This is a genomic window from Pengzhenrongella phosphoraccumulans (genome assembly GCF_045689905.1).
Lineage (GTDB): Bacteria > Actinomycetota > Actinomycetes > Actinomycetales > Cellulomonadaceae > Pengzhenrongella > Pengzhenrongella phosphoraccumulans.
In genome coordinates this window covers 1,079,586-1,137,256 of sequence record NZ_CP144210.1, presented here as the reverse complement: position 1 = coordinate 1,137,256, position 57,671 = coordinate 1,079,586, and the positions used below count along the sequence as shown (strand labels likewise).

The following is a 57,671-nucleotide window of genomic DNA, read 5'->3' as shown; positions in this document are numbered from 1 at the left end:
GACGCCGCCGATGTGCGCGCCGCGATCCAGCGGATCTCCGAGTCGATCAGCGTGGTCGACGAGCACCAGTCCTCGATCGCTGCGGTGATCGAGGAGCAGACCGTGACCACGGGGGAGATCGAGCGCAACCTGATGGTTGCCGCGGACAGCTCGATCGACATCGCCTCGAGCGTGAGCCAGGTCGCAGATGCCTCGGTCCACACGTCGGACACGGTCCGACAGGTGCGCCAGGCGGTCGCCGACCTCGGCCGAGTAGCCACCGAACTGACCAACGGCGTCCAAGAATTCACACTCACCCACCACTAACGTCCGCGCCCTGCCCCCGAACTCGGAGGTTTCGCGCGAACTAGGACACCCGGGTGTCCTAGTTCGACGCCAACCTCCGAGTTCGGCGAAGGGTGGGAGGGGGTGGGGAGGGGTTACGGGCGCGGGGGGCGGGTCATGGACATGACGTCCAGGGCCTTGTCCAGGTCCGCGTGGGTGAGTTCGCCGCGGTCGACGAAGCCGAGGGCGATGACCGCGTCGCGGACCGTGACGCCGTGCTTGACGGCGTACTTGGCGACCTTGGCGGCGGACTCATAGCCGATCACGCGGTTGAGCGGCGTCACGATCGCCGGCGAGGACTCCGCCAGCGCGCGCGCCCGCTCGACGTTCGCCTGGATGCCGCTCACGGTCTTGTCCGCGAGCAGCGTCGAGGCGCTCGTGAGCAGACGGATCGACTCGAGCACGCCGAGCGCGATCACCGGGATCTGCACGTTGAGCTCGAACGAGCCGCTCGCGCCCGCCCACGCGACGGTCGCGTCGTTGCCGATCACGCGCGCGGCGACCATGAGGACCGCCTCCGGGATCACGGGGTTGACCTTGCCGGGCATGATCGACGAGCCGGGCTGCAGGTCGGGGATCGCGATCTCGCCGAGCCCGGTGTTCGGGCCCGACCCCATCCAGCGCAGGTCGTTGCAGATCTTGGTCAGGCTCACGGCCACGCTGCGCAGCGCGCCGGACAACTCGACGAGCCCGTCGCGTCCACCCTGCGCCTCGAAGTGGTCGCGCGCCTCGGTCAGCGGCAGGTGGGTGTCCTCGACGAGGAGCGCGATGACCCGCTGCGGGAAGCCCGCGGGGGTGTTGATGCCGGTGCCCACGGCGGTCCCGCCCAGGGGGACCTCGGCGGCGCGCGGGAGGGCGGACTGCACGCGCTCGACGCCGTACCGGATCGCGGCGGCGTACCCGCCGAACTCCTGCCCGAGCGTGACCGGGGTCGCGTCCATGAGGTGCGTGCGGCCGGACTTCACGACGTCGGCGAACTCGAGCGCCTTGTGCTCGAGCGCGGCGGCGAGGTGCTCGAGTGCCGGCACCAGATCCTGCACGACGCCGGCCGTGGCCGCCACGTGCACCGACGTCGGGAACACGTCGTTCGAGGACTGCGACGCGTTGACGTGGTCGTTGGGGTGCACGTCCCGGCCGAGATGGCGCGTGGCGAGCGTCGCGATGACCTCGTTGGCGTTCATGTTCGAGCTCGTGCCCGAGCCGGTCTGGAAGATGTCGATCGGGAAGTGCGCGTCGTGCGCGCCGCCGGCGACCTCGTCGCAGGCGTCGACGATGGCGGCCGCGATGTCGCCGTCGAGCACCCCGAGCTCGGCGTTGGCCCGCGCGGCGGCCTTCTTGATGCGGGCGAGCGCCTCGATGTGGCTGCGTTCGAGCCGCGTGCCGGAGATCGGGAAGTTCTCGACCGCGCGCTGGGTCTGGGCGCGGTAGAGCGCGTCGGCGGGCACACGCACCTCGCCCATCGTGTCGTGCTCGATCCGGAACGCTGGCTCGGTGGTGGTGGTCGGGGTGACGGCGTTGTCGGTCATGGGGTCATCGTGCCGCACGGGCCGGTGGCTCGTCGTCGAACCGGCTGACCGGGCAGTGAGCCTCGCGTCACTCGCCGATGTCGCCGACCGACTCCACCAGCGAGACCCGGCCGTCCGCGAGCGTGTACTCCACGCCCACGATCGCGCACCGGCCCGCCGCGATCGCCTCGGACAGCCCGGCGGAGTAGCTCTGCAGCATCTGGACCGTGTGCCGGGTGTGCTCGCGACCGAGCGTCTCCGCGTCGAGCGAGGCGATCCCGCCGATCCCGCCGACGCCCAGGCCCACGATGCTCGGGATGACGCGGTCGACGATCGCGCGCACGAAGCCACGCGGCAGCACGCCCGTGGTCAGGGCGGCGGTGGCGGCCGCGACAGCGCCGCACCGGTCGTGCGCGAGGACGACGACGAGCGGCGCCGCGAGCAGGTCGACCCCGTACTCGATCGAGCCGACGACCGTCGTGTCGAGCACGTGGCCGGCCGTGCGCACGACGAACAGGTCGCCTAGTCCCTGGTCGAAGACGATCTCGGCGGCCACCCGGGAGTCCGAGCAGCCGAAGATCACCGCGAACGGCTTCTGCTCCTCGCTGACCTCCGTGCGGTGGTCCGCGCTCTGGGACGGGTGCTCCATCTGCCCGGAGACGAACCGTGCGTTGCCGGCGCGGAGTGTCGCCCAGGCGGCGGCGGGTGTGGGTTGGTCTGCCATGCGGGCATCCTGGCAGACGGCGTGGGTGCGGGGCGCGGCGGTCCGCGAACTACTCACGATGACGACGACGCACTGATACCCTGGGGGGTATGCAACTCTGCCGCAGCGCCACCGCCCTGATCCTGGCCGCCGTCATCGGTATCGGCGGGTTGTCCGCCTGCTCCGGCGGGTCCGACGCCGTCACGGCGGTCGCGCCGTCGGACGCCGTCGCGGTCATGGCAGAGCCCGGTGTCGCAGTGCTGGACGTCCGGACCCCTGCCGAGTTCGCCACCGGGCATCTGGCGGGCGCCGTCAACGTCGACCTCGAGGGCGGTGAGTTCGACCAGCAGGTCGCCGATCTGCCGAAGGACACGACCTACGTCGTGTACTGCCGGTCTGGCAACCGCTCGGGGGTGGCGACGAAGCAGCTCGCCGAGCTCGGGTTCACCGACGTGTACGACATCCAGGGCGGCATCGTCGCGTGGCAGGCCGGCGGAGGCGCGGTCGTCACCGACTGAACGTGGGCCGCCTACTGGGGTCGTCGCGCGGAGGCGCTCAGATCAGCTCGGCAGTCCACGGCGGGTTCGCCCCGGCGCGCGAGACGGTGATCGCCGCGATCCGGGCCGACCGTTCGAGGATGCTCGTGAGCGTCGCCGCGTCGATCGCGCCGAGGTCGGCGCGCCGGGCGGCACCGAGCAGCCCGGCCGTCCACAGCCCGTCGATCAGGCCGGACATGAACGAGTCGCCCGCACCGACGGTATCGGCCACGGGCACGGTCCGGGCCGGGACCTCGACGTGCACCCCGCCGGAGGTCACGGCGATGACGCCGTCACCGCCCCGGGTCACGACGATCAGGCCGGGGCCGGCGGTGGCCCACTTCGCGGCGACCTCGATGAGCGCGACCCCGGGCTCGAGCCAGGCGAGGTCCTCGTCGCTGACCTTGACCACGTCGGCGAGCTCGACCAGGCGCGCGACCAGCGGGCGTGTGTGCTCGGCGGTGCCCAGCAGCGCCGGCCGGACGTTGGGGTCGTACGTCACGGTCGACTGCTCGCGCGCGTCCTCGAGCAGGCGCAGCACGGCCTCGCCGCCGGGTGCCAGGGCCGCGCCGATCGTGCTGGAGTGCACGACGACGACGTCGGCCGGCAGCGCGGCCCCCGCGGGGACCTGCCAGTCGAGGTCGAACGTGTAGGTCGCGGCGCCGGTCGCGTCGAGCGTGGCGATCGCGACGGAGGTCGAGTCCGCACCGTCGCTCCCGGGCAGGATGTGCACGGCGGAGTCCTCGAGGTGCCGGCGCACGAGCTTGCCGTGCGCATCCGGCGCGAACCAGGTCAGCAGGTCGACGGTCCGGCCCAGGCGGCCGAGGCCGATCGCGACGTTCGCCGGGCTGCCGCCCACGTGGTCCTCGACGCCGCCGTCGAGCTGGCGAACGACGTCGACCAGGGCCTCGCCGACCACGAGCGCACGCGGCGCGCTGCTGGGGCGAGAGCTGGTGCTCGTGCCAGGTGTCGTTCCGGGTGTGTGGGTCATGAGCCGGCCTCCTCGTCGGTTCCGACGGTGACCGTGCGGGCCGTCGCCAAGCGTTCGCGTGCGCCGTCGAGCCACTGCTGGCAGCGGGCGGCGAGCGCCTCACCGCGCTCCCAGAGCACGAGGGACTCCTCGAGGGTGGCGCCGCCGGCCTCGAGCCGGGCGACCACGGAGACGAGCTCGTCCCGGGCCTGCTCATAGCTCAGGGCGGCGAGTGAGTCGTCGGGCGTCGAGTCAGTGGTCGTCTTTGGCACGGGGCAAGAATACGCACGGCGAACCGACGTCGAACGCCGGTCAGCGGGACGGGGCGACCGTGGCGGCGACCTCGCCGCGTGCCACCCGGATCCGCAGGGCCTCGCCCGCGGTGACGTCGGCTGGGTCGCGCACGACGGCGCCGTCGGCCCGCTGCACGACGGCGTAGCCCCGGTCGAGGGTCGCCGCGGGCGACAGGGCGCGCAGCTGGGCGGCGAGCTGGGCGGTCTGCCCGGTCGACCGCGCCAGCCAGACCTCGAGCGCCCGCCGACCGGCCTCGCGCCGCTGCCGCACCTCGAGCTCGCGTGCGTCGACCATCGACTCCGGGGCGGCGAGCACGGGGCGCGACCGCGTGGCGTCGAGCCCGGCCTGCTCGCGGCCGACCAGGTGCACGACGGCCGACCGGATGCGGGTGCGCGCCTGCGTCAGGCGGGTCCGCTCCTCGGTCACGTCGGGCACGATCCGCTTGGCGGCGTCGGTCGGGGTCGAGGCGCGGTAGTCCGCGACCAGGTCGAGCAGCGGCGTGTCGGTCTCGTGGCCGATGGCGCTCACGAGCGGGGTCCGGCACGCGGCCGCGGCCCGCACCAGGGTCTCGTTGCTGAACGGCAGCAGGTCCTCGACGGCCCCGCCGCCGCGGGCCACGACGATGACCTCCACCCGCGGGTCGGCATCGAGCTCGGCGATCGCGGCGCTCACCTGGGGGACCGCGCCGACCCCCTGGACGGCGACCTCGCGGATCTCGAACCGGACCTGGGGCCAGCGGGCCTGCGCGTTGACGACGACGTCGTGCTCGGCCTTGGACTCGCGCCCGCAGATGAGCCCGACCACGGCCGGCAGGAACGGCAGCGGGACCTTGCGGGCGACGTCGAACAGACCCTCGGCGGCCAGGACCCGCTTGAGGTGCTCGATCCGGGCGAGCAGCTCACCGACGCCGACGGCGCGCAGATCGTCTGCCTGCAGCTGCAGGGTGCCGCGCTTGGTCCAGAACGTCGGCTTCGCATGCACGACGACGTGCGACCCCTCGGCGAGCGGCATCGTCACGGCGTCGAGCACGCGCGAGTACACCGAGACCGGCAGGGACATGTCGGCGTCGCTGTCGCGCAGCGTGAGGAAGGCCATGCCCGCGCCGGGCCGTCGGTTGAGCTGCACGATCTGGCCCTCGACCCACACCGGCGACATCTTGGCGACGTAGTCGGCCATCTTCGCCGACAGCAGCCGCACGGGCCACGGGTGCTCGGGGCTGGTGTCGAGCGCGCGCGCCGGCAGGGGAGCGGCGGGCGTTGCGGGGGCGGAACTGGTCGGATCCTCGGCGGTCACCCGGCCAGGGTGCCACGTACCATGGCGGGCGTGTCTGAGCAGCGCAAGAGAGTCCTCCTGGCAGCCCCGCGCGGGTACTGCGCAGGCGTCGACCGTGCAGTGATCGCCGTGGAGAAGGCGCTCGAGCACTACGGGGCGCCCGTGTACGTCCGCAAGGAGATCGTCCACAACAAGTTCGTCGTCGAGACGCTGGCCGCCCGCGGGGCCGTCTTCGTCAACGACACCACCGAGGTGCCCGAGGGTGCGCGCGTGGTGTTCTCGGCGCACGGCGTCTCCCCGGCCGTGCTCGCCGCCGCCGCGGCCCGCTCGCTGCAGACCATCGACGCGACCTGCCCGCTGGTCACCAAGGTGCACAAGGAGGCCGTCCGGTTCGCCTCGGACGACTACGACATCCTGCTCATCGGGCACACCGGTCACGAGGAGGTCGAGGGCACCCTCGGCGAGGCGCCCGAGCACATCCAGGTCGTGGAGTCGCCCGAGGACGTGGCGAACGTGACCGTTCGCGACCCGGAGAAGCTGATCTGGATCTCTCAGACGACCCTGTCGGTCGACGAGACGATGGAGACGGTCCGTCTGCTCCGCGAGCGGTTCCCCTCGCTGCAAGATCCGCCGAGCGACGACATCTGCTACGCAACCCAGAACCGGCAGGTCGCGGTCAAGAAGCTCGCCCCCGAGTGCGACGTCGTGATCACCGTCGGGTCGGCGAACTCGTCCAACTCGGTCCGGCTCGTCGAGGTCGCCCTCGACGCGGGCGCCCGCGCGTCCTACCGCGTCGACACCGCCGCCGAGGTCGACCCGGCGTGGCTCGACGGCGCGTTCACCGTCGGGGTCACCTCCGGCGCCTCGGTGCCGGAGATCCTCGTGCGCGACGTCCTCGAGCTGCTTGCGGGCCTGGGGTACGACGACGTGCAGGAGGTGCGCACCGCGACGGAGGACCTGATGTTCTCCCTGCCGAAGGAGCTGCGGACCGACCTCAAGGCGGCCGGCACCCCGGTCCCGCGCCTGCGCCGCGGCGCGCGCCCCGAGCTGTCGGTCGAGCCCCTCTAGCCCGACGTCCGCGCGGCGTCGGACCGGGGGATGTCCAGCGCCACGATCTGATCGGTCGCCGAGGCGACGAGCTCCGGCGCGCTCACCGCGCTGAGCTGCGGGTTCACCGGGGGTGGGGTCGGCAGGTCGCCGTCGACCACCTTGAGGTCGGCGAACCGGCGCGCGCTGACGAGCACCCGGGTCTCGAGCGACGAGACGGTCTGGTTGTACGCGCCGGCCGCGCTGTCGAGCGCGCGGCCCAGCTTCGCGAGGTGGCTGCCCAGCGTGGCGATGCGGCCGTGGAGCTCCTTGCCGAGCGTGAGCACCTGCTGCGCGTTCGCGGCGAGGGCGTCCTGCCGCCACGCGTACGCCACGGTGCGCAGCAGCGCGATCAAAGTCATGGGCGTCGCGACGATCACGTTGCGCTCGAACGCGTACTCGAAGATGCTCGCGTCCTGCTCGAGGGCCGCGTGGAAGAAGGCCTCGGCCGGCACGAACATCACGACGAACTCGGGGGCCGGGGCGAACTGGTCCCAGTACCGCTTGGTGGCGAGGTCGTCGATGTGCTTGCGGAAGTGCCGCGCGTGCGCGGCGAGCCGCGTGGCGCGGACGGTCTCGTCGGTCGCCTGCGTCGCGTCCAGGTAGCCCAGGAACGCGACCTTCGCGTCGACGACGATGTTCTTGCCGCCCGAGAGCTTGACGATCATGTCGGGGCGAAGCAGCCCGTCGTCGGTCCGGACCTGGTCCTGCTCGACGAAGTCGACGTGCTCGACCATGCCCGCCGCCTCGACCACGCGACGCAGCTGGATCTCGCCCCACCGTCCCCGGACCTGGGACGAGCGCAGCGCCGTGACCAGCTGGCTCGTCTCGGTGCGCAGCAGGTCCGACGACTCACGCATCGCCCGCACCTGCTCGCCGAGCGCCGCCGTGCCCGACAGCCGGGACTTCTCGGCATTGGTCATCTCGGTCTTGACCTGGTCCAGGGTGCGGGTGAGCGGCTCGACGAGCTGGCGGACGGCCTCCTCGCGCTTGGCCAGCTCCGAGAACTGGGTCTGCTGGCTGGCTGCCAGGCGCTGGTCGGCGAGCGCAAGGAACTGCTCGTTGTTGGTCGCGAGCGCGTCGGCGGCCAGAGCCCGGAACTGGTCGGTCAGCCGTGTCTGGTCGGCCTGCAGCGACCGGATGCGTTCGGTCCCGGCGGACCGCTCGGCCTCGAGCTGGGCGCGCAACGAGGCCGCCCGGACCTGCGCGGCGCCGACCCGGGCGGCGGCCAGCGTCCAGCCCGCGAGCCCACCGAGGAGCAGCGCGCCGACGACGAGGATCAGGACGGTCGAAAGGGTCATACCCGAACGGTGCCACGAGCCACCGACACCCTGACCTGGTGCGCGGGTGCCGGCAGCCCCCGCCGACCGGGCTAACCTGCGCAGATGACGTCCGGAACCGTGTCGACGCAGCACGACGCCCCCCTGCCCGCCGTCGTCCCGCCCGCCCTGGCGGTGCGCGGGCTCTGGAAGCGGTTCGGCGTGAAGATCGCCGTGAGCGACCTCCCCCTGGACGTCCCGGTCGGCTCGTTCTACGGGCTGGTGGGCCCCAACGGTGCGGGCAAGACCACCGCGCTGTCCATGGCCACCGGCCTGCTGCGCCCCGACTTCGGCCAGGTGTGGGTGCACGGCCAGGACCTGTGGGCCGCGCCGGCAAACGTCAAGAGCATGCTCGGCGTGCTGCCCGACGGCGTGCGGCTCTTCGACCGGCTGACCGGCTCCCAGCTGATCACCTACTCCGGCCTGCTGCGTGGCCTGGACCGGGACACCGTCGCGACGCGTGCGGCCGACCTGCTGCGCGCCCTCGACCTCACGGCCGACGCGAACAACCTGGTCGTGGACTACTCCGCGGGGATGACCAAGAAGGTGGCCCTGGCCTGCGCGCTCGTGCACGCGCCCCGGCTGCTCGTGCTCGACGAGCCGTTCGAGGCCGTCGACCCCGTCTCGGCCGCGAACATCCGGGACATCCTCACGACCTACGTGCGCGAGGGCGGCGGGACCGTCATCGTCTCGTCGCACGTGATGGACCTCGTCCAGCGGATGTGCGACCACGTCGCGGTCATCGCGGCCGGCCGCGTGCTCGCCGCGGGCACGGTCGACGCGGTCCGCGGGGACGGCACGCTCGAGGACCGGTTCGTGGAGCTCGTCGGCGGACGCTCGACGGGGGAGGGCCTGGCGTGGTTGCACACCTCCTGAGGCTCAAGCTCACCCTGCTGCGCAACGGCCTGCGCCGGAGCGTGTGGCAGACGATCGGGCTCGCGTTCGCCGCGCTCTACGCGCTCGGCGCCATCGCGCTGGCGATCCCCGGCCTGGCCTTCCTCGGCCGGTCCGACGCCGACGTGGTGGCCACCGTTCTCGTCCTCGCCGGATCGGTGCTGGTCCTGGCGTGGTGGATCCTGCCGCTGGTGGCCTTCGGGGTGGACGCCACCCTCGACCCCGCCCGGTTCGTGACCTTCGCGATCCCGCGCCGAGAGCTCCTCACCGGCTTGGCCCTGAGCGGGCTGGTGGGCATCCCCGGCCTGGCGACCGCCGTCGTCGTGCTGGCCTCGGTCCTGGCGTGGTGGCGCCATCCGGCGGTGGCCCTGGTCGCGCTGCCGTGCGCCGTGCTCAGCCTCGCGACGGCGATCGTCGGCTCGCGGGCCACGACGACGGCGCTGGCCGGGTTCGTCGGACGGCGCCGGTACCGCGAGTTCCTCACGATCGCGATGATCGTGCCCCTCTTTCTGCTCGGTCCGCTCCTGAGCGGCCTCACCTCCGGGCTGGCATCGGGCGCCGAGTCGATGCCGACCGCGGCCCGGATCATGGGGTGGCTGCCGTGGGGCGCGGCGTGGGCGATCCCGGCCGACGTCGAGGCGGGTGCGTGGGGCGCCGCGGGGCTCAAGCTCCTGATCGCCGTCGGGACCCTCGTCGTGCTCGTGGCGATCTGGGACCGGGCGCTGGCGCACGCGCTCGTCACGCCGGCGTCGTCGGGAGCCCCGCGAACCGCGCGAGGTCGCGGTCTCGGGGCGTTCGCCCGGATGCCCGCGACCCCGACGGGTGCGGTCACCGCCCGCTGCCTGACCTACTGGGTGCGGGACCCGCGCTACGCGGCCGGCGTCGTCGTCGTGCCCCTGCTGCCCGTCCTGCTGTACTTCTCGACCGGCGGGCACATCACCGGCGCGGTCCTGTTCACCGGGCCGATCGCCGCCTTTCTGCTGGGGTGGACCATCTCGGCTGACGTCGCGTACGACGGCACCGCGTTCTGGATGCACGTGGCCGCACCGATCAGCGGCCGCGTGGACCGCACGGGACGGGTCCTGGCCGTTGCCCTGATCGCGGTGCCCGTGACGCTCGTGCTCGTGGTCGCCTCCGTCCTGGTGACCGGTCGCGTCGAGGCGCTGCCCGCGGTGCTGGGCGCGAGCCTCGGGCTGCTGCTCACGGCGCTGGGCTGCTCGAGCGTGGTCTCGGCGCGGGTGGTCTACCAGGTGCCCCTGGCCGGTCAGAACCCGTTCGCGTCGCAGCAGGGGGCGTCCATGGCGGCCACCGCGTCCCAGCTGGTCGGGTGGGGTGTGGTCCTCGGGCTGTGCTTGCCGGTGATCGCGCTCGCGGGGTTCTCGGTGGGGACGGGGTCGATCCTGCTCGGGCTGGCCGCGCTGGTCGTGGGTATCGCCGGGGGCGGCGCGGCGCTCGCGGTCGGGATCCGGTCCGGCAGCCGCACGCTCGACCGGACCGCTCCGGAGCTGCTCTCGCGGATGGTCTCGTACAGCTGATCGACGTCTCGGCGCAGGCGCTCGCCTCGCCGGGGCGACCCAGCGCCGGGACACGCCCCGTAGACTTGACGGCCGTGGCTCTCACTATCGGCATCGTCGGCCTGCCCAACGTCGGCAAGTCCACCCTCTTCAACGCCCTGACCCGTGCGCAGGTTCTCGCCGCGAACTACCCGTTCGCGACGATCGAGCCGAACGTCGGCGTGGTCCCGCTCCCGGACCCGCGCCTGGCCCAGCTCGCGAAGATCTTCAGCAGCGAGCGCATCCTGCCCGCCACGGTGTCCTTCGTGGACATCGCGGGCATCGTGCGCGGCGCGAGCGAGGGGGAGGGGCTCGGCAACAAGTTCCTCGCCAACATCCGCGAGGCCGAGGCGATCTGCCTGGTCACCCGCGCGTTCGCCGATCCCGACGTCATCCACGTCGAGGGCAAGGTCTCGCCGAAGGACGACATCGAGACCATCAACACCGAGCTGATCCTCGCCGACCTGCAGACCCTCGAGAAGGCGATCCCGCGCCTCGAGAAGGAGGTCCGCGGCAAGAAGGCCCCCCAGGAGCTGCTCGACACGGCGATCGGTGCGCAGAAGCTGCTCGAGGCCGGCACGACGCTCGCCCAGGGCGCCGCGGGCGCGCGCCTCGACCCGGACCGCGTCGCCGAGCTGCAGCTCATGACCTCCAAGCCGTTCATCTACGTCTTCAACACCGACGACGCCGGCCTGGCCGACACCGCGATGCAGGACGAGCTGCGCACGCTGGTCGCGCCGGCCGATGCGATGTTCCTCGACGCCAAGTTCGAGGCCGAGCTCGTCGAGCTCGAGCCCGACGAGGCCGCCGAGATGCTCGCCGAGAGCGGCCAGGGCGAGCCCGGCCTGGAGCAGCTCGCGCGGGTCGGCTTCCACACGCTCGGTCTGCAGACCTACCTCACGGCCGGGCCCAAGGAGACGCGCGCCTGGACCATCCACCGCGGCTGGACCGCCCCGCAGGCGGCCGGCGTCATCCACACCGACTTCCAGCGCGGCTTCATCAAGGCCGAGGTCATCGGCTTCGAGGATCTGCTCGAGACCGGCTCGATCGTCGCGGCCCGCGCGGCCGGCAAGGCCCGCATCGAGGGCAAGGACTACGTGATGGCCGACGGCGACGTGGTGGAGTTCCGCTTCAACGTGTAGCCCTGGTCACCTGCGGTTCTTGGTCCCCAGACCGCCGGGGGAGACCCCACGGGTGCTCGCTGCACGGGACCTCGGCTGGACCGATCAGGTGACACCCCAGTGGGTCACTCACACCGGGTCCTGGACGGCCGATCAGCACAGGTGTCCCGACCCCTGCCGCCGTTCGTCGATGTGCCGGTCGTGGGCGCCGAGCCGGCGTCGCCGGCGATCGGGTCGATCGCCCGCCCGGCGGGGATCGTGCGCAGCGGTTCCCCCGCGCCGACCGCTCTGCGGCTCCTGCGGGACCAGCCCGAGCTGCAGGCTCTGGTCGTCACTGACGAGCCAGATGCCGACACCGTCGGCACGCTGACGCGAGAGCGGTTGAGCCCCGACATGGGTCACGTCTTCGGGTCGGCCTTCCGCAAGGCCCGGCACCTGGTGACGGGCCGTGCGCTTGTGGTCGACGCCGACACCACGGTGCTGACGGCCGCCCGCCAGCTCGCCGGATGCGGCTCGCCCCTGCCGGACCTCGTCGTCCGCGGCGAGGTGTGGGGATGGGTGCCGGCCGCGGAGCTGCTCGGCCACGTGGTCCGCGCCTTCCAGGACGCCGCAGCCGGCGACCCGATCTCCGGGGTCATGAACCGCGACTCCTTGGACCTCACGCTCGAGGCCTGGTGCAACACCATCGTCCACACCACCTACCGTCTGGTCGCCGTCGTGCTGCGGGCCGAGGGGCTGGAGGTCGTCAACGAGATAGCCGGGCGGGCGGCCGGTGACGTCGTCGTCGCCCAGGTGGTCGCGCAGATCGTCAAGGCCGCGCCCGTCGGCGCCTTCGTCGGTCGCGTCGGCGGTGGCGAGATCGTCGTGCTCGGCGTGATGCCGGACACGGCGGCACATCGGGTCGGCTCCGAGGTCGAGACGCTGCGCCAGGTGATCACCACTGCTGCGAACACCCCGACCCAGCTGCCGGCGCACCTGTCCCGCGTGCGCTGGCCCACCGTCCGCTCCGGGGTGTCGGTGTCCGCCCGCGGCAGCGCCGACCCCGAGCAGATCGTCGACGACGCGCGCCTCAACCTCAGGAAGCTGACGGCGGCGCCGGCGCCGCCCCGCCGTCGCGACCCGAACGTCCCCTCGGACCTGAGGCGGTCGACCGAGGAGTCGCGTCGGGCACGAGGTCAGGGCGCCCGCAACCACAAGTTCCTCACCGGCGTCGCAGCGCCGCCCGCTCAGGTCCAGGTCCAGGATGCGGCTCCTGGTTTCCTGGGCGGCCTCGCCGCAGGTCGGTCCGGTTCGGCTTGAGGTTGAAGCCGGTGGTGCGAGTGGGCCCGCCGCTTTCGGGGCGTGACCACGACGGGGGGCCGCACGGTCGTCCTGCTGCGCGCCCGGCCTTCCCGCGCGCGCGCGGATGGCGCGCACGCGTGGTGCGGACCCTTCGTCCCTCGGGCCGCGGCCGGCACGCAGGCCCGCTCGGGTGGCGCTCATGGGTCTCGATCGGGCTCGTCGGCGCCGTCGTCGGAGGTAGCGCGACGTGGGTGCTGGCGCCCTCGGCGCCCGCGTGGGCCGCCGGGAACGGCGGCCCCTGCACCACCGGGGTCGACTTCCTCTGCCTGCAGGACGCGGATGGCGTGCTGAGCGCAGTCGTCGCCGGGGACGTGTTCGCGTACGACTTCGGCGACCTGCGGGTCGCCCCGAAGACCGTGCAGGTGGTCGCCACCTTTCCGGCGGACTCCGACGCGGTCAACGAGCCGACCCTGTCGATCCGGCTGCGCAACGTCGTGACCGCTGCGGACCTGCCCGGCTTCAAGCCGACCGCCAACAGCTGGACGTACACGGGTGCCGGGCTCGGCGACGCCCTCGAGGGGGTGGTCGTCGCCGGCACCTACGTGCCGGACGTCGAGACGCTCACCTACGGCGGGCTCGCCGGGACCGGGACTCCCGCGTCCACCACCTTGCCCACCGGGACGGTGACCTACACCTTCGCCGAGGGCACGACGTCGGCCGCGGTGACGATCAAAGTGGCCGCGGACCTGGCGTTCGGCGCGGGGCCGGGCACCGTCGACTCCGTGCTGGTTCCCGCGGCCTCGCCCCACGCGGGAGCGCCGGTGGTCGCCACGACCAGCTACCTCGACGACGTGGCGCAGCGACGGACCGTCCAGACGGCGGAGGTCGGGCGCGTGCGGGTCACCGACACCCCGTCGTACCGGGTGGCCTACTCGGATCCCTCCAAGACCCTGACCGCCACCTCGGGCACCGTGACGCAGGGGGTGACCCTGGTCCGCGTCGCCGACGGGCTCGGGATCGACGACGACGCCGCCGCCGTCCTCGACCGGACGTTCTGGCTGCGCGTCGCGTGCTCCTACGCCGACTGGGCGGTCAACGGCAACGGCTACCGGGTCACTCCCGTGGGCGGGTGCCGGACCGACGGCTGGCAGCACCTCAAGGTCGAACAGCTGGTCCACCAGGCGCCGACGGCGATCACGGTCACCTACACCTACGACGTCACCAAGGCGTCGGGCGTCGACCATGTGCTGACGCCCGCGCTGACCGCGCTCGACGCCCAGCTCGACGGCACCGGCGGCATCTCGACCACCGCGCTGGACGGCAGCACCGAGACTGCGGGCCTGAGCACGTGGGGAGGCACGCCCACCCTGACCGTCGGGGGTACCAGGCCCCGGCCTTCACCGTGCGGCCCCTCGCCCAGGGCCCGAACGAGGTCTACCCGAACCAGCCGGTCAACTGGCTCGACGCCGTGTACCTGGAGAACACCGGCTCGGCGGCCAGCGACGCGCTGACGGTGACGGTGAGCAACGACTCGCCAGGCACGGTCGGTGTGACCGCCATGACGATCCGGCACCCCGCCGCCCAGACGGGTTCGTCCTGCGGGTCGTCGGCGTGCGGACTCGTCGAGGTGACGGCCACGACCTCGGACGCCGCCGGCAACCCGTCGGGGCAGCGCACCGTGGCCTCCGTCGCGTCCGCCGTCGGCGCGACGAGCACGAAGGTCACCGTGACCGGCCTCGGCGGGACCTCTGCCCAGTACCTCACGTCGTTGACCTTCACCTACGCCCGCTCGTGGCCGGTCGGCTCGGTGGTCACGGGTGGGTCCTCGCTCGCCGACTCGCGCATCCTCGTGCAGGGCACCGCGCTGCGCCCCGAGGCGGACTACGCGAACGGCATGGACTACGAGCTCAGCTACACGCTGGTGCACCCGTACCACCCGAGCGACAACGCACCCCTGCTGGTCAACGGGACGCTGGCGTGCGGCGACCGCGCGACCGACGCCCGACGGTGCACGGTGAGGTCACGGCACGAGCTGCGACCCGCCGCCCACGCCGAGATGGGCAGCGGGGCCGTGCGGCTCTCCGGACTTCCCGCGTACCTCAACGCCGGCGACGCCGTCACGGGAGTCACCCTCGCCTACCAGGGTGGCGACCCGGGGACGGGCGGCCCGAAGTACCTGTCGGGCGTGTTCCACGCCTACCTGTTCGAGGTCGGCGACGTGGTCGTCGACCCGGTCCAGGTCCTCGTGACGTCCGGGGGCTCGACGTTCCGCGCCGACCAGCCGGGCGGGCCGTTCGCGATCACCAAGCGCACGTACGTCGGCGGCGGCACGACGTTCGCCTACTACGACGTCGCCTCCACCTCGCCCCTGGTGTGCCGCGCCTCGGGCTCGACCCTGCTGGTCCAGGACGCGTGCCCGCAGGTGACCTTCGGCTTCCGTGTGGCCGCGACCGTGGCGACCACCGTCGAACCGGCCGAGCGGTACGCGGCACTCGGCTTCGAGGGCCTCGACTGCGTCGGTGGCGGGTGCGTCTCGGACGTGCACGACGTCTCGACCGCGGCGCGTCTCGGTGCACCCGACGTGCACACCGCTCCGTACAACTTCCGCGCGGCGCTCGACCTGTCGGCGGCGCTCGTCGCGTCCACCGATGCAGGGCTGACCTTCGGCTCGGGCTACGACGCGGCCTCGGGGACGGGCACCACCGTCGTCGACGCGAGCGCCATCGCCGACGACGCGGTGAGCATGCGGGTGGTGCTGCGCAACGTGGCGGGTGCGGCGTCCACCGGGACGACGCACGTCTGGATCCCTGTCCCCAAGCAGGGCGAGTCGACGCCCTACACGGGGAGCAGCGGGGGCTGTGACGCCTTCACGAAGCCGTGCGACCTGCAGGCGGCGCCGTTCGGCTGGTCCCTCGCGCTGACCGCGCCGGTCACGGTCACCGCCGACGGCCTCGCCACGAACGCGGTCTCGGTGGGGTACGCCACGACCAACAGCGCGCCGGACGCCCGTGGCTCCCGCTACGCGTGGGCCACCGTGGCCCAGTCGGGGGCCGGGTCGGACTACCACTCGTGGGTCTCGGCCGACGCCGCGCAGGTCCGGATGGTCCACGTCGCCCTCAACGAGTCGCTCCCCGCCGGCGCGGTGGTGACGGTCGACCTCACTCTCACGGTGCCGCACGCCGCGTCCGAGCTGCTCGAGCTCGCCGGTGCCAGCAACCTCTTCTCCGCACGGGTGTACCGCGACGTGCCCACGTACAACGGCTACGCGAGGACCGAGCCGGTGCGGATGGTGCTGCGGACCGGAGTGGTCGCCGGCCGGGTCTTCCTCGACGCGGACCGCAGCGGGGCGAGCAGCGCGGGAGACGAGGGGTGGCCCGGCGGCGTCGTGCAGGCCTTCCGGGCAGGCGTCGCCGTGAGTGACCCGGTGACGACGGGCGCGGACGGCTCGTGGGCGATCTACCTGGACTCCCTTACTCCCGTCGACGTCCGGTTCTCCCTGCTGGTGACCCCGGACCCGTCGGGCGAGCCGACGACTCCCTCAGCGAGGTTCCACCCGAGCCCGGGGGTGGGCGCCGGGGTGTCCTCCCCGACGCCGAGGGCCGACCAGGCGTACGCGACGACCTCCGGGGTGCATCCCTCCAAGGCCCGCGGCGCGCCGACCGGGACCGGCACCAGCGCCTACCAGTTCGACGACGTCGACGCGGCGGTGATCCGCCCGACGATGATCACCCTGGCACCCGAGGGGGGTCGGTTCGACGGCGACTCCTCGACGCGCAACCGTGTGCGGTACCAGTACCTCGGTGGCTTCGTCGGCTCGTCGGCCGACGCCGTCTCCCGCCTCGGCCACACGCTCGCCGGCTGGGGGCCGAGCGCCACGACGGACCCGGCCGCCGCGGTCGACCTCACCACCACGCCGGTACCCACGCTCACGAGCACCTTCCACGCCGTCTGGGTGCCCGTGCAGGCGCCCCTGACTCTCGACGCCAACGGCGGGACCGTCGCCGGCTGGGCCGGTCCGGCGAGCGAACCCGTGCAGACGCGTGCCGTGGCCTACGGCAGCACCGTGCAGCTGCCGACACCCAGCAATGAGGGTCAGGTGTTCGTCGCGTGGTGCACCTCCCGGTCGGGCGCAGTGCTCGGCGGCTGCACGACGTACCTGCCCGGGTCGATGGGCTACACGCAGGCCTCGACCGCCGCCAGCACGCTGCACGCCAAGTGGCGCCCCGCCACCTTCGCCGTGAGCCTGGCCCTCGCGGGCGGCACCTACCAGGGCGCGCCCACCCCGCCGCCAGGCGCCGTCGTCGCGTACGGCGTGAGCGCCGGTTCGGCCATGACCTGGCCCGACCTCGCTGCCCTCGCGCCGCCCGCGCACCCCGACCCGTACGTCTTCGCGGGCTGGTACACCACCGAGGCGGGTGCGCCCGTCGCGCGGGTCGCAGCGGGTACCCCGCTGACCTGGGCCAACCTTGGCGGAACCGGAGTGGTGGGTCGGGGCACCGATACCGACTACACCCTCGTTCTGACGGCCCGGTGGGTCCACCGGGGCTCCCTCGTCGTCGACCCGGCCGGCGGGACGACGACCGGAGCGCTGCCCGCGACGGGCCGCCCCGACGCCGGCTCGTCCGTGACGATCGCGGACCGGTCGGTCTCCGCCGTCGAAGGCACGCCCGCGACGCTCACGGTGGCCCGGCTCGGCTACCGGTTCGACGGCTGGTCCGAGCAGCCCGCCGGTACCCCGGTACCCGACGGCGGGTATGCCTGGACCGGTGATCGCGAGCTGTTCGGCTGGCAGCTCGCTGCGACGTGGCGACCGCTGGTCGGGGACCTCCACCTGCACGACGGCGCCGCGGTGGCCGACATCGTCGGCGGCGTCACGTTCGGGCTTCCCGTGTGCGCCGGCGTCGCGGACCCGGCCTGCCCCGGTGCCCTGCCGACCCCGGCCCGCGTCGGCTCGGTCTTCACCGGGTGGCGGACGGCCGACGGAAAGGTGTACGTGCCCGGGGTCACCCCGTACACGGACACGGCAGGCCTCACGGCGGACTCGCTCTCCCTCGCCGACCTCGACCTCGTCGCGCACTGGCGTCCCGTCGAGGTCGTCATCGACTTCGACGCCCGCGGGGGACTGCGGTGACGCGGTCCGTGACGGTCGCCCTCGGCAGCTCGCCGGACCTCGACGGGGTGGCGACCAGCCGCGTCGGGCACGACTTCGCTGGGTGGTGGCTGCCGGACGGCGACCTGGGCACGGACGAGGACGACACCCCCCTCACCGCCGCGACGGTCTGGACCCGGCTGGTTCTCGACGGCACGCACGTGGTGGTCTATGCCCGCTGGACGCCGCGGTCGTACACGGTGGAGCTCAATGCGCTCGGTGGCAGGGTCGACGCCCCGACGACCCTCGTCGTCACCTTCGGCGCGGTGTACGGCCCGCTGCCCCAGGCGACGCGGACCGGCTTCCGGCTGCTGTCCTGGCGCTCGGGGTACGACGCCGCCGCGGACCAGACCACCGGCGCGGCCTTCGTCCCCGGGGCCACCGGCACGTGGAGCACGCCCGCCGACGTCACCCTCTACGCCGAGTGGGAGGCGGTGCGCACGACCCTCGTGCTGCGTCCCGGCGCCGGCGCGAGCGTCCTCGGGCAGCCCCAGGCCGTCGTCACGGCGACGTACGGCACGCCGTTGACCGACCTGCCCCGCCCGGAGCGTCCGGGGTACGACTTCACCGGCTGGTGGACCGACCCGGACGGCGGGCGGCAGGTGAGCGCCGGCACCGTATGGGCGGACCCGGCCAGCTCGGTCGATCTGCACGCGCACTGGCGGGTACGAGTGCTGAACGTCCAGGTCCTCGACGGGACCGGCCGGACGCTCGCCCCCGGCGCCGACCAGGTGACGCTCGTCGTGACGAAGGGCGGCAACGACGCCTGTGCGGGGGCCGCCCAGGCCGATGTGGTGTGCGTGGACCACGGATCGCGGCTGGCGGACTCCGGGGCGGACGCCGCTGTCACCGGTCCGTCCGGCTGGGGCACGTCCGGCTGGGGCGTCCTGCGCGAGGGCAGCTGGGAGCAGTTCGACCTCACCGGTGAGCGCGTCCGGTCCGACCTCGTCGTCGCGGCGACCTGGGTGCCGGCGACCTTCCAGGTGACGCTGCTCGCGGGCGGCGCCGGCGCCGATGTCCCGTCCACCGACGACCTGGCGGCCGGGACCAACCCGTGGCACCGCTCCGGCTCCTCGGTGAGCGGCGTCGCATACACCGGCCGGCTGGTCGACGCGCTGCCGGTGGGCAGCCTCGCGCCCACCGCCACCGGCTTTGCCTTCACCGGCTGGACCTGCGTCGTCGGCCCGTGCCCCGTGCTCGACGGCGCGGCGACGATGCCGGCAGCGGACCTCACCTGGCGCGCGACCTGGAGCCGGGACGCGTATCGCGTCGAGTACCACCTGAACCTGCCGGACGGCGTCGTGACCGACCGGGTGCGCGTCGACGCCCCCACGAACGGCGGCACGGTCGCGTACGGGAGCGTCGTCCCCACACCGGCCGGCTACGCGGCACCGGTGGTCGCAGGCCTGGACCTCGAGGGCTGGCGGACGGCGGACGGCGTCGTCGTCGTGCCGGGCGAGACGACCGCGCCGGCCTCCCCGGGGGGCGTCCTGGACCTGGTCGCCGCCTGGTCGACCGCCCGCCTGACGGTGACCTTCGACCTCGGCACGGCCCCGCCGGGCACGTCCGACGACGACTTCACCACCGGTCCGCAGGCGGTGCAGACCCCGGACGGCACCGCGTACGCCGCACCGCAGGAGTTCACCACGTACGGGCTCGCCCTGAGCGCCGACGACCGTCCCGACGACCCGCTGGCCGCTCCGTACTCGCACGTGTTCATGGGCTGGTCGCCGCACCCGGTGGCCACCGGTCCGGACGACTTCTACCGCTTCGGTGCGGACGACCCGGTCACCCAGAGCACCGTCCTGTACGCGCAGTGGCAGCGCCGGGAGTTCACGGTCTCGTTCGACACCAACCCCGGCGCCGGCCAGGACGGGCGCCCGAAGGCGGTCCCGGGCCCGCACCCGGTCGCCGCGAAGGTCGCGTACGGCGACACGGTCGACGAGGTCGACCCACCCGTCGCCGAGGGGTTCTGGCTGACCGGGTGGAACACCGCGGCCGACGGCTCGGGCACGGCCTTCTCGCTCGGCGACGCCGGCACCCGGGTGACCGGCCCCGCCACCCTGTACGCGCAGTGGGGCAACCTCGGGCAGGCCCTCGCCTTCGCCGCCTGCGGCCTGATCGGCGTCGGCGCCGTCGGTGGCGCCGGGTGGTACTCCCGGCGCCGTCGCCACGCCCCCCTGAGCCGCCGTGCCCTCCTAGATCCCGCTGACCCCCGTCGAGATGAGATCGTCTGATGTTCAAGGTCGTGTACGGCGTCATGGCCGCGGTGGCGTTCGTCGCTGTCGCCATCGTCGTGGTGGTGCAGTCGGTGCTCGGTACGCCGAGCGGCTACTCGGCGCCCTCGGCGGGCTACACCTACGCGGCCGACGGCACCGTCGTGGACTTCCCGCGGGGGGCCAGCTACGACACGGCAGCGCCGACGGCCGCCCTCGTCGTCGGCCACCGCCCGTCGCCGATCGACGAGGCCCGCATCCTGCAGCTGTCGGACTCCACCACGACGCTGCTCGGCAGGTCGGTTGCGATCGCGCCGGACCAGTCGCTCACGGACCTGCCCGCGGGGTCCGCCCTGCAGGCGCAGGGCCTGGACGGGTTCCTGTCGACGCCCTCGGGCGAGGGCGCGCAGCCGACGACGCTCGCCCCCGGCACCGTCGTCAAGCTCGCCGCGGAGCGGTACCTGCTGCTGGACTCGGCGCTGCTGTGCACGGGCGCGAGCTGTGACGAGCCGGTGGCGACCCTCGCGACCGGGTCGCTGGTCGTCGTCCTGCCGGACGCCGAGCGGGTGCGCGTGTGCGAGGCCAGGGTCTGCGCGGACCACGTGACGACCGGCGGCCTGTTCGCCCGGCTGGACTCGACGGGCGCCGTCGTGCGCTGGGACTCGGAGCAGCTGCTCGCCACCGTCGACGCGGCACCAATGGAGCTGACGCGGCTTCTCGTCGACCCCGACGGGGATCCCCAGTCCGCCGCGGACCGCGGGGAGGTCGCGCTCCCGGGGACCCCGACGCCGACGCCCACCCCGTCGGCCTCGGCCGCGGCCGAGGCGCCCGCTGAGGACGCCGGGGCCGCCGGATCCGCCGGCGGCGACGCTACGGCCGGGGTGACCGGCTCCGGGTCGTCGGGCACGCCGGGCGCACCCCTCCCGACGTCGCTGCCGACCTTCGCTGCCGACGTCCTGACGCCCCAGGTGATGCTCACGGCCTCGGCCGACCAGGCGCTCGGCGTGCTGGTCGACGGAACAGTGGTCGACGGCGCGCATCGGCTGAAGGGGCTGACCCTGACGGTCACGCTCCAGGGGGCCGACCAGCCCGCCACCACCGTCGACCTGCTCACCGAGGCGCTCCCGTGGCGGTCGGGATCCCTGACGCCGGGTCGCACCTACGTGGTCGAGGCGCGCGGCACCTACGTCGACTCGGCGGGCGCTCCCGTTGAGGTCGTCTACCTTCAGCGGCTCGTGCAGCCCGGAACCCTGAGCCTGACCGCGCGCAACGTGTCCCGGACCGCCGACCGGATCCAGTTCACTCTGACGGCCCCGACCGCCCCGACCGCCCCGACCGGGCTGGACAGCCTGCGGCTGTCGTGGGCCGACAACGGGTCGGGGACAGGTGGCGCACGCGGCACGGTCGACGTCGACGTCGCTGACCTGCTCTCCGACTCCCGCTCGGCGGTGGTCACCGTGGACGGCCTCGACCCCGCACACTCCTACGTGTTTCGGGTCGACCACGCCGGGATCGGTGATGCCCACCTGACGTCGACCTGGAGCGCGGTGCTGCAGACGGCGGCCCGGCGGGCCACCTTCGAGTCGGTCGAGGCGACGTTCGACGCCCGCAGCAAGGTGTTCACCCTCAGCGCGGTCGGCCTGGACGACCCCGACAGCACGGTCCGGCAGGTCCGCTACGTCGCGTTCGAGGCGATCGACTACGCGCAGCGAGGCACTTTGGCCACGGTCAAGGCCTCGGTGAGCGTCGCCGGCGATGCGACCCACCTCCCGACCACCCTGCCGCTGCCGGCGTCGATGGGGCAGGGCGACTACGTGTTCGTGGGCGTGGTCACGGGCAACGACCTGTTCGAGGACTACCAGGTCGCGTCGAGCCCGTCGGAGCCGGTCGACGTCGTGTCCCGCTCAGCCCCGGCGGCCGTGTTCGCCCTCAAGGAGGCGGCGCCCGCCTGGCTCGACGTCAACTACGCGATCACGAACACCGACCTCTCCCTGCTGGCCACGCCCCCCGTCGCAGCCGTCTTCGAGGTCGACGCCTCGGGGCAGCGGATCAGCGACCAGCCGGTCGGGACCGTCACCCTCGATGGTCTCGACCTCACGCAGCAGAGCATCACGGGCACGCTGCACCTGACGGGACTGACCAAGTCCACCGCGTACCAGGTCGAGATCACGGCCACGTACAACCTCGGCGACGGGCCGGTGCGCGTCGGCATCGGTACCTCCACCACGCCGTACCGCACCCTCGAGGTCGCGCCGGTGACGGCCACGTTCCTCACGCCGCGCAGCGAAGACGTCACGACGACGTCGGCCCGGGTCACCGCGACCCTGAGCGCGGAGGCGCGCGCGCTGACGCGCGTCGAGCTGTCCCTGTACCTGTACGGCGGCGCCGGCACCAAGGTGTCGACCGTGGTCCTCAACGCGGACGAGATCGCCCAGCTGACGGCCCCGGGCAACGACTGGCGGCTGTTCGAGGGACTCGTCCCCAACCAGCGCTACCAGGTCAAGTTCGAGAACGGCACGGACGGCGTCAACGTGGTGCCGTTGGTCAACGTGGGCGCGACGTCGTTCTACGCCCGCGCGACGGCGCCGACGGCGACGCGGGTGAGCATCAGCGCGGACGGCGACCAGGTGCGCACGCGGCTGAGCGGCTACACGGACCCGCACGGAACCCTCACGCGGATCGTCTACCAGCTGTTCGCGGGTGACCGGCCCGTCGGCGACGCCGACCCGGGTGCCCCGCTGGCCTCGGCGACCGTCGCCAAGGGTCAGCTCACCAGCGCCGCCACCTTCGACGTCTCGACCATCGCCGGGGCCGGGCACGGCAAGACGTACTGGACGCGAGCGGTCGTCAGCTTCGACGACCACTACGACACCGGCACGATCATCCAGCTGTCCAACGAGCCGTTCCCGGGCGAGGTGACGATCGCGCGGACCACCGTGTCCGCCGAGCTCGAGTGGTTGTCCCGGTCGGCGGACGGCACCACGCTGCGGGTGCGGGTCGCCGACCCCGACGGCTCGGTGCTCTTCGACGTCGCCGACCCCGTGCGGATCACCTGGACCGTCGACGGTCGCGCCGCCGTCGTCGTCCCGCTCACCGCGGAGCAGCGCGAGGCGCTGCGCACCCAGAGGTCGGTCTCGCTCGACCTGCCTATCACCGGCACCGCCGGCGTCAGCGTCCAGGTCGCCGGGAGCTACGCCCTGATCGACGCACAACCGGTGACCCAGGGGGTGCTCCAGCGCACCTACCTGCCTCCGATGGCCTCCGAGGGGGCCGACGGCGTCTTCGGCGCGCTCTCGGTGGCGACCGTCTCCACGTCGGCGAGCCCGCCGGCCCAGACGGCAACCGCCAGGCTCGACCCCGGCGCTCTCCCGGCCGGGTCGACGCTGGCCTCGACGGTGCTCAGCACGGGCTACCAGGTGCTTGCCGCACCCTCGTCGACGACCGCCTCGTACGTCTCCCGACGCACCACGGGCGAGGCGTTCGTGCCCAGCACGTTCGCGCTCCCTGCCGGGGAGCTGCAGCACGACGGCTCGCTGCGCACCGTGCGGCTTGTTGCCGACGCCTACTACCGGGCCGGCACGATCGGCGGTACGAACCCCGCCCGGACCGGTGACCTCGTCTACCTGGACCTGGCGCGCACGTCCGCGACCGACCCGATGCAGCACGTGTTCAGCGTCGGCGGTACCGGCGCTCGTCCCGTGCTGTCCACCTCGGCCGGCACCGCGTTCGAGGTGCTGGCCTCCGCGACGGACGCCGAGGGCGACCTCGTCGGCGTCCAGCTGAGGAACGTGCAGTCCGGCCTGTGCCTGCTGTCGTCCTCCGGGCTGGTCGAGGGGCCGTGCGACGCTCCCTACGGCAGCACGTTCCTGCGCCAGCCGGACGGCTCGTGGACCTGGCACACCGCGACGGGTGTGGCGTTCAGCGCGCTGGGCAACTCCCTGGCGTCGGCCTCGGTGCCGGCGACGTCGTTCAGCGTGCTCGCGGCGGGGCACCTGTCGGTGACCCGGGACCAGGCCGGCCTCGAGCTGCGCACGCTCGCGGCACCGAGCGTGGGCACCCTCGCGTCGTCCGGGATCCCCACCGACACCCGCGTGCAGCTCACGGTGGCAGTCACCGACCCCAACCACACGGCGGTGCCCGTCGTCGAGGGCACACGGACCTCCTACTCGACCTGCGTCGTGGCGTACGAGGTCGTCGCTGGCGAACCCGTGCTCACCAGAGCGGGGGACCCGTCGTACCCCGCGTCGACGTGCCTGTCTGCGACGACCGCGGCAGACGACCGGATCACGCGCACCACGGCCCTCGCCCCGTCGACGCCGGTCACGGTGTCCGGCCTCGCCGCGGGGACCACCTACGAGCTCCGGGTGATCGGGAGCTACGGCCTCGGGGTGCGGCAGCCGGACGGCACCTCCGTGGTGACCGGCGCCCCGCTCGCGTGGACGAGCGGCGGCCAGGCGAGCGTGCGGATCACGACGTCGAAGTCGGAGCCGATGCTCACCAGCGGCCCGACCTACAGCTGGACCGCGCGGTGCGCGGACCCGGCGGTGACGACCGCCATCGAGTTCGAGGACAAGTCGGACGTCACCGGCTCCGTCACGTACCGGTTCTACCGCGCCGTCGACCTCGGCTCGCGCAGCGACGCGACGCTGGCGGCCGCGATCACCGACGGGACGATCACCACCTTGGTCTCGGGGAAGACGCCCGTCTGGAGCTATAAGGACGCCGCCCCGAAGCAGCCGGTCGGCGTCCGGCCGTCCGTGTACCGCGTCGCCTCGACGCTGCCCATGCGCACCGCCGACGGCAAGAGCAAGAACTTCCTGGCCGGCCAGAACTATGTCGTCGTCGCCTCGTTGGACACGTCGCTGGCCACGGTCCCCTCGAAGGTCGTCGGCGCGGTCAACAAGAACTTCGCGGCCCTGGGCGGCAACGCCTCGTCGGTGGTCGTCCGGTCCGTGGCCACGTCCCAGGTCTCGTTCCAGGTCACCTTGACCGACAACGCCGGCATGATGCTGTGCGGCGCGGGGAACGTCACGCCGGTCTGGACCGTCAGGCAGGGCACCACCACCGTGGTCACGACGGCCGGCTTCACGGACTCGATGAGCGCAATCGGCGGCACCGACCGGGTGCTCGACTCAGGGCGCGTCACGACGCTCGACGTCGCCGGTTCGCTGCAGCCCGGGACGACCTACTCGATCACGCCGACGGTGGTGGTCGACAACCTGACCCAGGCCGGCGCGTGGACCTGGACCGCTGGGGCGTTGAGCTTCACCACCGACAAGAGGTACGCGACCACGAGTGCTGTCACCGTGGCGACCAGCGGCACGACGGTGACGGTCAACGCGACGAAGATCGTCCCTGGCAGCGGCGTGATCACGGGTGCCACGCTCTCGTTGGTGAAGTACGGCAAGGATGCGTACGAGGCAGCGGCCTCGAGCGGGACCCTGCCGAGCCCGATCGTGGTCGACACGGTCGACATCCTGAGCGCACTCGGCAGCCGCACGAGCGGCACCGCGGCGACTGTGACCACTGACGTGTCGAGGTCGTTCACGCTCGGCACGGCGCAGTCCTACTCCGGCTACTACGTGGGGCGCGTCACGCTGACCTACACGCAGACCGCTGGAGCCCCGACCTCGTACACGTCCCTGAAGGAGTCGACGGTGCCCCTGCGGTACATCGGTGGTGACAGCGTGCCGGTCACGCTCGCGATGCAGGGGACGGCCTTGCAGGTGACGTTCGACCCGGCGGCGTTCAAGGATGACCCGGCGACGTTCACGCTGAAATCGCCGACCGGTGCGTTCGACTCGGTCGTTCTTGTGGTGACCCGGGCGTCCCTCGCTTCCCCTGTGCTGCTCGCGCTGCCAGCCGATACGAACCAGGCGATGCAGCTCGAAGTCACGGACAACGGACACCGGGTCGCCTCGGCGGCAGGCAGCACCCTCGCGGCGATGCTGGCCGGGGCGACGTCGTGACGGGCGCGAGCGGGCACGGCCGGCGCGGGCCGGGCCGTCTCGGGGTGTGGCTGCTGGCCGGCGTCCTGGTCGTGGCCGCGACCGTGTCGGCCACCGTCGTGGCCTTCGCCTCCGACGCCAAGGTCCGGATCGACGAGGTGCAGGTCGACGGCGAGGGGACCACCCTCGGCGTCGCCCAGGACACGGTGCAGGTCCACCCCGGGGAGGTGCTGTACGCATCGTGGGACGGCTCCCAGCACCTGCAGCGGGACGGCGGCGCCACCGTGGCGCTCGACCTCGGTGCGCCCGTCCGCTACGAGGACGAGCGCCTGCTGCTCACCGCCGGGGCCGTCGCGGTGGCGCCGGACGGACGCCCGACGGCGCTCGACTCCCGGACGCTGCTCACGCATGCGGACGACGGCTACCTCGCCGCCGACGGGACCGCTGTCACGAGCCAGACGGTGCTGCGCCTGGGCATCCGTCGGTACTTCCTGCCTGCCGCGGCAACGGTGTGGGTCGACGACGTCGCGCAGGGCAGCACTACCGACACCCAGATCCTGGTCGACCGCTCCGGCTCGGCGACCCTCCTGTCCGGCGACGGGACCCGGCGGCGCTACCTGGGGCACGTCGTGCTCGTGGTGGACGCCGAGCACGTGCTCGACGTCTCCGCCGAGCTGTACCGCTCAGACGGTGCGGACATCGACCTGACGTCCTTCGGGGGGACGGACAACGCCATGTCCGTCCTCGACAGCGAGAGCCCGACGCCCGAGGCGACCGTCTCGGCGACGCCGGACGTCCCCGAGGAAACCGCGGGCACTGGTGCCACTCCTGCTGCGCCAGCCGCCGGGTCGGCCGTGGGCGCCAGGGGTGCGGGCTCCGCCGGGTCCGCGGGTTCCGCGGCGGCATCCGCATCGTCGGGGCCGACGCTCGCGCAGATCGAGGAGCTGAGGGCCCTGCTCGACGCGATCCAGCAGTACAACGACGAGCACGTGGACGGCAGGCAGGTGCCTCAGGTCGCGCTCGCCGGCATCGAGGTGACGGCGACCTCGGCATCGGCGTCCGTGACGCTCCTCGACCCCACGACCACGTTGGTCGGGGCGGCGCAGCTCGAGCTGCGGGACGCCGACGGCGCGGTGGTGCGCGCGGTCGGGCTCACGCCGGGCACGAGCCGCGTGGCGCTCGACAGCCTGACGCCGGGCACCGACTACACGCTCGCCCTGCGGCTGTCGTATGACCTTCAGGACGAACAGGGCGTCGTCGAGCTCGCCGCGGCGCAGGAGAGCGGGTTCCGGACCCTGACCGTCTCGGCGCTCTACGCCACCGCTGCCGTGAAGTCCGACTCGTTCACCGTCACGACGAGCCTCGACTCCCCGGTGCGTGGCATCGTCGCAGCGGAGCTCACCCTCCACCAGGAAGGTGGGTTTCTCGGCCTGGGCGCCAAGGACCTGGGCCCCTTCGCACTGCCCGCCGACGACCTCGCCGCGGCCGGCACGGCCACGCTGCGGCTGACCGACCTCGACCCGGAGTCGACCTACACGGTGCGGGCACGACTGACCCTGGCCGACGGGACGGTCCTGGAGCTGGGCTCGTCGGCGCGGATCCTCACGCCCGCAGTGACGCGGTTGAGCTCGGCGACGTTGTCGGTCACGCCCTGGAACACGCTCCTCGTGCAGTACGAGTGGTCGTCCGACGAATACACCCTCACCGACGTCGCCGTCCAGCTGAACGACTCGCGGTTCCTCGCCGACCCGATCCCCGCCGCGGTGGTCCGGCGGTCGGGCGGTCGGATCGAGGTGCTGCCGGACCTGCCCTTCGCCTCCCAGGCGCGAACGATCTCGGGCCAGCTCGTGCTCACCGCCGCGGACGGCCGGGGCTCGCGAACCTTCCGGTACGACCTCGACCGGGTGCCGTACACGAGCGACGCGAGGGTCGAGCTCGACACGGCGGAGATCACCGACCCGGTGGTGCGCGTGTCGATGACCCTGCCGGGCTGGGCGGCAGGGCAGCCCGCCGTCGAGCTGCAGCGCCGCGCACTCCACGCGGCGGACGACGTCGCGTGGACGACCGTCTCGCCGTCGTTCGTCCTGTCGGCCGGTGACGCGGCGACCTTCACCGGTTCCCTGGGCTTCGGCCCGGCGGAGAGGCAGTTCGCTGCGCAGTACGCCTACCGCGCCGTCGTCGTCGACGAGGGTGCCATCCTCTACCGCCTTGAGCAGGGCTCCGACCGGCCGTCGGCACCGTGACAGCGCCCATCATCCGTTCGGCTCATGGGCGGCCGTGCCCGGCCGATAAGGAGAACGGCGTGGCATATCGGGGCGAACACGGGGGAGAGCACGCATGAACGAGAGCGTCATCGCGGCGAGCGTGCTGGGTGCGGCACTGGTCGTGGGGCTCGGGGTGCTCGGCGCATGCATCGGGCAGGGGCACGCGGTGGCGCGCGCGATCGAGTCGCTGGGCCGCAACCCCAGCGCGCGCGGGGTCGTCATGAGCGTCCTGATCATCGGCCTGGTCACGATGCTCGTCCTGATGATGTTCGCGCTGGCCATCGCCGTCGTGCTGCTCTACCTGAACCCCTTCGTCGGGTGAGCGCGGGTGCGGGCGCGGAGGCGAAGGACGTGAGTGACGTGGCGACTCAGCTCGTCGTCGTCCTCGTGCTCGTCGTCGTGTCGCTCGCCGCGACCGCCCTCACCCGTCGGCTGCTCGACACGGTCGATCGGGCGCACGACGCGGACCTGGCGTTCTTCCGGGCGGGGTACGCCGGGAGCGAGGCCGCGCGGCGTGAGCTCACGACGCAGCTTCAGGACGCCCGGGACCGGCTCGAGGAGCTGCGGGCCGCGTGGGACCGGGAGCGGGCCGCGGCCGTGTATGCGGACAACCGGTCGGAGGTGCTGGAGCAAGAGGTCATGGCGCTGCGCGACCGAGCGCTCGAGGCCGCCCGGCCGGCCGGCGGAGCCGCCGGTCAGCCGGGCGGCGAGATCGAGTCGCTCTTCGACGACGCCATCCCGCGCTACCTCGACGCGGAGGAGGCGCTGTTCCGCCAGGCGATCGAGACGCACGGCAGGATCGTCGCCACCCGCATCGCGAGCCTCGCGCTGCCGTACCGGGAGATCCCGGCGCTGCTCGACGCACTGACCCCGGCGGAGGTCGACGCGTTCCTCGTCTCTGCCGAGCTGTTCCTGGCGAGGGTGCGCGGGTTCGAGCTGCGCACGCGGTTGTTCGCGACGAGCGACTCCGCGCTGCAGGCCGCGGGGATGCTGGACGCGCTCGGGTTGCTCGCCGGCTGCGACGCGCAGTTCCGGCACGCCGCGCCCGTGCTTGTGCACCGGTACGGCTACGCCGCGGTGGAGGACCTCGTCGCTCGCCTGCGTCGCTGCGCACTGTTCGCGCGATCCGGCGCTCGGCCGGTCGTGCGGGTGTCGAGCAACGACGGTGTCGCCCTCGTGCGGCAGCTGCTGGCCGAGGCGGGCGTCGACGCGTCGGCGCGCTGCGAGGTCGACCGCAACCTGCTGGCGGGCGTCGTCGTCGACTCGGAGCTCGGCTACGTCGACCTCTCGCTCCGCCAGCTCGTGACGACGTCGGCGTGGGACGGCGGACAGCCGGGCCTCGGAAGGTTGGTGAGCACATGACGGACCTCGTGGACCTCTCCCAGTCAGCCCTCGGTGGGCTCGGCGACCTGTACGGCGAGCTCGGGGCGGTGACCGAGGCGGCCGACGGCGTGGTGTTCTGCTCGGGCCTGCTCAAGGCCCGGCTCAACGACGTCGTGCTGATCGACGGGGTGCACCGGGGCGTGGTCATCCTGCTCACGGCCGACCAGGTGGGTGTCGGTGTGCTGCCCCGCGGGGGCGAGGTGGTCCGGGAGGGTTCGACGGTCGAGCTCACCGGCCAGCTGTTCACCGCCACCGTCAGCACCGACATCGCCGGGCGGGTGCTGGACGCCTCCGGCACCCCGGTGGACGGCGGTCGCCGCCTGACCGGGACCGTCGGTCGGCCGGGGTTCTCCCTCCCGCCGGCGTTGTCGTCCATCGCGCGGGTCGACCGGCCGCTGGAGACCGGCATCGCCGCCATCGACGCGATCACCCCGATCGGCAAGGGGCAGCGTCAGCAGGTCCTCGGGGACCGTGCCACCGGCAAGACCCAGCTGGTGATGGACATCATCGTCAACCAGCGCGGCAAGCAGGTGCGCTGCCTCTACGTGGCGCTCGGGTCGCGGATCAGCGAGGTCTCGTCCTTGTGCGACCAGCTGCGGGTGCGCGGCGCGATGGAGTACACGACAGTCGTCCTCGCCCCGGCGGACGCCTCGCTCACGGAGATCTACCTCGCGCCGTACTACGCGACCGCTCTGGCCGAGCAGCTGCGCGACAACGGCGAGGACGTCCTGCTCATGTTCGACGACCTCTCGGCGCACGCCGACGCCTACCGGTCGATCTCGCTGCTCCTGCGACGCACCCCGGGCCGCGAGGCCTACCCGGGTGACGTCTTCTACCTGCACGGCAGCCTGCTCGAGCGGGGTGCACAGCTGACGGAGCAGAAGGGTGGCGGTTCGATCACCATGCTCGCGCTCGTCGACACCCTGTCCGGCGACGTGACGGGCTACATCGCTTCGAACGTCATGTCGATCACCGATGGCCAGATCGTGCTGTCGACGGCCCTGGCGAACGAGGGTCAGATGCCCCCCATCGACCTCGGCACGTCGGTCTCCCGGATCGGCCGCGACGCGCAGTACCCCGTGGTCGCGCGCCTCACCGGCGGTCTGCGGCGCATCCTCGCGGTGTACGAAGAGCTCAAGCCGATGCTGATGTACGACAACGCCCTCAGCGCCTCCCAGCGGGACCAGGTTGCCGCGGCCCGGGCCGTCCGTGCGGTGCTCGCGCAGCGGGCGTGGCAGCCCGTCCGGCTGGGCGAGCTCGTCGTGCTGCTCTGGGCGCTGCAGCAGGGAGTCGTCGCCGCGCTGCCGCCGCGCGACATGCCGCTGATTCGTGACCTGTTGGTCAAGGTCGCGTCCGAGTCGGAGGACTACGCGGACTTCGAGGACTCCCTGCGGCAGATCGATGTGCTGGCCGAGCCGCACCTCGCTTTCATGAGCGCGATCGTCGAGACCGCCCGGACGAGGCTCGGGTGAGCTCGACCGCCCTGAAGGCGATGGCCGACGAGATCTCCTCCCTGGAGGCGACGAGCCAGGTGGTGCATGCCTTCGAGCTGCTGGCGATGGTGCACCTGCCGGCGCTCCGGGCGCAGGTCGAGGCGGTGCGCGCCTACACGGATGCGGTGCTGCACTCCATCGCGGAGATCGCCGAGCATGGCGAGCTGCGCTACAGCGTGGAGGCCGAGGGGCGGGGGCATCGTGATCTCGTCATCCTGGTGACGTCGTCGATGGGCATGTGCGGCTCGTACAACCAGGAGGTCTTCGCGGCTCTCGAGAAGCACCTCGCGGCCGACGGCGACGAGTCCGCCGACGAGGCGGAGTACCTCGTCATCGGCAGCCGCGGGATGCGCCACCTCACCGACCGCAAGCGCAGCGTGCTGGGCCTGTACGACCTCGACCTCGAGGGCGTCGACGTCACGACGGTCGCCGGGTTGGCCGCGGCGGCGGTGGACCGCGTCCGCTCGGGGCACAACCGACGGGTCCTGGTCGCCTACACGCACTACGAGGACGTGGTGACCTTTTCCGCGCGGGTCGCCCAGCTGTACCCGCTCCACCTGCCGCCGCACCGCGAACCCGACGCCAACCTGCCGGTGGTCGACTTCGAGCTGGAGCCCGCGGAGGTGCTCGCCCAGTTCGTGGACAGCTACGCCATCGGTCAGCTCTTCGCGTGGGTGCGGCACGCCGTGGCATCCGAGTACGGGATGCGCCGGATGACGACGAACCTGTCGAAGCGAGCGCTGCGCGACACCTTGACGGAACGGCGCAGGCACTACCGCAAGGCGCGCATGGCGGCCGAGTCGGCCGAGCTGCTCGACGTCCTGAGCAGCCAGCAGGCGGCGCGCACGCGCCGCACAACCACAGGAGCCCGCGATGACTGAGCCGATCGGCGGCCCCGCCGCCCAGTCTGCTGGCGGCCCCGCCGCCCAGTCTGCTGGCGGCCCCGGTGCCCCGTCCGCCGCGGCCACGGCCGGCCCCGGCGGCCGGTCGGTGCGCCGGGGCACCGTCACGGGGGTGAACGGCTTCATCCTCGACGTGCTGTTCGCCAATCAGGAGCTCCCCGAGATCGGCGCCGCGCTCGAGTACTCCGCGCCGTCCGGTACCTACTCCGCCGAGGTGGTCGCTCACGCCGGGCTCGACACCGTCCGGGCCAACGCGATCGGCGAGACCAGCGGTGTTCGGCGCGGCCAGGAGGTGCTGACCACTGGCGCGCCGATGTGCTTCCCGGTGGGTGAGGGCCTGCTCGGCCGACGCCTGGACGCCCGAGGCCAACCGACGGACGAGCGCGGCCCGCTGGTCTTCAGTGCGCTGCGCCCGATCGCGCGGCCCGCGCCGACGCTGCCCGAGCTGTCCAGCCGGCGCGAGATCGTGCGGACCGGGATACGCGTCATCGACGTGATGTGCCCGATCCTGCGCGGGGGCAAGACCGGGCTGTTCGGCGGCGCGGGGGTGGGCAAGTCCGTCCTCATCCAGGAGCTGATGCTCCGGATCGGCACCACGGGCGGCGTCTCGGTGTTCGCCGGAGTCGGCGAACGCGGGCGGGAGGGCGTGGAGCTGACCCGCGAGCTGAGCGAGTCCGGAGCGCTCGACTCCACCGTGATCGTCCTGGGCCGGATGTCCGAGGCCCCCGGGGTCCGCATCCAGGCGGCGTTCGCCGGGCTCACCGTGGCGGAGTACTTCCGTGACGACGCCGGCCGTGACGTCCTGTTCTTCGTCGACAACGTCTTCCGGATGCTCCAGGCCGGCGCGGAGCTGTCCACCCAGCTGGGCAAGGCGCCGATCATCGGTGGCTACCAGCCGACGCTCGCCGCCGAGATCGGCAGGTTCGAGGAGCGGATCGCGTCGACCACCCGAGCGGCGATCACCTCGATCCAGGCGGTGTTCCTGCCCGCAGACGACATCGACGACCCTTCGGCCGTCGCCACGTTCACCCACCTGGACTCGACGGTCGTGCTGTCCCGGTCGATCGCGGCATCCGGCATCTACCCCGCGATCGACCCGCTCGCGTCGAGCTCGCGCGGGCTGACCCCGCTGCTGGTCGGTCACCGGCACCACCAGGTGGCCACCGCTGCTCGCGCGTGCTTGCAGCGCTACTCCGAGATCGAGGAGATCGTCTCGATCGTCGGCATCGAGGAGCTGGGCGAGAACGACCGCAACACGGTCCGCCGGGCGCGCATGATCCGCAACTACCTCGCGCAGCGCTTCGTCGTCTCCGAGCGGTACACGGGGGAGCCGGGGGTGGTCGCCGACCTCGCCACCAGCCTCGACGTGCTGGAGGGCATCTGCGAGGGCAGCTACGACGGCCGCGACGCCGAGGAGTTCCTCTACATCACGCACGCTCCCGCGGTGGGGGTCTGATGCGCATCCGCGCGATCAGCCCTGCGGGTGTGCGGCTCGAAGGGCCCATCGAGTCCGTCACGGTCGACACCTCCACCGGGCAGCAGACCATCCTCGAGGGCCACTCGGCGTTCATCGGACTGTTCGCGCTCTCGTCCGTGCGGGTGGTGCTCGATCCAGGCCAGGCGAAGCAACGCACGGCGGAGCTGTGGGCCGCCTCCGGTTACGTGCACGTCCTGGACGCCGACGTGCTGCTGGTTGCCCTCGGCTTCGCCGACACCGAGGAGGAGCTCGAGACGATGGTGGCTGCGCTCGAGGCCGCGCGTCGGCGGCCGCTCCCGCCCGTTCCGCAGGGCGCGGGCCGGCGCGGCGGGACGTCCGGCGACGTCGTCCCGCACCAGCGCGTGGCGGTGCCCGTCGGCGAGGTGCTGGTATGACCGGGCTGGTGGTCGCGGCGCTCGGCGTGACGCTGGTGGTCGCGCTCGGGCCGGGCCTCGTCCTCGCGACGCTCGTGCGACTGCCCCGCACTCGCGTCGCCACCCTCGCGCGGCTCACCCGGGCACGCGAGCTGCTGCGGCTCGACGCCCCGCTGTGGTCGGCGCTGTTGCTGTTCGTCGGCTCGTCCGCCGGCCTCACGACGGTGGTTCTGGCCCAACCCGTCGACTTCCCCTACGCTCTCGTCCTCACCTGGTGGGTCGTCGTCGTCGTCCTGCTCGGCGCGGCGCACGTCGGCCAGGTGCGAGGCGGGGGACGCCGGCCGGGACCGTGCCTCGCCGAGCACCTCATCGGGCTCGCCGGCATCGTGGCGGCGGCCGGCGGCGTGCTGCTCGTCGCGCTCGCGGTGCGCAAGGCGCTGCTCGGCACATGGAGCGCGATGGGGATCGTCGCCGCGCCCGTGCTGCTCGGTGTGGTCCTCGTGGTCGCCGCCCTGCTCACGGAGCTCCTCGCGTGGTGCGCGCAGTACCGGGTGCGGCCGGTGCGCGTGCTCGTCGACCCGGCGCTCCTGAGCCCCGGGAGGGCGTCGTGAGGTGGCGTGCCGGTGCGGTGCTGCTGGCGGTCGGTGCGCTCGCCGCCTGCACCTCGCCCGAGCAGCTCGTACGCAGCGACCCGGACTTCTGCACCCATCTCATCGCGGGGGTCGCTGACTACACGGACTTCGCCACGGCCGTGACCGACGGCGCGGAGGTCACGGCCCCCGAGCGGGACGTCGCGGCGAGCTACGTCGCGGCACTGCGGGCCTCGGCGCCCGACGACGCCGCGGTCGCCGCAGCCCTCGACGTCTTCACGACGCCCTACGAGCTCGACCGGCATGCGCAGGGCCAGAACGACACCCCCCCGGAGCCGGTAGACGCCGACACGCTCAAAGCCTCAACCAGCACCCTGCTGACGGCCTGCGCCACCCCCTAGCCCCGCACCCACTCCCCGGCCCCCACGCCCCGGCCCCCACCCCCCGCCGAACTCGGAGGTTCGCCTCGAACTCGCACACCGCAGTGTCCGAGTTCGGCGCAAACCTCCGAGTTCGGCGGCAGCGGTTTCTTACAGTTCGATGTTGCCGTTCGGGGTGGAGAACGTCACCTTGTTCAGGTGGGGGGCGTCTTCCGGGGTCACGTAGCGGACGTCCAGGTCCTGGGAGGTGTAGTCCGGCGCCAGGCCCAGCCAGCTGCGCACCAGGTCGGGGTCGCCCGCGATCTCGAGCCCGGTCAGGACGACGTCCGGGGCACCGCCGACGGAGGGGTGCAGCTCGGGCGGCGTCTCCCAGCGAATCATGTACGGCAGCTGCGGGTCCACAACCAGGCCCTTGACGCCGATCTGGCGCCAACGCAGCTCGACGCCGTCGGGTCGGTGCCGGTTGCCGGGCACCGCGTCGTGACCGATGCGCTCCTCGAACGGGGCGAGGTCGTCGACCGCGACCACCCAGCAGACCCAACCGCCACCGGCCGCGGAGCGGGCGCGGACGGCCTGGCCGAACGCTGCCTTGTCAGAGGCGGGGTGATCGAGCACCTCGACGACCTCGACATAGCGGCCGTCGGCGATCGGCAGCACCATGTTGCGCGTGCCGAACCGGGGGTGCACACCGCCGTCCACGGGGACGACTCCGAGAGCGGCACCGAGCCGGGCTGCGGTAGCCCGGAGGCCGTCGGGCTGGGCGGCGTAGGAGACATGATCGAGGCGCATGCCAGGAATCGTGACACAACTTCTGAGCGGTCAAGTACTAGGAAACGTGTCCACAGCCTGGACAGCCCCACTACGATCTGCGCAACAACGACGAAACATGTTCGGCTTAAAGTAGCAATTTGGTCGTATCCCGCCATCCGTGGAGGCATCGTGCGCATTCTTTCCCGTCGAACCGGCACCCTCATCGTCCTGTCCGCCGTCACGGCGCTCGTCCTGAGCGCCTGCGCCACCAGCACCGAGACGGCCCCGGCGGCCAGCTCGGGGGGTGTCTCGCTGGTCAAGGCCGGCACGCTCACCACGTGCACCCAGCTCCCGTACCGACCGTTCGAGTTCAGCGACGCGGGCAAGATCACGGGCTTCGACATCGAGATCGTCGACGAGATCGCCAAGGACCTCAACGTCACCCAGGAGGTCGTGGACACCCCCTTCGAGGGGATCCAGACCGGTGAGGACCTGAGCACCGGCAAGTGCGACATAGGCGCCGCCGGCATCACGATCACGGACACGCGCAAGACGGTGCTCGACTTCTCCGACCCGTACTTCGACGCGACCCAGGCGCTTCTGGTGAAGTCCGACTCGAAGATCGCCTCGCTCGCCGACCTGGCCGGCAAGAAGCTCGGGGTGCAGGCCGCGACGACCGGGGAGATCTACGCGCAGGAGAACGCCAAGGATGCGGAGCTGGTCCAGTTCGAGGACCTCGCCCTGCTCCAGACCGCGGTGCAGACCGGCCAGATCGACGCCGCCATCAATGACAACGGGGTGCTCTTCGACTTCGCGAGCTTGAACAAGGACGTCAAGGTCTCCACCGAGTTCGACACGGGGGAGCAGTACGGGCTGGCCGTGAAGCTGGACAACAAGCCCCTGCTCGATGCCGTCAACGCGAGCCTGGCCCGGATCAAGAGCGACGGCACCTACGACACGCTGTACGCGAAGTGGTTCCCGTCCGCACCGGGCGCAGCGTCCCCGTCGCCGTCCGCCAGCTGAACCGAACGGCCCAGCAACAGCCCTGAAGTGACGGCGCGGACGGCCGGTCGAACCTGACCGGTCGTCCGCGCGGAGTGGAGAAGATCGTGGCCTTGACCCGCCGACAACGCGCCAAGACGGTGCGGGGCGTGCAGTACGGCATCCTCGTGGCGGCCCTCGTCGGGATCGCCGTCGTCGCCGACTGGGGTCGGATCAGCAAGCGCCTGCTCGACCCGCAGATCGCGGCCGACCAGTTCCCCGAGATCATCCAGACGGCCCTGCTGAACACGGTGATCTACACCGCGCTCGGGTTCTCGTTCGCCCTGGTCCTCGGGCTGCTGCTCGCCCTGATGAAGCTGTCGTCCGTGGCGCCGTACCGCTGGCTGGCCAACATCTACATCGAGTTCTTCCGCGGCGTGCCCGCCCTGCTGGTCTTCATCGCCTTCGGGTTCGGCCTGCCGCTCGCGTTCGGGGTGCGGTTCGGCAACTACACGACGGTGATGATCTCGCTCGGGCTCGTGGGGGCCGCCTACATCGCGGAGACCCTCCGGGCGGGCATCCAGGCGGTCCCCAAAGGGCAGATGGAGGCCGCCCGCTCGTTGGGGATGTCGTCCGGTCGGGCGATGTTCTCGATCGTCGTACCGCAGGCCTTCCGGATCATCCTGCCGCCCCTGACGAACGAGCTGATCGCGCTGACGAAGGACTCGTCGCTCATCTACCTGCTCGGCCTGTCCGTGACCGAGTACGAGCTGACCAAGTTCGGTCGCACTGCGATGTCGGACACCGCCAACCTCACGCCGCTGATCCTGGCCGGCCTGTGCTACCTCATCATCACGATCCCGCTCGGGTTCCTCGTCCGCAGGCTCGAGTCCCGTTCAGCAAAGGCCCGGTGAACCGCAGTGACTGCCGCACTCAGCGACGACCTCTCCCCCCAGCCGGTCGAGGGCCAGCCACTCGTCGACATCCGCGCGCTGCACAAGTCGTTCGGCGAGCACGAGGTGCTCAAGGGCATCGACCTCCAGGTCCATCCGGGTGAGGTCGTCTGCATCATCGGCCCGTCCGGGTCGGGCAAGTCCACCCTGCTGCGCTGCGTGAACCTGCTCGAGCAGCCCCGCTCCGGGGTGATCCGGATCGGTGAGCTCGAGGTCACGGACCCCGACGTCGACATCGACCGGGTCCGGCGCCACGTCGGCATGGTGTTTCAGCAGTTCAACCTGTTCCCGCACCTGTCCGTGCTGCGCAACTGCACGATCGCCCAGGACAAGGTGCTCGGTCGTCGTGGCGCCGAGGGGGAGAAGATCGCGAAGGCGAACCTGGCCCGCGTCAACCTCGACGACAAGCTCGAGGCGTTCCCGGCACAGCTGTCCGGTGGCCAGCAGCAGCGGGTCGCCATCGCGCGCGCCTTGAGCATGGACCCCGAGCTCATGCTGTTCGACGAGCCGACCTCGGCCCTGGACCCCGAGCTCGTCGGTGATGTGCTCACGGTCATGCGACGCCTCGCCGACGAGGGCATGACGATGCTCGTCGTCACGCACGAGATGGCCTTCGCCCGCGAGGTGGCCCATCGCGTCGTGTTCATGGACGACGGCATGATCGTGGAGCAGGGCCCGCCGGAGCAGGTCATCGCCGCTCCCACCGAGGAGCGCACGCGCGAGTTCCTGCGGCGCGTGCTCGACCCGACGCACGTCGAGCCCGGCGAGAGCGAGCCCTTCTAAGCCCAGCGGCCAGTCCCTCGGCGCCCATGGACGACGGCGTCGGGGGCGCCGCCGTGCGACGACGGCGACCGTCCGGGGCCTCCGATCAGGTAACGATTTCGCACGCGTTTGGGCTGTGTCCGAAATGTCCCGTCGAGAAGAACTACCGTTTTTCTATTCGATCGTCTGCTGCGCTGGAGGAATTGTGTCGACTAGGCGCGGGTTTGTGGGGTTCTCGGCGCTGGCCTTGTTCTCCCTCCTGCTGGCCGCCTGCGGTTCGGCGGGCGGTGGCGACGAGAATGCCAGCGCGGGTCCGGGTGCGCTCGCCGACTCCATCACCGTGGGGATCGAGCAGGCGCCCGACGGCTACAACGTGAACACGGCCGACAACTCGAGCGTCTACAACGCCTGGATCGACAACCTCACGCAGCAAGGCTTCTACAAGGTCCAGCCCGACGGAAAGATCGTCGCGAACACGACCTTCGGCACGTACCGCAAGACCTCGGACGACCCGCTGACGGTCGAATACACCATCGCCGATGATGCTGTCTGGTCGGACGGCACCCCGATCGACTTCGACGACGTGCTGCTGGCCTGGGCCGCGTACTCCGGGACGCATCCCTCGGGCGAGGTGGACGACGCCGGCGCGCCCGTCGACCTCTTCCGCTCCGGCAGCACCAACGGGTGGTCCCAGGTCGCCATGCCGCAGGGCAAGGCCGGGGACAAGTCCTTCACGCTCACGTACGCGACCCCTTACGCCGACTGGGAGGTGCTGGGTTCCGGCTTCCTGCCGGCGCACGTCGCCGCTGAGCAAGGTGGTCTGAGCGCCGACGGCGACGGCGCCGCGCTCGTGGCCGCGATCCAGGCCGACGACACGGCTGCGCTCAAGCCGGTCGCGGAGTTCTGGAACACCGGGTGGGCCTTCCAGGAGAACCTGCCCGCCCTGCCCGACGCCGCCCTGATCCCGACGTCGGGTCCGTACAAGTACGACAACGCCTCCAACGGCACCCTCACCCTCGTGGCCAACGACCGGTGGTGGGGCGACCCGGCCAAGACCCACCGGATCGTGTTCAAGACCGTCGACCCGAACGAGATGGTCCAGGCGCTGGCCAACGGTGAGATCGACACGTTCGACCCCTCGAACGCCACCGCCGACATGATGAGCCAGCTCGCCGACCTCGGCGATGCCGTGACCGTCAAGACGGGTGAGTCGCTGTCGTTCAGCCACATCGACCTCGACTCCTCGGCCGCCGGGGTTTTCGCGGACCTCAAGGTGCGCCAGGCGTTCCTCAAGTGCGTGCCGCGCCAGGAGCTGGTCGACAAGTTCGCGACGCCGATCAACCCGTCGTCCACCGTGCTCGACCTGCGCGAGTACCTGCCCGCCCAGGCGGAGTACGCCTCGGTGCTCGCCCGGGTCCCGACCGCCAAGGTCTACGCCAAGGTCGATCTCGAGGGCGCGAAGGCGCTGCTCGCCCAGGCCGGCGTCACCATGCCGCTCACGATCCGGTTCAACTTCGCCTCCCAGTCCGGGCTGCGGGCCGATCAGGTCGCGCTCGTCAAGGCGTCCTGCGACCAGGCCGGCTTCAACATCACCGCCGTGCCCGACCCTGACCTGTTCGCCACCTTGTCGTCCCCGGGCCAGTGGGACGCGGTGATCTTCGGCTGGGCCGGTTCGGGGCTCATCGCCGCGGACGAGTCCATCTTCGTCACCGGCGGCGGCCAGAACTTCGGCGGGTACAGCGACGCGAAGGTCGACGAGCTCTGGTCGAAGATCGTCAAGGTCACGACCCGCGAGGAAGCCATCCCGCTGAAGGCCGAGATGGAGGAGCAGCTGTGGGTCAACCCCTACAACGTCGTGCTCTACGCCAACCCGGGGGTGACGGCCTTCTCGTCCAGGCTCACGGGCCCCGGCTACAACCCCACGCAGTACGGCTCGACCTGGAACGCCGAGACCTGGACCAAGTCCGCGAGCTAGTCCCGGATCGGGGCGTCCGGCCGGCGGGATAACCTCGCGCCAGGTCGGTCCAACTCGAGGGGGAGAGGCGTGTTCGTCTTCGTCGTCAGACGCGTCGTCGTGTCGTTCTTCATCGTGCTCGCGTCGACCGCGCTGATGTACACGCTCGTCGCCCTGTCCGGCAACCCGCTCAAGGACCTGCTCGAGTACAACGGACCGGGTCGCGAGGCCCGCATCGCCGCGCGGACCGCAGCCCTGCACCTCGACGTGCCGATCCCGGAGCGCTACGCCCTCTGGCTGCAGGAGGTCGGCCGGTGCGTCGTCCCCGGTGGCGACCGATGCACCCTCGGTCTCGACCGCAAGCTCCGACCGGTACTGCCCCAGCTCGACGTCGCCCTCGGCTCGACGATGCGGCTCGTCATCGCGGCCACCGTGCTCGCCCTGCTGCTCGGCGTCGTCACGGGCGTCGTGACCGCGTTGCGGCAGTACTCCACGTTCGACCACTCCGTCACCTTCATCGCGTTCCTGTGCTTCTCGCTCCCCGTGTTCTGGGTCTCGACGCTGCTCAAGCAGTACATCGCGATCGACCTGAACACCTGGTTGCGCAACCCTGAGCTGACCTACGCCTCGATCGGGCTGATCGGCCTCGCCGCGGGGCTGGTCTGGGCGGTCGTCATCGGCGGAGACCGGCACCGGCGGCTCGTCGTGGCCGCGGTGGCGGCCGCGGCGACGTCGGGCACGCTCGCCGTGCTGCTGACGGCCGGCTGGTTCCGCCGGCCGGCGCTCGGCCTCACCGGCATCGCCCTGACAGCGCTCGTGATCGCGTTCCTGGCCAGTGCGCTGTTCGCCGGCCTACGTCCCCGCACCCGACCGGTGCTCTACGCGAGCCTGGCGACCGCGGCGGCGGGTACCGCGGTCGTGGCGCTCGCGCAGCGGCTCCTGACCGACATGACGTGGGGGAGCTTCCTCGCGCTCGCCGCCGTGCTCGTGGGGACCGGGGTCGCGATCGGCTACGCCGTCGGCCGCCACGCCCGGCGCCTCGCGATGCAGGTGGCCGGGCTGACGGGGGCGGGCGTCGTCGTCCTGTTCTCGATCGACCAGCTCCTGCGGTCCTACCCGGCGCTGTACGAGGCGACCGGCGGCCACCCGATCGCGACGACCGGGTCGCAGACCGCGAACCTGCAGGGGACCTTCTGGGAGTCGAACCTCGACCTCGTGCTGCACCTCGCGCTGCCGACGCTCGCGATCATGCTCATCTCGTTCGCGAGCTACACCCGGTATACACGGGCGAGCATGCTCGACGTGCTGAATCAGGACTACGTCCGCACGGCGCGGGCCAAGGGCCTCAACGAACGCACGGTGATCGTGCGGCACGCTTTCCGCAACGCGCTCATCCCGCTCACGACGCTCGCGGCCTTCGACTTCGCGGCCGTGCTCGGCGGCGCGGTGGTGACCGAGACGGTGTTCGGGTGGTCCGGGATGGGGCAGCTGTTCACCAGCGGGCTGAGCACCATCGATCCGAATCCCGTGATGGCGTTCTTCCTGGTCACCGCTGTGGCTACGGTCATCTTCAACATGCTGGCGGACATCGCCTACGCGTTCCTGGACCCCCGGATCCGGCTCCGATGACCGACGTGGTCGCGCGCAGCTCTGGGCGCAGTGTCCGGCGCCGGTTCCGCCGGCACCGGGCCGCCATGGGGGGCCTGATCGTGCTCGTGGCGATCATCGCGCTCGCGTTCAGCTCGATCGGGTTCGGCCCGGTGCCGGGGTGGTGGCCGCTCGACTTCCGGGACCCGATGCCGTTCGTCGACGGCGGCGCGCCGACCCTGACGTTGTGGCCCCCCAGCCTCGGGGTGCACCCGTTCGGCCAGGACAACCTCGGTCGCGACTACTTCGCGCAGACGATGCGGGGCGCCCAGCAGTCGCTGACCATCGCGTTCCTCGTCGGGATCGTCGGCACCGTGATCGGTACCGTGATCGGCGCGGTCGCGGGTTACTTCCGGGGCTGGACCGAGGGCGTCCTCATGCGTTTCACCGACGTCATGATCACGATCCCGCTGCTCGCCGTCGCCGCGGTCGTCGCCGTCTCGAGCAAGAACGTCGGCGGGGTCTGGGCCCTGGGGATCTTCCTCGGCCTGGTCACCTGGACCGGGCTCGCGCGCATCGTGCGCGGGGAGCTCCTGTCCCTGCGTGAGAAGGAGTTCGTCGACGCGGCGCGGTCGGTCGGCGCGTCGAGCGGTCGGATCATCTTCCGCCACATCCTGCCCAACGCGGTCGGGGTGATCATCGTCTCGGCGACGCTCGCGATCTCGTCGGCGATCCTGCTCGAGTCGGCCCTGAGCTTCCTCGGGTTCGGGGTCCAGCCGCCCGACACGTCGCTCGGCCAGCTCATCAACAGCTACCGCTCCGCCATGAGCGTGCGGCCCTGGTTGTTCTGGTGGCCGGGGCTCCTGATCGTCGCGATCGCCCTCGCGGTCAACTTCATCGGGGACGGCCTGCGCGACGCGTTCGACCCGCGCCTCGACCGCGCGAAGGGCTCGGCGGCGCGCCCGACGGCGATCGAGCCCGTCCCGCCCAGCGCGCCCAGCGGGCCCGGTGCCTGGAGGGGGAGCGACGACGTCGCCCCGATCCTCGAGGTCAGCGGCCTCGGCGTCGACTTCCGGGTCGACGGCGAGTGGGTGCCGGCCGCGCGCGACGTCGCCTTCGCGATCCGGCCGGGCGAGGTGGTCGCCGTCGTCGGCGAGTCCGGGTCGGGCAAGTCCGTCTCGGCGATGGCGATCCTCGGCCTGCTGCCCGCGAGCTCCCGGACCACGGGCTCGGCGACGCTCCAGGGCCGGGAGCTGATCGGCGGGCGGCCGGGCGCGCTGCGGGCGGTGCGGGGCAACGACGTCGGGTTCGTGTTCCAGGAGCCGATGACGGCGCTGAACCCGGTGCTCACCCTCGGCTTCCAGGTGGCCGAGGTCCTGCTCAGCCATCAGGACATCTCCCCCGAGCGGGCGCGCGAGCGTGTCCTGGAGCTGTTCCGGCTCGTCGACCTGCCGAACCCCGAGAGCCGGTACCGCGACTACCCCCACCAGCTGTCCGGCGGCCAGCGGCAGCGGGTCATGATCGCGATGGCGATCGCGTGCGACCCCGTCCTGCTCATCGCCGACGAGCCCACGACGGCGCTCGACGTCACCGTCCAGGCGGAGATCCTGGAGCTCCTGCGGGCGCTGCACCAACGGCTCGACTCGGCCATCCTGCTCATCACGCACGACATGGGGGTCGTCGCCGACCTCGCGGACACGGTCGTCGTCATGAAGGACGGTCGGGTCGTCGAGACCGGGCCGATCCGGCAGGTCTTCTCGTCGCCGCGTGCGGCCTACACCGCCGAGCTGCTCGCGGCCGTGCCGCACCTCGGGGCCGTGATCGAGGCCGGCCGGCTCGCGGTGCACGAGCCCGCGCCGGTCGGCGACCGGGCGTCGCGGGAACCCCGACCGGCGGCTGCGGCCCCGGCCAGGGCGGTGGCGGCGCTCGACCTGAACCACCTGGTGGTCGAGTACCCCGGCCGCGGTCGGACGCCCGCGTTCCGCGCGGTCGACGACGTGTCGTTCTCCATCGCGCCCGGCGAGGTCGTGGGCCTGGTGGGGGAGTCCGGGTCCGGCAAGACGACGATCGGGCGCGCCATCCTCGGCCTGCTGCCGGTGGCGAGCGGTTCGGTCTCGATCTGCGGGGCCGACGTCGCCGGTCTGTCGCGTCGCGAGCGGCGTCCGCTGCGTCGTCGGTCAGCGATCGTGTTCCAGGACCCGGCCGCGTCGCTCAACCCGCGGATGACCATCGGGGAGTCCATCGGGGAGCCGTTGCACCTCCACGAGGGGCTGCGTGCGGCCGCGCTCGACCGCCGGGTCGAGGACCTGCTGGATCAGGTCCAGCTGCCGCACGCCTACCGCAACCGGTTCCCGCACGAGCTCTCCGGCGGGCAGCAGCAACGCGTCGGCATCGCCCGCGCCCTGTCGCTCGGGCCCGAGCTGCTGGTGGCGGACGAGCCGACGAGCGCCCTCGACGTGTCCGTCCAGGCGCGCGTGCTCGAGCTGTTCGCCGAGCTCCAGCGCGAGCGCGGGTTCGCGTGCCTGTTCATCAGTCACGACCTGGCGGTCGTCGAGATCCTCGCGAGCAGGGTCGCCGTGCTGCACCGCGGGCTGCTCGTCGAGCTCGGCACGCGCGAGCAGGTCCTGCTGCACCCGGCGCAGCCGTACACCCGCCGGTTGATCGCGGCCGCCCCGGTGCCCGACCCGGACGCGCAGCGTGCTCGTCGCGCCGAACGGGCCGCGGCCCTCGCCGACGGGGCGGACGCGCCGTAGTCGGGTCCGCCCTCGGCCTGCCGCCGCGTGGCGCCGGGGCGCCTCACCCGATCGCGGCCACCGCGCAGAGCGCGGCCGCCACGGCGCCGGCCGCCAGCACCCCGCGGGCGAGGTGGGTCCGCACCGCATCGTCACGCACCGCATCGTCACGCACCGTGTCGCCGCGTGCGGTGCCGCCGTCTGCGAGGTCGACACCGGCTCGCTCGTCCTCCACCGCGCGCTGCCACTCCCGACGCACCCACACCGCGACCGCGCCGGAGCTGCTCGCCAGCGACGCGCTCGACGGCGGCAGCTCCGCGCCGGCCGGCCAGCCGAGCGAGCGCACCTCACCCAGGGTCAGCCGGGTGTCGGTGTGCCGGCCCGAGGCCGGCGCGGCCCAGGCCGTGAACCGGCGACCGTCGGTGGCAACGAGTGTCAGCGCGTACCGGGTCCGCACCTCGGCGAGCGCCGCCCACGGCACTTCGACGTCGCGCACGACGTTGCGCAGCGCGACCCCGGCCCCGGACACCTCGACGGACGGGCGCACCAGCACGGCGTACACGAGCGTGGCCGCCAGGAGCATCCCGGGTGCCTGGCGCGCGAGAGCGATCAGGCCGCCGTCGTGCACCGCGAACCAGGCCCAGGCGAGGGTGATTAAACCCCAGCAGATCGCGGCGGCGATCGCGGACCGCGGACGGAACATGTGACCGGTTGCGCGGGGCGGTGCGGCGGCCATGGCGGCCATGGTGGCACGTCACCCGGGGCGACGGAGGTCGCGAGCGGGGGACCCAGGACCACCGATGCCAAACCGCACTGGTATGACCTGTAAACTTTTGTCATCCCATTGCAAGCAACTGGGCACTCGCACGGGTCCGATCGATCCGTCAGGGCGCCCGACGGTGCTGCCGTTCGGCACACAGGAGGAATTGTGAAGTTCAGGCGCATCGCCGGCCTCGTCGCTTCGGTCACCGTCAGCGCCCTCGCGCTCACGGCCTGCAGCGGCGCCGCGGCCGACAACGGTTCGGGCGACACCTCGGGGGTCGTGCTGGCCAGCGGTAGCGAGCCGCAGCACCCCCTGGTGCCCACCGCGACGAACGAGACCGGCGGTGGCCGGGTCGTGGACCTCCTCTTCGCCGGACTCATCCGCTACGACGCCAAGGGCGCGCCGCACAACGAGGTCGCGCAGTCCATCGAGACGACGGACGCCCAGACCTACACGATCACCTTGAAGCCGGACTGGACGTTCACGAACGGCGACCCCATCACCGCGACGAGCTTCGTGGACGCGTGGAACTACGGCGCGCTGCTCAGCAACGCGCAGCTCTCGAGCTACTTCTTCGAGAGCATCGAAGGTTTCTCCTACGACGCCGACTCCGTGCTCACGGGCCTCACGGTGGTCGACGACGCGACCTTCACGGTCAAGCTGAAGCAGCCCGAGGCCGACTTCCCGCTCCGGCTCGGCTACCCGGCCTTCGCGCCGCTGCCGCAGGTCGCCTACGACGACATGGCGGCCTTCGGCGAGAACCCGATCGGCAACGGCCCGTACAAGTTCGCCAAGGATGGCGCGTGGGAGCACAACGTCGGGATCGACCTCGTGCCGAACACCGACTACCTCGGTGAGCGCGTCGTGGAGAACGCCGGTGTCCGGTTCACCTTCTACGGGACGCCCGACTCCGCCTACAACGACCTGCTGGCCGGCCAGCTCGACGTGCTCGACTCCCTGCCCGACAGCGCGTTCGGCACTTTCGAGTCCGAGCTCGGCGACCGGGCCGTGAACCAGCCCGCCGCGATCTTCATGTCCATCGTGATCCCGCAGTACCTCGAGCACTTCTCGGGCGACGAGGGCATCCTCCGCCGGCAGGCGATCTCGTTCGCGATCAACCGCCCGGAGATCACCGACGCCATCTTCCAGGGCACCCGCACGCCGGCGAGCGACTTCAGCTCGCCGGTCGTGCCGGGCTGGTCGGACTCGATCGTCGGCGCCGAGGTCCTCACGTTCGACGAGAAGAAGGCCCAGGCGCTGTGGGCCCAGGCCGACAAGATGTCGCCCTTCACCGGCTCGTTCACGATCGGCTACAACTCCGACGGCGGTCACGCCACCTGGGTCGACGCGGTCACCAACGGCCTGCGGAACACCCTCGGCATCGAGGCCGAGGGACACCCGTTCCCGACCTTCGCCGAGATGCGCGACGTCGTCGACGCCGGCACCATCACCGGTGCGTTCAGCGGCGGCTGGCAGGCGGACTACCCGTCGCTGTACAACTTCCTCGGGCCGCTTTACGCGACCGACGCCGGCTCGAACGACGGCCGCTACTCGAACCCCGCGTTCGATGCCCTGCTGACGCAGGGGTCGGCGGCCACCTCGGTCGACGAGGCGAACACGTTCTTCGACCAGGCTCAGGAGATCCTGCTGCAGGACCTGCCGGCCATCCCGCTCTGGTACACGAATGTCGTGGGCGGTTCGAGCACCGAGGTCAGCAACGTGGAGTTCGGCTGGAACAGCGTGCCGCTGCTCTACCAGGTCACCAAGAACTGATCCGTCGGCACGACGAGCGCGCGGTCAGCGCCGCGCGACCCAAGAGAGGCCGGACCCCACGGGGTCCGGCCTCTCTCGTCGTGCGAGGGGAGGTTTCGGTCCTGTTTCGGCAGCATTACCAGATGTCGGCAGTTCGTGCACGACCAATGTCCGTATCCGTGCTCATCCGGACGACATTTCGCCCACAGAACCCCTCGATCGTGCGTGCGGAGCCCCAGAGTGCGTCTCACATAGTGGACGGTACTCACCAGTATCAATCGTGTAACGATTCTGCGCTGTGACGTGGTCGCCCCGAATGTCCGGTCCAGGTTCGGTAATCTCTTGGCAACCCATGGTGCACGTGGGTGCTCTCGTGGGCGGGCTCTGCTCTACTCCCGCACGCGGCGGCTGCCACGAGCACCAACCCTTTCAGGAGGAACATTGAAGATCAGGCGCATCGCCGGCTTCGCGGCTTCAGTTGCAGTGGGTGCACTTGTGCTCACCGCCTGCAGCAGCACGCCGAGCGACACCGAGAGCACGACGGCCGCCGGGGGTACCTCGACAGGCATCGTCACGGCGAACAGCAGCGAGCCGCAGAACCCGCTGGTCCCGTCGAACATCAATGAGGTGGGCGGCGGCAAGATCGTCGACCTGGTCTTCGCTGGCCTCGTCTATTACGACGCCAAGGGTGCGGCCCACAACGAGGTCGCCGACTCCATCGAGACCACCGACTCGCAGAACTACACGATCAAGCTGAAGTCGGGCCTGACATTCTCGAACGGTGACCCGGTCACGGCGAAGAGCTTCGTGGACGCCTGGAACTACGGCGCCCTCCTGAGCAACGCCGCGCTCGGCAGCTACTTCTTCGAAGACATCGAGGGCTTCTCCTACGACGTCGACTCCCCGCTCACTGGTCTCGCCGTCGTCGACGACACCACGTTCACGGTCAAGCTCAACGAGGCGCGCGCCGACTTCCCGCTGCGCCTCGGCTACTCGGCGTTCTTCCCGATGCCCGAGGTCGCCTACACGGACATGGCCGCGTTCGGTGAGAACCCGATCGGCAATGGCCCGTACATGCTGGCCAAGGCCGGCGCCTGGCAGCACAACGTCGGGATCGACCTGATCCCGAACCCGAAGTACACCGGTGACCGCACCGCGAAGAACGGTGGCGTCACGTTCACCTTCTACGCGAGCCAGGAAGCCGCGTACAACGACCTGCTCGCCGACCAGCTCGACGTCCTCGACGCCGTCCCGGACAGCGCGTTCGGCACGTTCGAGACCGAGCTCGGTGACCGCGCAGTGAACCAGCCGGCCGCCGTGTTCCAGTCCTTCACGATCCCGCAGAACCTCCCCGGCTTCTCCGGTGAAGAGGGCGCGCTCCGCCGGGCCGCGATCTCGATGGCGATCAACCGTCCCGAGATCACGGACGCCATCTTCCAGGGCACCCGCACCCCGGCCAGCGACTTCACGTCGCCGGTCATCGCCGGCTGGTCCGACAAGATCCCCGGTGCCGAGGTCCTCGCCTACGACGAGGCCAAGGCCAAGGACCTGTGGGCCCAGGCTGACAAGATCGCGCCCTACACCGGCACGTTCACGATCGGCTACAACGCTGACGGTGGCCACCAGGCCTGGGTCGACGCTGTGACCAACAGCATCAAGAACACGCTGGGCATCGCGGCCGAGGGCAACCCGTACCCCGACTTCAAGTCCTTCCGCGACGACGTCACCAAGCGGACCATCACCGGTGCCTTCCGCACCGGCTGGCAGGCGGACTACCCGGGGCTGTTCAACTTCCTCGGCCCGATCTACGCGACCGGCGCCAGCTCGAACGACGGCGACTACACGAACCCCGAGTTCGACGCCCTGCTGAAGAAGGGCTCGACGGCCGCCACGGTCGACGACGCCAACAAGATCTTCCAGCAGGCTCAGGAGATCCTGTTCAAGGACCTCCCGGCCATCCCGCTGTGGTACTCGAACGTGACGGGTGGTTCGGCCAAGACGGTGGACAACGTCGAGTTCGGCTGGAACAGCGTCCCGCTGTACTACCAGATCACGAAGAACTGACGTAGAACACGCAGTCTGGGGGTGGGGACCTGACCGGGTTCCCGCCCCCATCTGTGTCCGGCAAGTGGAACAACCCGCGTTTCTCGGTCTAGAGTGACGCGCCGCCGGGTGAACGTTTCCCGAACATTTACCCCTACGAGAAGGAGACCTGATGGCCTGGTACATCGGGCGCAGGGTCTTGCAGATGGTCCCCGTGTTTCTGGGGGCGACGCTGCTCATCTACGCCATGGTCTTCCTGCTGCCCGGCGATCCCGTGCAGGCGCTGGGAGGCGATCGGGGCCTGAACCCCGCAGTCGCCGATCAGATCCGGGCGCAGTTCAACCTGGACAAGCCGTTCTTCATCCAGTACCTGCTGTACCTCAAGGGCATCCTCACGCTGGACTTCGGCACGACCTTCTCGGGTCGCCCGGTCTTCGACGTCATGGCGGGCGCGTTCCCCGTGACCTTCCAGCTCGCGATCATGGCCGTCTTCATCGAGGGCGTCTTCGGGATCGCGCTCGGCCTGGTGGCCGGGCTGCGCAAGGGCGGCTACTTCGACGCGACGCTCCTGCTCGTCAGCCTCTTCGTGATCGCGATGCCGACGTTCGTGATCGGCTTCCTCTTCCAGTTCGTGGTCGGGGTCAAGCTTCAGTGGCTCCCGCCGACCGTCGGCGGCGACGTGTCGTTCCAGACGCTGCTCATGCCGGCCATCGTGCTCGGTGCGGTGTCGTTCGCCTACGTCCTGCGGCTCACGCGGACGTCGGTCGCGGAGAACCTGACGGCGGACTTCGTGCGCACCGCGACCGCGAAGGGCCTGTCCCACCGCCGCGTCGTCACCGTGCACGTGCTGCGCAACTCGCTGATCCCGGTGGTGACGTTCCTCGGGGCGGACCTCGGCGGGCTCATGGCGGGCGCGATCGTGACCGAGGGGATCTTCAACATCCCCGGCGTCGGCTCGCTCGTCTACAAGGCGATCCAGCAGGGCCAGGCGCCCACGGTCGTCTCTGTGGTCACCGTTCTCGTCATTGTCTTCATCGTGGCCAACCTCTTGGTCGATCTGCTCTACGCGGCCCTGGATCCGAGGATTCGATATGCCTGAACCCACTCGCCCCCACCAGGGCCACTTCTTCGCGGACCTCGATCAGACCCCGCTCGGGCTCGTCGACCTGGTCGACGAGTCGGCCGCGCCCGCGAGCCTGTGGGCCGAGGCGTGGCGCGACGTGCGCCACCGGCCGCTGTTCTGGTTCTCGGCCGCGCTCATCGTGCTGGTGCTCGCCGTCTCGGCGTTCCCCCAGCTCTTCTCCTCGCTCGACCCGCGGGACTGCTTCCTCAAGTTCAGCTACGACCCGCCCAGCGCGGGCCACCCGTTCGGGTTCGACCGGCAGGGGTGCGACATCTACTCGCGCACCATCTACGGGGCTCGCGCGTCCGTCACCGTCGGTGTGCTCACCACGCTCGCGGTCGTCCTGATCGGGTCCGTCGTCGGTGCGTTCGCCGGGTTCTACGGCGGCTGGTTCGACTCGCTGCTGTCGCGCGTCACGGACATCTTCTTCGCGATCCCGCTCGTGCTGGCCGCCATCGTCGTCATCCAGATGTACGACACGGTCACGGTCTACACGATCACCGTGGTGCTGGCCGTCTTCGGCTGGCCACAGATCGCCCGGATCACCCGCGGCGCCGTGATGGGCGTCAAGAACGAGGACTACATCACGGCCGCGAAGGCGCTCGGCTCGTCGCGCCTGGCGACCCTGGCCCGCCACGTCATGCCGAACTCCGCCGCGCCCATCATCGTGACGGCCACGGTCTCGCTCGGGATCTTCATCGTCGCCGAGGCGACGCTGTCCTTCCTCGGGATCGGGCTTCCGCAGACGATCGTCTCGTGGGGTGGCGACATCAACAAGGCGCAGTCGGCGCTCCGCAGCCAGCCGTCCGTGCTGTTCTACCCGGCCGGGGCGCTCGCCCTCACGGTGCTCAGCTTCATCATGATGGGCGACGTCGTGCGCGACGCCCTGGACCCGAAGGCGCGCAAGCGATGAGCCAGACCCTCCCCACCGACCCGCCGGTCGTCGACGACGCGGACGGGTCCGGCGACACGCCGCTGCTGAAGATCCGCGACCTCGAGGTCTCCTTCACCAGCACCACGGGCGTCATCCAGGCCGTGCGCGGGGTCGACCTCACGATCTACCCCGGCCAGACCGTCGCGATCGTCGGCGAGTCCGGCTCGGGCAAGTCGACCACCGCGCACGCGATCATCGACCTGCTCCCCGGCACCGGCAAGGTGACGGCCGGCTCGATCCTGTTCGACGGCACCGAGATCACGACGGCCTCCGACAAGGAGATCGTCGCGCTGCGTGGCAAGGCCATCGGGCTCGTGCCGCAGGACCCGATGTCCAACTTGAACCCGGTCTGGAAGATCGGGTACCAGGTCAAGGAGGCCCTCAAGGCGAACGGCATCGCCAAGGGCTCCGCTGCGGACAAGCGCGTCACCGAGCTGCTCGAGGAGGCCGGCCTGCCCGACGCCGCCCGGCGCGCCAAGCAGTACCCGCACGAGTTCTCGGGCGGGATGCGCCAGCGCGCGCTCATCGCGATCGCCCTGGCGGCCCGGCCCAAGCTGCTGATCGCGGACGAGCCGACGTCGGCCCTGGACGTCACCGTGCAGCGCCAGATCCTCGATCACCTCGCGCACCTCACCGAGGAGCTCGGCACGGCGGTGCTGTTCATCACGCACGACCTCGGCCTGGCCGCCGAGCGTGCCGAGCACCTCGTGGTCATGTACCGCGGCAAGGTCGTCGAGTCCGGTCCGGCCGCCCAGATCCTCTCGGCGCCCCGGCACCCGTACACGCAGCGGCTCGTGGCCTCGGCTCCGTCGCTGGCGTCGCGGCGCATCCAGAGCGCCAAGGCGGCCGGGGTCAAGGCCACGGAGCTGTTGGCCCCGACCGGTGGCGACGGCGTGAGCGCCGCTCGCCCCGACATCATCGTCGTGGAGAACCTCACGAAGGTCTTCAAGCTGCGCGGCGGGCGTCCCGGTACGGCCAAGGAGTTCAAGGCCGTCGACGACGTGTCGTTCTCGATCAAGCGCGGCACGACCATGGCGCTCGTGGGGGAGTCGGGCTCGGGCAAGTCGACCGTCGCGAACATCATGCTCAACCTCATCGACCCCACCTCGGGGAAGATCCACTTCGAGGGCACCGACCTCAGCACGCTGGACAAGAAGCAGCTGTTCGCGTTCCGGCGTCGGGTCCAGCCGATCTTCCAGGACCCGTACGGCTCCCTGGACCCGATGTACTCGATCTTCCGCACGATCGAGGAGCCGTTGCGCACCCACCGGGTGGGCGACCGCAAGTCGCGCCTGCAGAAGGTACGCGACCTGCTCGACATGGTCTCGCTGCCGCAGTCCACGATGCGCCGGTTCCCGAACGAGCTGTCCGGTGGTCAGCGTCAGCGGGTCGCGATCGCGCGGGCCCTGGCGCTCGAGCCCGACGTGATCGTGTGCGACGAGGCCGTCTCGGCGCTCGACGTGCTGGTCCAGGCGCAGATCCTGACGTTGCTCAACGACCTGCAGGCCGAGCTCGGGCTGACCTACCTGTTCATCACCCACGACCTCGCGGTCGTGCGCCAGGTCGCCGACCAGGTGTGCGTGATGAAGTCGGGCCAGATCGTCGAGGCCTCCACGACCGACGACGTCTTCGACCACCCGCGCGAGGAGTACACGCAGGAGCTGCTCGCGGCGATCCCCGGCGCGAAGCTTTCGTTCTGAGCTCGACCCGGATCGACCTTCTTCTACCCGCTGACCTGGGGTTCTGTCCCACGGTTCAGTGACGACCGAGCCCCGTCTCGACGACGAGACGGGGCCGATCGGGCGTGCCCGGCCACCGCCGGGCCGTCGAGAAGGTAGAATTGTCGGCGCGCCCCACGACGCGGCGCTCCCTATCTTTGAAACGAGTACTCATGTCTGTGCGCTCCGACCTGCGCAACGTCGCCATCGTCGCCCATGTCGACCACGGCAAGACCACGTTGGTGGACGCCATGCTCAAGCAGTCGGGCGCCTTCGCGGCGCACGACGCCCACGCCTCTGAGCGGTCGATGGACTCCGGTGACCTTGAGCGCGAGAAGGGCATCACGATCCTCGCGAAGAACACCGCCGTGCGTTACACCGGTCCTGCCGCCGCCGTTCACGGCCACCCCGAGGGCATCACGATCAATGTGATCGACACCCCGGGGCACGCCGACTTCGGTGGCGAGGTCGAGCGTGGCCTGTCCATGGTGGACGGCGTCGTGCTGCTCGTCGACGCGAGCGAGGGCCCGCTGCCGCAGACGCGCTTCGTGCTCCGCAAGGCGCTCGAGGCCAAGCTTCCCGTGATCCTCCTGGTCAACAAGGTCGACCGGCCCGACGCGCGCATCACCGAGGTCGTCGCCGAGACGACCGACCTGCTGCTCGGGCTCGCGAGCGACCTGCACGACGAGGTCCCGGACCTCGACCTCGACGCGATCCTCGACATGCCGGTCGTCTACGCCGCCGCGAAGACGGGGCGCGCCTCGCTGCTCCAGCCCGTCGACGGCACGCAGCCCGACACCGAGAACCTCGAGGCCCTGTTCCAGGTCATCCTCGAGAAGATCCCGGCCCCGACCTACACCGAGGGCGCGCCGCTCCAGGCGCACGTCACCAACCTCGACGCCTCGCCGTTCCTCGGCCGCCTCGCGCTGCTCCGCGTGTTCAACGGGACCATCCGCAAGGGCCAGACCGTCGCCTGGGCGCGTCACGACGGCACGATCCAGAACGTCAAGATCACCGAGCTTCTCGAGACCAAGGCGCTCGACCGCGTCCCGACCGAGTCCGCGGGCCCCGGCGACATCGTCGCGGTGGCCGGCATCGCCGACATCACCATCGGTGAGACCCTGACGGACCCGGACGACCCGCGGCCGCTGCCGCTGATCAAGGTCGACGACCCGGCCATCTCGATGACCATCGGCATCAACACCTCGCCGCTCGCCGGCCGGGGTGGCAAGGGCCACAAGGTCACCGCGCGCCAGGTCAAGGACCGTCTCGACCGCGAGCTCGTCGGTAACGTCTCGCTCAACGTGCTCCCGACCGAACGTCCCGACGCGTGGGAGGTCCAGGGCCGCGGCGAGCTTGCGCTGGCCATCCTCGTCGAGCAGATGCGGCGCGAGGGCTTCGAGCTCACCGTCGGCAAGCCCCAGGTCGTCACCAAGCGGATCGACGGCAAGGTGCACGAGCCGATGGAGCGCATGACGATCGACGTCCCCGAGGAGTACCTCGGCGCGGTCACCCAGCTCCTCGCGATCCGCAAGGGCCGCATGGAGACGATGTCGAACCACGGCACCGGCTGGGTCCGCATGGAGTTCAAGATCCCCGCGCGCGGCCTCATCGGCTTCCGCACCACGTTCCTCACGGACACCCGCGGCACCGGCATCGCGTCTTCGATCGGTGAGGGCCACGAGCCCTGGGCCGGTCCGATCGAGACCCGCATCAACGGGTCCCTCGTCGCCGACCGTTCGGGTGTCGTCACGCCGTTCGCGATGATCAACCTGCAGGAGCGCGGGTCGTTCTTCGTCGACCCGACGCAGGTCGTCTACGAGGGCATGATCGTCGGCGAGAACTCGCGCAACGAGGACATGGACGTCAACATCACCAAGGAGAAGAAGCTCACGAACATGCGCGCTGCAGCTAGCGACACGTTCGAGAACCTCACCCCGCCGCGTCACCTCACGCTCGAGGAGTCCCTCGAGTTCGCCCGCGAGGACGAGTGCGTCGAGGTCACCCCCGACGTCGTTCGCCTGCGCAAGGTCATCCTCGACCAGTCCGAGCGTGGCCGCGTTTTCGCGAAGGCGAAGCGCGCCTGATCGGGTTCGAGGCAGAGCGTTGCGGCCGTCCGTGGTTCCGGTGCACCGGGAGACCGCGGGCGGCCGTTCGCCGTCCGGCGGCCTGCTCGCGGTCCACGCGCATCCCGACGACGAGACGCTCGCGACCGGGGGCCTGCTCGCGACCTGGGCCGATGCCGGTCGCCCCGTCACGGTCGTGACCTGCACACGCGGTGAGCTCGGCGAGGTCATCGGGACCGCGCTGGCGCATCTCGAGGGCGACGGCCCGGCGCTCGCCGCCCACCGGGAGCGCGAGCTCGCGGGGGCGCTGGCGGCGCTCGGCGTCACCGATCACGTCTTCCTCGACGCGGTGCCCGATGGCGTCTTCCTCGACGCGGTGCCCGATGGCGTCGTCCTCGACGCGGTGCCCGACGGCGTCGCCCCCGACGCGGTGCCCGACGGCGATCTGCCAGGCCCGCCCGCGCGGTTCTCCGACTCCGGCATGGCCTGGGCCGGGATCGGGCGTGCCGGGCGGGTCGCCGACCTGCCCGACGGCGCCTTCGTCGCCGTTCCGCTCGATGCCGCGGCCCGCCGGCTCGCGCGCGTGATCCGGGAGCGTCGGCCCGACGTCGTCGTGACGTACGAGCCCGGCGGCGGGTACGGGCACCCGGACCACGTGCGCGCGCACGACGTGACGATCCGGGCGCTCGAGCTCGCGCGGGACGCCGAGCTCGACCTCGGTGGCCCGGCCCACGTCCCGGGCGCGGTGCTGGTCGCCGTCGTGCCCGCCGACGCGTTGCGCGCCGCCTACCGCGCGCTGCCCGAGCTCCCGGCCGTTGCCGCCCTCCGCGCGCGGGACCCGCAGTTCACGCTGCCCGACCCGGACGGACCGCTGCCGTCCGTCGCGGTGGCAGCCACCGAGGTGGACGTGGTCGTCGACGTGGCGCCCGTTCTCCATCGCCTCGCCGCGGCCCTGGCGGCGCACGCCACGCAGGTGCGCTCGATCGCGCTCGACGCCGATCGGGTCGCGCACGCCGTCGCTGCGGGCCGCCTCGGGGACCGCACGGGCGCCGTCGTCGGCTGCTACGCCCTGAGCAACGACGTGCTCCTACCCGTGCTGAGCACCGAGAGCTACCGGCGCGTGCCCGGCGCCGGCGCCGGGTCCACGCCTGAGCACCTGACCTGGCCCGACGCGGTGCACCCGGTAGCGTGAGCGCAATGTCCGGTGTGCCGACGAATACTGGTTCGAGAACGAGGAATGGACACGTGCGCAGGCTCACCCGCTGGTTCGGTGCCCTTCTGCTGGGGGGTCTCGTGGGCGCGGCCGGCACGGCGCTGCACCGAGCCTTCACGCCCTGGGGGGTCGTCGGGTGCCTCGTGCTCGTGCTCGTGGCGGCGGTGCTCGCCCGGGCGTGGGTCAAGATGCCCGGACTCGCCTCGTTCGGGATCGGCTGGGTCGCCGTGGTGCAGGTCCTGTCGCTCACCGGTCCCGGGGGCGACGTCCTGATCCCCGCGGGGCAGGCGATCGGGTACGTCTGGATCGTCGGCGGGATGCTCATGATCGCCGTCGCGGCCTTCGCCCCTCGCCGGTGGTTCGCCGAGGCACCGGCCGTGACCACGGGGCCGTTCGAGCCGCAGGGCGAGTCCGAGCACCGGTCGCCGGCCACGATCGACTCCGACGCGTGAGCCCGATCCTGGCCGACCCGGACGAGTTTCGCGCCGCGATCGGACGGCTGGCCGCCGGCATCGTGGTCGTGACGCTGCGGTGGCGTGACGTCGACTACGCGATGACGGCGAGCGCGGTGGCCTCGGTCTCGCTCGAGCCGCCGCTGGTGCTGTTCTGCGTCCACCAGGACGCGCGGTTCCGCGAGGCGCTCGACCACACCGACCTCTGGGCGTTCAGCGTGCTGTCCGACACCGCCGGCCCCGTCGCCGACTGGCTCGCCTCGCCGGGGCGGCCCACGATCGGACAGCTCGAGCGCGTCCCGCACAGCTTCGGGGTGCGGTCGGGTGCGGTGCTGGTCGACGACGCCGCGGCCTGGTTCGAGTGCCAGACCGCGGCGATCCATCGAGCGGGGGACCACGACATCGTGGTCGGAACCGTGCTCACCGCGAAACAGGGCCCGCCGGCGGCCGGTGCCCTCGTGCACCTGCGCGGCCGGATCCGGCCCGCGTCCTGATCGAGGCGTCCTGCTCCCCGGCCGGTCCGGGTTGGCCCGACGACCGCACGCCTAGAATTACCCCGCAGCGGGGGGCCCGTTGGAACTGGTGACGAAGGATGACCCGATGGTGAAGAAGACCGGTAGCGACGCGCACGCGCGCGAGGACGAGGCCGCGCAGGCCCACGTGCCGGAACAGGGCGGCGCGGCAGGTGGCGCGTTCGCCATGCGGTTCGCGCCGGTCACCCCGGTCGTGCCGACACCGCCCGAGGGCGAGGCCACTGCGGACGCGGGCGACGCCAACGCGACCGAGCCGCCGTCGGCCTCCCCGCTCGCGATCTTCGAGGACGATGTCCCCCGCCGCCGCTGGCCACGCGTGCT

At 71.6% G+C, this 57,671-nt stretch carries 44 protein-coding genes and 1 pseudogene (2 of these 45 cut by a window edge); 37 read left to right on the top strand and 8 right to left on the bottom strand.

Going from position 1 to position 57,671, the window contains the following annotated elements:
* Positions 1–306: the final stretch of a methyl-accepting chemotaxis protein gene (locus VTA80_RS05335; protein ID WP_407344364.1), read on the top strand. 1,452 nt of this gene lie to the left of the window's left edge; 306 of the gene's 1,758 nt are visible here — the last part of the coding sequence; its start codon lies off the left edge, out of view; its stop codon occupies positions 304–306.
* A 113-nt stretch (positions 307–419) separates the two neighbouring features.
* Here VTA80_RS05335 and VTA80_RS05330 read toward each other — a convergent pair whose 3' ends face one another.
* Together VTA80_RS05330 and VTA80_RS05325 are read right to left on the bottom strand one after the other, a co-directional pair.
* The gene (locus VTA80_RS05330; protein ID WP_407344363.1) at positions 420–1,850 is read right to left on the bottom strand and encodes a class II fumarate hydratase; all 1,431 of its coding nucleotides are present in this window, start codon (positions 1,848–1,850) and stop codon (positions 420–422) included.
* Positions 1,851–1,917: 67 nt separating this feature from the next.
* Positions 1,918–2,553 carry a carbonic anhydrase gene (locus VTA80_RS05325; protein WP_407344362.1) on the bottom strand — a complete coding sequence of 212 codons (636 nt, stop codon included), beginning with the start codon at positions 2,551–2,553 and terminating at the stop codon, positions 1,918–1,920.
* A gap of 89 nt (positions 2,554–2,642) precedes the next feature.
* Here VTA80_RS05325 and VTA80_RS05320 point away from each other — a divergent pair, with 89 nt between their 5' ends.
* On the top strand, positions 2,643–3,050 hold the full coding sequence (locus VTA80_RS05320; protein ID WP_407344361.1) for a rhodanese-like domain-containing protein: 408 nt from the start codon (positions 2,643–2,645) through the stop codon (positions 3,048–3,050).
* Positions 3,051–3,087: 37 nt separating this feature from the next.
* Here the strand turns inward: VTA80_RS05320 and VTA80_RS05315 are convergent, their stop codons facing one another.
* Genes VTA80_RS05315 through xseA form a run of 3 tightly spaced genes read right to left on the bottom strand, consistent with a single transcriptional unit; the run spans position 3,088 to position 5,625 of the window.
* Complete coding sequence (locus VTA80_RS05315; RefSeq protein WP_407344360.1) at positions 3,088–4,059, bottom strand: carbohydrate kinase family protein; 972 nt, start codon at positions 4,057–4,059, stop codon at positions 3,088–3,090.
* Complete coding sequence (locus VTA80_RS05310; RefSeq protein WP_407344359.1) at positions 4,056–4,310, bottom strand: exodeoxyribonuclease VII small subunit; 255 nt, start codon at positions 4,308–4,310, stop codon at positions 4,056–4,058. The genes VTA80_RS05315 and VTA80_RS05310 overlap by 4 nt, the downstream gene beginning before the upstream one ends.
* Positions 4,311–4,350: 40 nt before the next feature.
* Positions 4,351–5,625: an exodeoxyribonuclease VII large subunit gene (xseA, locus tag VTA80_RS05305; RefSeq protein WP_407344358.1), complete on the bottom strand. Its 1,275-nt coding sequence runs from the start codon at positions 5,623–5,625 to the stop codon at positions 4,351–4,353.
* 21 nt (positions 5,626–5,646) lie between these two features.
* Between xseA and VTA80_RS05300 the strand changes: the two genes are divergently transcribed.
* Positions 5,647–6,672: a 4-hydroxy-3-methylbut-2-enyl diphosphate reductase gene (locus VTA80_RS05300; RefSeq protein WP_407344357.1), complete on the top strand. Its 1,026-nt coding sequence runs from the start codon at positions 5,647–5,649 to the stop codon at positions 6,670–6,672.
* Here VTA80_RS05300 and rmuC read toward each other — a convergent pair.
* Positions 6,669–7,991, bottom strand: coding sequence for a DNA recombination protein RmuC (rmuC, locus tag VTA80_RS05295; RefSeq protein ID WP_407344356.1), 1,323 nt, complete (start codon positions 7,989–7,991; stop codon positions 6,669–6,671). The two genes, VTA80_RS05300 and rmuC, sit on opposite strands and share 4 nt — an antisense overlap.
* An 84-nt stretch (positions 7,992–8,075) precedes the next feature.
* Between rmuC and VTA80_RS05290 the strand changes: the two genes are divergently transcribed.
* The 17 genes from VTA80_RS05290 to VTA80_RS05210 all read left to right on the top strand — a co-directional run bounded on the left by VTA80_RS05290 (position 8,076) and on the right by VTA80_RS05210 (position 35,055).
* The gene (locus VTA80_RS05290) at positions 8,076–8,885 is read left to right on the top strand and encodes an ABC transporter ATP-binding protein (RefSeq protein ID WP_407344355.1); all 810 of its coding nucleotides are present in this window, start codon (positions 8,076–8,078) and stop codon (positions 8,883–8,885) included.
* Positions 8,867–10,438 carry a hypothetical protein gene (locus tag VTA80_RS05285; RefSeq protein WP_407344354.1) on the top strand — a complete coding sequence of 524 codons (1,572 nt, stop codon included), beginning with the start codon at positions 8,867–8,869 and terminating at the stop codon, positions 10,436–10,438. Before VTA80_RS05290 ends, VTA80_RS05285 begins: the two co-directional genes overlap by 19 nt.
* A gap of 74 nt (positions 10,439–10,512) precedes the next feature.
* Positions 10,513–11,598, top strand: a complete 1,086-nt coding sequence (gene ychF, locus VTA80_RS05280; RefSeq protein ID WP_407344353.1) for a redox-regulated ATPase YchF — start codon at positions 10,513–10,515, stop codon at positions 11,596–11,598.
* Between the two features lie 141 nt (positions 11,599–11,739).
* Positions 11,740–12,876 carry a diguanylate cyclase domain-containing protein gene (locus tag VTA80_RS05275; RefSeq protein ID WP_407344352.1) on the top strand — a complete coding sequence of 379 codons (1,137 nt, stop codon included), beginning with the start codon at positions 11,740–11,742 and terminating at the stop codon, positions 12,874–12,876.
* 119 nt (positions 12,877–12,995) lie between these two features.
* On the top strand, positions 12,996–14,369 hold the full coding sequence (locus VTA80_RS05270; protein ID WP_407344351.1) for an adhesive domain-containing protein: 1,374 nt from the start codon (positions 12,996–12,998) through the stop codon (positions 14,367–14,369).
* The gene (locus VTA80_RS05265; protein ID WP_407344350.1) at positions 14,261–17,989 is read left to right on the top strand and encodes an InlB B-repeat-containing protein; all 3,729 of its coding nucleotides are present in this window, start codon (positions 14,261–14,263) and stop codon (positions 17,987–17,989) included. The genes VTA80_RS05270 and VTA80_RS05265 overlap by 109 nt, the downstream gene beginning before the upstream one ends.
* Positions 17,986–20,244: an InlB B-repeat-containing protein gene (locus tag VTA80_RS05260; protein WP_407344349.1), complete on the top strand. Its 2,259-nt coding sequence runs from the start codon at positions 17,986–17,988 to the stop codon at positions 20,242–20,244. Before VTA80_RS05265 ends, VTA80_RS05260 begins: the two co-directional genes overlap by 4 nt.
* Positions 20,244–26,192, top strand: a complete 5,949-nt coding sequence (locus VTA80_RS05255; protein WP_407344348.1) for a hypothetical protein — start codon at positions 20,244–20,246, stop codon at positions 26,190–26,192. Before VTA80_RS05260 ends, VTA80_RS05255 begins: the two co-directional genes overlap by 1 nt.
* Positions 26,189–28,414 (top strand): hypothetical protein, encoded by a 2,226-nt coding sequence (locus tag VTA80_RS05250; protein WP_407344347.1) that lies wholly within the window; start codon positions 26,189–26,191, stop codon positions 28,412–28,414. Before VTA80_RS05255 ends, VTA80_RS05250 begins: the two co-directional genes overlap by 4 nt.
* 94 nt (positions 28,415–28,508) lie before the next feature.
* Positions 28,509–28,757 (top strand): ATP F0F1 synthase subunit C, encoded by a 249-nt coding sequence (locus VTA80_RS05245; protein WP_407344346.1) that lies wholly within the window; start codon positions 28,509–28,511, stop codon positions 28,755–28,757.
* A gap of 29 nt (positions 28,758–28,786) precedes the next feature.
* Positions 28,787–29,797, top strand: coding sequence for a hypothetical protein (locus VTA80_RS05240; RefSeq protein WP_407344345.1), 1,011 nt, complete (start codon positions 28,787–28,789; stop codon positions 29,795–29,797).
* On the top strand, positions 29,794–31,290 hold the full coding sequence (locus VTA80_RS05235) for a F0F1 ATP synthase subunit alpha (RefSeq protein WP_407344344.1): 1,497 nt from the start codon (positions 29,794–29,796) through the stop codon (positions 31,288–31,290). The genes VTA80_RS05240 and VTA80_RS05235 overlap by 4 nt, the downstream gene beginning before the upstream one ends.
* Complete coding sequence (locus VTA80_RS05230; protein ID WP_407344343.1) at positions 31,287–32,192, top strand: FoF1 ATP synthase subunit gamma; 906 nt, start codon at positions 31,287–31,289, stop codon at positions 32,190–32,192. The genes VTA80_RS05235 and VTA80_RS05230 overlap by 4 nt, the downstream gene beginning before the upstream one ends.
* Entirely contained in the window at positions 32,185–33,669 is a 1,485-nt protein-coding gene (gene atpD, locus VTA80_RS05225) for a F0F1 ATP synthase subunit beta (RefSeq protein ID WP_407344342.1), read from the top strand. Before VTA80_RS05230 ends, atpD begins: the two co-directional genes overlap by 8 nt.
* Positions 33,669–34,085, top strand: coding sequence for a hypothetical protein (locus tag VTA80_RS05220; RefSeq protein WP_407344341.1), 417 nt, complete (start codon positions 33,669–33,671; stop codon positions 34,083–34,085). The genes atpD and VTA80_RS05220 overlap by 1 nt, the downstream gene beginning before the upstream one ends.
* Entirely contained in the window at positions 34,082–34,675 is a 594-nt protein-coding gene (locus tag VTA80_RS05215) for a hypothetical protein (protein WP_407344340.1), read from the top strand. Before VTA80_RS05220 ends, VTA80_RS05215 begins: the two co-directional genes overlap by 4 nt.
* Positions 34,672–35,055 (top strand): hypothetical protein, encoded by a 384-nt coding sequence (locus tag VTA80_RS05210; protein WP_407344339.1) that lies wholly within the window; start codon positions 34,672–34,674, stop codon positions 35,053–35,055. The genes VTA80_RS05215 and VTA80_RS05210 overlap by 4 nt, the downstream gene beginning before the upstream one ends.
* A gap of 129 nt (positions 35,056–35,184) precedes the next feature.
* On the opposite strand, the gene VTA80_RS05205 is transcribed toward VTA80_RS05210, so the two are convergent.
* Complete coding sequence (locus VTA80_RS05205) at positions 35,185–35,823, bottom strand: VOC family protein (RefSeq protein ID WP_407344338.1); 639 nt, start codon at positions 35,821–35,823, stop codon at positions 35,185–35,187.
* A 150-nt stretch (positions 35,824–35,973) separates the two neighbouring features.
* On the opposite strand from VTA80_RS05205, the gene VTA80_RS05200 reads away from it, so the two are divergent.
* The 7 genes and pseudogenes from VTA80_RS05200 (at position 35,974) to VTA80_RS05170 (ending at position 44,774) form a co-directional block, all read left to right on the top strand.
* Positions 35,974–36,807, top strand: coding sequence for a basic amino acid ABC transporter substrate-binding protein (locus VTA80_RS05200; RefSeq protein ID WP_407344337.1), 834 nt, complete (start codon positions 35,974–35,976; stop codon positions 36,805–36,807).
* A gap of 86 nt (positions 36,808–36,893) precedes the next feature.
* Entirely contained in the window at positions 36,894–37,679 is a 786-nt protein-coding gene (locus tag VTA80_RS05195) for an amino acid ABC transporter permease (protein ID WP_407344336.1), read from the top strand.
* A gap of 6 nt (positions 37,680–37,685) precedes the next feature.
* Complete coding sequence (locus VTA80_RS05190) at positions 37,686–38,501, top strand: amino acid ABC transporter ATP-binding protein (protein WP_407344335.1); 816 nt, start codon at positions 37,686–37,688, stop codon at positions 38,499–38,501.
* 184 nt (positions 38,502–38,685) lie between these two features.
* Positions 38,686–40,455, top strand: coding sequence for an ABC transporter family substrate-binding protein (locus tag VTA80_RS05185; RefSeq protein ID WP_407344334.1), 1,770 nt, complete (start codon positions 38,686–38,688; stop codon positions 40,453–40,455).
* A gap of 69 nt (positions 40,456–40,524) precedes the next feature.
* Positions 40,525–42,063: an ABC transporter permease gene (locus VTA80_RS05180; protein WP_407344333.1), complete on the top strand. Its 1,539-nt coding sequence runs from the start codon at positions 40,525–40,527 to the stop codon at positions 42,061–42,063.
* A pseudogene (locus tag VTA80_RS05175) lies at positions 42,060–42,161 on the top strand (hypothetical protein); the annotation flags it as partial. The gene VTA80_RS05180 and the pseudogene VTA80_RS05175, both read left to right, overlap by 4 nt.
* 69 nt (positions 42,162–42,230) lie before the next feature.
* Positions 42,231–44,774, top strand: a complete 2,544-nt coding sequence (locus tag VTA80_RS05170; RefSeq protein WP_407345696.1) for a dipeptide ABC transporter ATP-binding protein — start codon at positions 42,231–42,233, stop codon at positions 44,772–44,774.
* Between the two features lie 43 nt (positions 44,775–44,817).
* On the opposite strand, the gene VTA80_RS05165 is transcribed toward VTA80_RS05170, so the two are convergent.
* Positions 44,818–45,489: a PH domain-containing protein gene (locus VTA80_RS05165; RefSeq protein ID WP_407344332.1), complete on the bottom strand. Its 672-nt coding sequence runs from the start codon at positions 45,487–45,489 to the stop codon at positions 44,818–44,820.
* A 192-nt stretch (positions 45,490–45,681) separates the two neighbouring features.
* On the opposite strand from VTA80_RS05165, the gene VTA80_RS05160 reads away from it, so the two are divergent.
* The 10 genes from VTA80_RS05160 to VTA80_RS05115 form a co-directional block, all read left to right on the top strand.
* The gene (locus VTA80_RS05160; protein WP_407344331.1) at positions 45,682–47,289 is read left to right on the top strand and encodes an ABC transporter substrate-binding protein; all 1,608 of its coding nucleotides are present in this window, start codon (positions 45,682–45,684) and stop codon (positions 47,287–47,289) included.
* A gap of 420 nt (positions 47,290–47,709) precedes the next feature.
* The gene (locus tag VTA80_RS05155; protein ID WP_407344330.1) at positions 47,710–49,332 is read left to right on the top strand and encodes an ABC transporter substrate-binding protein; all 1,623 of its coding nucleotides are present in this window, start codon (positions 47,710–47,712) and stop codon (positions 49,330–49,332) included.
* Positions 49,333–49,483: 151 nt separating this feature from the next.
* Positions 49,484–50,410 (top strand): ABC transporter permease, encoded by a 927-nt coding sequence (locus VTA80_RS05150; RefSeq protein ID WP_407344329.1) that lies wholly within the window; start codon positions 49,484–49,486, stop codon positions 50,408–50,410.
* Entirely contained in the window at positions 50,403–51,347 is a 945-nt protein-coding gene (locus VTA80_RS05145; protein WP_407344328.1) for an ABC transporter permease, read from the top strand. The genes VTA80_RS05150 and VTA80_RS05145 overlap by 8 nt, the downstream gene beginning before the upstream one ends.
* Positions 51,344–53,068 carry a dipeptide ABC transporter ATP-binding protein gene (locus VTA80_RS05140; RefSeq protein ID WP_407344327.1) on the top strand — a complete coding sequence of 575 codons (1,725 nt, stop codon included), beginning with the start codon at positions 51,344–51,346 and terminating at the stop codon, positions 53,066–53,068. Before VTA80_RS05145 ends, VTA80_RS05140 begins: the two co-directional genes overlap by 4 nt.
* A gap of 191 nt (positions 53,069–53,259) precedes the next feature.
* Entirely contained in the window at positions 53,260–55,173 is a 1,914-nt protein-coding gene (gene typA, locus VTA80_RS05135; RefSeq protein WP_407344326.1) for a translational GTPase TypA, read from the top strand.
* Positions 55,174–55,213: 40 nt separating this feature from the next.
* Positions 55,214–56,344, top strand: coding sequence for a PIG-L family deacetylase (locus tag VTA80_RS05130; protein WP_407344325.1), 1,131 nt, complete (start codon positions 55,214–55,216; stop codon positions 56,342–56,344).
* Positions 56,345–56,397: 53 nt separating this feature from the next.
* Complete coding sequence (locus VTA80_RS05125; RefSeq protein WP_407344324.1) at positions 56,398–56,817, top strand: DUF6113 family protein; 420 nt, start codon at positions 56,398–56,400, stop codon at positions 56,815–56,817.
* Positions 56,814–57,311 carry a flavin reductase family protein gene (locus VTA80_RS05120; protein ID WP_407344323.1) on the top strand — a complete coding sequence of 166 codons (498 nt, stop codon included), beginning with the start codon at positions 56,814–56,816 and terminating at the stop codon, positions 57,309–57,311. Before VTA80_RS05125 ends, VTA80_RS05120 begins: the two co-directional genes overlap by 4 nt.
* A 106-nt stretch (positions 57,312–57,417) precedes the next feature.
* On the top strand, positions 57,418–57,671 hold the start of the coding sequence (locus tag VTA80_RS05115; RefSeq protein ID WP_407344322.1) for a VanW family protein. Its footprint extends 1,651 nt past the window's final position; only the first 254 of its 1,905 coding nucleotides appear in the window; its start codon is at positions 57,418–57,420; its stop codon lies beyond the right edge, outside the window.

Bases quoted from the DNA above. Each gene is read 5' to 3' on its own strand.
- VTA80_RS05170 (WP_407345696.1), top strand. From the start codon at position 42,231: ATGCCGTTCGTCGACGGCGGCGCGCCGACCCTGACGTTGTGGCCCCCC.
- VTA80_RS05245 (WP_407344346.1), top strand. From the start codon at position 28,509: ATGAACGAGAGCGTCATCGCGGCGAGCGTGCTGGGTGCGGCACTGGTC.
- VTA80_RS05315 (WP_407344360.1), bottom strand. From the start codon at position 4,059: ATGACCCACACACCCGGAACGACACCTGGCACGAGCACCAGCTCTCGC.
- VTA80_RS05220 (WP_407344341.1), top strand. From the start codon at position 33,669: ATGCGCATCCGCGCGATCAGCCCTGCGGGTGTGCGGCTCGAAGGGCCC.
- typA (WP_407344326.1), top strand. From the start codon at position 53,260: ATGTCTGTGCGCTCCGACCTGCGCAACGTCGCCATCGTCGCCCATGTC.
- VTA80_RS05150 (WP_407344329.1), top strand. From the start codon at position 49,484: ATGGCCTGGTACATCGGGCGCAGGGTCTTGCAGATGGTCCCCGTGTTT.
- VTA80_RS05205 (WP_407344338.1), bottom strand. From the start codon at position 35,823: ATGCGCCTCGATCATGTCTCCTACGCCGCCCAGCCCGACGGCCTCCGG.
- VTA80_RS05290 (WP_407344355.1), top strand. From the start codon at position 8,076: ATGACGTCCGGAACCGTGTCGACGCAGCACGACGCCCCCCTGCCCGCC.
- VTA80_RS05165 (WP_407344332.1), bottom strand. From the start codon at position 45,489: ATGGCCGCCGCACCGCCCCGCGCAACCGGTCACATGTTCCGTCCGCGG.
- VTA80_RS05235 (WP_407344344.1), top strand. From the start codon at position 29,794: ATGACGGACCTCGTGGACCTCTCCCAGTCAGCCCTCGGTGGGCTCGGC.
- rmuC (WP_407344356.1), bottom strand. From the start codon at position 7,991: ATGACCCTTTCGACCGTCCTGATCCTCGTCGTCGGCGCGCTGCTCCTC.
- VTA80_RS05145 (WP_407344328.1), top strand. From the start codon at position 50,403: ATGCCTGAACCCACTCGCCCCCACCAGGGCCACTTCTTCGCGGACCTC.
- VTA80_RS05300 (WP_407344357.1), top strand. From the start codon at position 5,647: ATGGCGGGCGTGTCTGAGCAGCGCAAGAGAGTCCTCCTGGCAGCCCCG.
- VTA80_RS05325 (WP_407344362.1), bottom strand. From the start codon at position 2,553: ATGGCAGACCAACCCACACCCGCCGCCGCCTGGGCGACACTCCGCGCC.
- VTA80_RS05215 (WP_407344340.1), top strand. From the start codon at position 34,082: ATGACCGGGCTGGTGGTCGCGGCGCTCGGCGTGACGCTGGTGGTCGCG.
- atpD (WP_407344342.1), top strand. From the start codon at position 32,185: ATGACTGAGCCGATCGGCGGCCCCGCCGCCCAGTCTGCTGGCGGCCCC.
- VTA80_RS05140 (WP_407344327.1), top strand. From the start codon at position 51,344: ATGAGCCAGACCCTCCCCACCGACCCGCCGGTCGTCGACGACGCGGAC.
- VTA80_RS05330 (WP_407344363.1), bottom strand. From the start codon at position 1,850: ATGACCGACAACGCCGTCACCCCGACCACCACCACCGAGCCAGCGTTC.
- VTA80_RS05255 (WP_407344348.1), top strand. From the start codon at position 20,244: ATGTTCAAGGTCGTGTACGGCGTCATGGCCGCGGTGGCGTTCGTCGCT.
- VTA80_RS05320 (WP_407344361.1), top strand. From the start codon at position 2,643: ATGCAACTCTGCCGCAGCGCCACCGCCCTGATCCTGGCCGCCGTCATC.